The following is a 56341-nucleotide window of genomic DNA, read 5'->3' as shown; positions in this document are numbered from 1 at the left end:
ACCCGCTCGGCGGCGATCGCAAGATCGTGGGTGATGAGCAGCAGGCCGATATTCAGCTCCTGCTGGAGCCGCGAGAGCAGGTCGAGGATCCGTTTCTGGATCGTGACGTCGAGCGCCGAGGTCGGCTCGTCGGCGACCAGCAGCGCCGGGCGAGGGAGCACGGCGAGGCCGATCAGGACGCGCTGGAGCATGCCGCCGGAGAGCTGGTGAGGATAGGAGTCATGCACGCGCTGGGGATTGTCGAGCCCGACCTGCGCGAATGTCTCCAGGATAATTTGCTTGCGGATCTTCTTGTCGGGCTCATCCAGCAGCGCCGCCGCCTCCTGCGCCTGTGCGCCGATCGTCCGCACCGGGTTGAGTGCGTTGGCGGGATCCTGGGGGACGAACCCGATGGCGCGTCCGCGCAGCGGCCGGAAGCCGCGCTCGGAGATTCCCAGCACCTCCTGACCGTCGAACACGATCCGGCCGGTGGCGCGTCCGTTGCTGGGGAGCAGCCGCAGCACCGCGCGGGCGATGGTGGATTTGCCCGAACCGGACTCTCCGATGAGCGCGAGGCTCTCGCCGCGGCCCAGTTCGAATCCCGCGTTGCTCACGACCTCGTGGGGCCCGTAGGAGACCGACAGGCCATCGACCCTGAGCAGCGGAATCGAGCGCAGCGGGGTTGGCGCGATGACTTTGGTCCTGTTGAAGGTGAAGGTTAGTCCGTCTTGCGGAGCCATCGGCTGATCCTGTTCACAGAGAGCACGGTCGCGATCGTGACGAAGGCGGGCGCGTACACCAACCACGGCCATTTGAGGTAGTCCTTGCCGATCGAGATCAGCAGGCCCCAGTCGGAGGCGGGCGGCGGGTCGCCGTAGCCGAGAAAGGCAAGACTGGCGATGACGAGGATCGAGAGACCGAATTGCAGGACCGCGAGCGGGAACACCGAGCGTGACGCGTTCGGCAGGACATGCCGCAACAGGATGTGCCAGCGCGAACCGCCGAGCAGGAATGAGGCCTCGACGAACGTCGCCTGCCGCGTCTTGATCACCTCCGAGCGCATCACCCGCGCGAACACGGCCACGGCCGAGATGCCGGTGGCGATGGCCGCGTTGGTCGTGTCGAAACCGATCGCGGTGACGACGATGACGGCCAGCAGGAAGTTCGGGATCGCCAGCAGCACGTCGACGAGGCGGGCGAACACGATATCCACCCAGCCGCCGAAGAAGCCCGCCAGCAGCCCGATGAGCCCGCCGGTGACCGCGGCGATCGTCACGGCGATGAGGGCGCTCCGCACCGAGGACGCGGTGCCATAGACGACGCGGGTATAGAGGTCGCGGCCGAGATGATCGGTGCCGAACCAGTGCTCGGCGCCTGGTGCGAGCAGCTTGTCGGCGGGAACGCCGTTGAACGGGCTCTGGCTCGTGAACAGGCCGGGGGCGAGCGACCAGGCGATCACCAGCGCGATCACCGCGAAGGCGAGCACGACGGTTGGCGGGATGCTGAGGCTTGTCAGCCAGCCGGTCGCCGAAGCCCGTGGCGAGGAGGAGATGCTGCTCATGATGCCGCCGCCTGGGTCGCCCCGGCAGAGCTGTCCTGAGCCGTGGTCGGGCGGTGCTTCACGCCACCGATCAGCTTCACGCGCGGATCGAGCAGGGGATAGACGAGATCGGCGATCAAATTGACGAGCACGAACACCACCGCGGCCAGCGACACGACCGCTTGCAGGACCGGCAGGTCCTGTGTGCTCACCGAACGCTGGACCAGGCTGCCGATGCCGGTGCGCCCGAACACGGTCTCGGTGATCAACGAGCCGCCGAGCAGCTCACCGATGGTGAGCGCGACGATGGTGATGACCGGCAGCGAGGACGGCTTGAGCAAATGCTTTGCAAAGAGCCGTGCCTGGCCGAGACCGCGGCCGCGTGCGACGGCGGCGTATTCCTGGGCGGACTCGTGGTCGAGATTGGCGATCAGCACCTCCGCGATCTGCGCCGAGATGGGAATGCCGAGCGCGATCGCGGCAAAAAAGGTCGCCCAGAAGCTATTGGGATCGATCACGCGGAAAAGGCCGAGCTGGAAACCGAAGGTGTGGATCAACACCAGGCCGATCACGAAGTTGGGCACCGACAGGAACAGCGACGGAAAGCCGCGCAGCAAACCCTGGCCGAAGCGTTTGGGAACGAACTGGGTGCCGTAGGCGATCGTCACGGCGAGCAGGAGCGCGACGGCGAAGCCTGCGGATGCCAGGATCATCGTCGAGGGAAGAACCTCGGCGATCAGGGTCGTCACCGGCCGGTTGGACCGCATCGACAGGCCGAAATCGCCGGTCACGAAGTGGGACAGCGACGTCCAGAGCTGGATCGGGATCGGCTGGTCCAGACCCTGGGCGGCGATGATCTGCCTGATCTCGTCTTCGGTGAATCCGTTCTGGGGATCGCGCAGGACGTTGGTGATGGGGTCGCCGGGCAGGATGCTGACGACCACGAAGGTGAAGACATAGGCGAGCAGGATGACGACGAGCGCCTGCGCCAGGCGCTTTGCGGCATAGGACAAATAGGCATTGTTCATGCCGTCAGCTCCTACTCGCTGATCGTTGCCGTGTAATAGCTGGCATAGGCGACGCCGTTGTAGACCTCGCCCTTCAGCTTCGGCGACTGCACGTAGATGCGCTGGACGATCTGCGTGCGCGGGATGAAGTAGCCTTGCTCGAGGACATAGGTCTGCAGCTCGTCGAGAAGCGGATTGCGGATCTCGGCCGAAGAGGCGCCCGCAATCCTGTCGCGCAGATCGTTGAGTTTCTTGTCGCTGTCGCCGAGCGCGAACCAGTCCTCGCCGTTGTTGGCATTGGTCAGGATGCTCGCCACCGTGCCGGCGTCGATAAAGCTGCGCGTCACCTCGTAGGCGGCAACGCCGGGGCCGCCGAACCGGACCTTCTCGCCGAACGTCACGACGTCATAGGCCCGAATGGTCACCTTCCAGCCGATCTTGCCGAGTTGCTGTGCGATGAGCTCGTCGATCGCCTTCGCCGTCGCGAGGTAGGGATTGGAGTAGAGCGTCAGCGTCAGCTGCTTGCCGTCCTTGGCGCGGATGCCGCCGGTGCCCTTGGTCCAGCCGGCCTCGTCGAGCAGCTTCTCCGCCCTGGCGGGGTTGTAGGCCAGGAGGTCGCTGTGGTCGGTCGCACCGGGCACGTTGCTCTGGATGAAGGACGTCGCCAGCTTCCAGTCGGGCGTATAGACGGTGTCGATGATCTCCTTGCGGTTGATGGCGGCCTGGAGCGCCTGCCGCACCTTCACATCGTTGTACGGCTCCAGCTTGGTGTTGACCGCAAGGCCGTTGACGAAGCCGAGATAGCGTGGGGTTGCGGTGGTGAAGCCGGCGTCCTTGAGGGACTTCAATTCCTGCGGCGAGGGGCTGTAGGCGACATCGGCCTGGCCGGACTGAACGGCGGCGACCCGCAGCGATGGCTCGGACACGATCTTGTAGGTGATCGAATCCAGATAGGCCGGGCCGGTGTGGCCGACGGCGGCGGGCCCCCAATTGTAGTCCTTGCGCTTGACCAGCTTGACGAAGTCGCCCTCCTTCCAGGAGGCGACCACGTACGGTCCGCTACCGGATGTCTTGGAGAGGTCTGCCTGCTGGGCGGCGGGTTGCGCGATGCTCTTCGGTGAGATGAGGATCGAACCATGGTAGCCGAGCGTCGGGATGAACCCGAGCGTCGGCGCCTTGAAGACGACCTTTACGGTCGTTGCATCGACCGCCTCGGCGCGGTCGTAGGTCTTCGGGAACAGGCCAACCGGGTTGATGCCCTCGTTCTTTCGGCCGGCGTACCAGATGTCGAGATTGGCGACGACGGCGGCAGCATCGAGTGGCGTGCCGTCCGAGAAGGTCACGCCCTTCTTGAGGTGCAGCGTGAACTGGGTGGCGTCGCTGCTCTGTTCCCAGCTCTCGGCGATCCACGGACTGACCTTGCCGTCGGCATCGACGTAGACGAGCTTGTCGGTCACGTGGCCCCAGATGTGACCCTGGAAGCTGGAGATGGAGCTGTTGTTCGGAATCCAGGTGCCACCGAGCGAGTCGATCAGGAAGGTGATGTTGCCGCCATTCGGCGCAGCGCCGGCACTTCGCGCTGATGACAGGCCCGTCACGGCCGTCAAGGCGATGGCTGCCGCCACGGAGGTCGCGGCCAACAGGCGACGCCGGGAGAGCAAGAGCGAAGAGAAGCGCGCGGTCATGGATAGCCCCTGATGATTGGTGACGTCGATCAAGGCGCCGCAGTCATGGAGACGCGCGAAGCGATCGACATTTCCGCATAGGAGAGGCGAAACCAACGGACCTGGCCATTCCAAATTTCGCGCGAGATCGACAACAAACGTCCCGGCGTCAGGGCAATGCGCGCGACGTCCATTTCGTCGCCGGCACGAACGCGCGCGATCGCGCTGGCCTTCGACCGAACACGCGATTGCCGTGGGACAACCTCGTGAGCGTCGATCCGGGAGGTGTGATTCCGGGAACCTGTCCCCGGATGGACGATTGACAGGCAATTATTACATGTCTAAAAATATGCAAATTCATATAATTCGTGAGATGCCTGAATGGACGCGCATCCGCTGAAGCTCAAGGTCAGGTCGTATGCCGCGGAGACGCCGTTCATACGGAGCCTTGTGTTCGACGTGGATGGCGGCGTCGTGCCGCGATGGCAGGCAGGCGCGCATGTCCGCGTGGCGCTTCCCGATGGAGGCGACCGGCCGTACTCGCTGATGGCCTTGCCGGGCCTGCCCGAGGGCGCGCTGGCGCTCGGGGTGCTGCGCGAGGAGGCGTCGACCGGCGGATCACAGTTCATGCATGCGTTGAAGATCGGCGACGTCGTCAAGGCGAGCGCGCCGGTCAACAATTTTCATCTGCACGAGGACGCGGCGCCTGCGCTGCTGTTTGCCGGCGGCATCGGCATCACGCCGATCCTGTCGATGGCGGCGGAGCTCACCGCCCGCGCTAATCCGTTTCGCCTGCACTATGCCGGCCGCGCGCAAGGACTGTTGGCGTTCGTGCCGCAGCTCCAGGAGATCTGCGCCAAAAGCCTGTCCATTCACTACGACAGCGACGAATCCCGCCTGGACATTGCGGCGGCGCTCGGCGCCGCAGCCGTAGGCTCCCACGTCTACGTCTGCGGTCCGGCGGGCATGATCGAAGCGGTGAGGGCGGCGGCGCTTGCCGGGAGCATTCCGTCCGACCGCGTGCACCACGAGCTCTTCAAGGCGGAGCAGCCGGGTTCGCCCGACAGGCCGTTCGAGGTCGAGCTCAAATCGTCGGGGCAGATCGTCAGCGTTGCGGCCGGCCAGACCATCATCCAGGCCCTGGAAGCGGCGGGGCTCGACGTGCTCTACGACTGCCAGCGCGGCGATTGCGGCATCTGCCAGTGCGGCGTGATCGAAGGGGTGCCCGACCATCGCGACGTCATTCTCAGCGACGACGAGAAGGCATCCAACAAGGTCATGCAGATCTGCGTGTCACGCGCGAAATCGGAACGTCTGGTGCTGGATCTATGAGGGAGGCGAGGCACGCCATGGCGAAATACGGACGGAATGCCCACGCGATCGCGGGCCTGGTGCGCGACGCCGAAGTGCATCGCGACGTCTATGTCGACCCCGAGATCTTCGAGCTCGAGATGGAGCACCTGTTCCCGAACAGCTGGGTCTATGTCGGGCACGCGAGCCAATTGTCCAAGCCCGGCGATTTCATCACCGCCAATATCGGCCGGCAGCCGGTGCTGGCGAGCCGCCATACCGACGGCTCCATCCACGTGTTCTACAATCGCTGTCCGCACAAGGGCGTGAAGATCGCGTCCGAGCCCTGCGGCAATACCGGAAAGTTCTTCCGCTGCCCCTACCACGCCTGGTCCTTCAAGACCGACGGCGCGCTGCTCGCGATCCCGCTGAAGAAAGGCTACGAGGGCACCGGCTTTGCCGACACCCAGGCAAACGGGGGACTGTCGAAAGTCAGGAACGTCGTGATCCATCGCGATTTCATCTTCGCGCGGCTCAACGATGACGGCGTGTCCTTCGAGGACTATTTCGGCGAGAGCCTCTCGACCATCGACAACATGGTCGACCGCTCGCCGGAGGGCAAGCTCGCCGTCGTCGCCACGCCGATCCGTTACATGCACACCTGCAACTGGAAGATGCTGGTCGAGAACCAGACCGACACCTGCCATCCGATGGTCGCGCATGAGAGTTCGGCCGGCACCGCGGTCAGGGTCTGGAAGCGCGAGCAGGGCGATTCCACCGAGACGCCGATGGCGGTGCAGCTCTATGGTCCCTTCATGAGCCCGTACGAGTTCTACGAGCAGAGCGGCATCCGGATCTGGCCGAACGGCCACGGCCACACCGGCGTCGCCAACTCCATCCATTCCAATTACTCGGATATCCCGGGCTATCTCGACCAGATGGTCTCGGCTTACGGTGAGACGCGGGCGCACGAGATCCTCGGCGAAGTCAGGCACAACACCGTGTATTTCCCGAACATCATGGTGAAGGGTGCCGTGCAGATCCTGCGCAACTTCATCCCGATTGCGGTCGACAGGACACTGGTCGAGAGCTGGGTCTTTCGCCTGGTCGGCGCGCCCGACAAGCTCTACGAGCGTGCGTTGATGTACAACCGCTTCATCAACGCGCCGACCTCGATCGTCGGCCACGACGATCTCGAGATGTACGAGCGGGCGCAGGAGGGCCTGAAGTCCAACGGCAATCAATGGGTCAATCTCCGCCGGCTCTACGAGAGCAACGAAGAGCCTGACATCACGGCGGTGATCAACGGTACGTCGGAGCGCCAGATGCGCAACCAGTTTCATGCCTGGGCGAAATTCATGACCATGGACATGGACAAGCACGTCGAGGCCGCCGAATGATCACCGAAGGGACGATCATTGATCTGATCTACCGGGAGGCCGAGCTTCTCGACACGATGCAATGGCAATCGTGGCTCGACCTGTTTCACCCCGAAGGACGCTACTGGATGCCGCTGGAATGGCAGCAGCAGGATCCGGTGCTGCAGCCGTCGTTGATGTACGAGGATCTGCTGCTGCTCAAGGTGCGGGTCGAGCGTCTCGCCGGCGAGCGGACCTTCAGCCAGAAGCCCAAGAGCCGCTGCCATCATCTGCTTCAGGCACCGCGGATCGTGGCGTGCGACCCGGCCGCGGGGGTCTTCAAGGCGCGGACGTCCTACATCTATACAGAGACGCGCGGTGACCTGCTGGAGCGCTATTCGGGGTGGGCGTCGCACGATCTCGTCCAGGTCGGCGATACCCTGAAGATCAAGCTCAAGCGGGTCGATCTCGTCAATTTCGATGCGCCGTTCGGAAACATTCAACTCTTCATGTGAGTATGCCTTGACCGCCACCGTCTACGCCCGCTTTCATGAAACCGCGCTGCGCCGAGGCGAGGCGGGATTCCTCAACGTGCTGCCGGAGACGGCCCAGATCTACGGTATCCCGGCAGGCGAGATTCCCTATCGCGCCATGCTTGATCGCGTGGAGCGCTGGCGGGCGGCCTTTGCGAACCAGGGATACGGTGAAGGCCACCGGGTCGGGCTTCTGCTTCAGAACCGGCCGGTGTTCGTTGAGCTGTGGTTCGCGCTCAACGCGCTCGGCGTCTCCGTGGTCCCGATCAATCCGGATCTGCGGCTGAGCGAGCTCGAATACATCATCGGGCATTCCGAGATGAACGCGGCTTTCGTCCTCGTCGAGCGGCGTGATGAGGTGGAGCTGGCGGCGCGTCAGGCGGTGCGGCCGATCCCGGTCGTGACTGATCAGGACCAGGTTCCCGCGCCCTTCGGCGGTGCGCGGCCGTCGACCGTGGGAGGCGAGGCGAGCGAATGCGCGCTGCTCTATACATCCGGAACGACCGGGCAGCCGAAGGGCTGCGTGCTCACCAATACCTATTTCCTGCATTCCGGAAACTGGTATCGCGACGTCGGCGGCCTGATCGATCTCAGGGGCGACGGCGAGCGCATGATCACGCCGCTGCCGCTGTTTCACATGAACGCGATGGCGGTGTCGCTGATGGCGATGTTGTCGGTCGGCGGCAGCCTGACCATGCTCGATCGCTTCCATCCGCGCACCTGGTGGACATCCGTGCGCGACAGCCGCGCCACCTGCCTGCATTATCTCGGCGTGATGCCGTCGATGCTGATGAGCGCGCCGGCATCGGAGCAGGACAGGGCACACACCGTGCGCTTCGGCTTCGGCGCCGGCGTCGACAAGCTGCTGCACGCGCCGTTCGAGCAGCGCTTCGGCTTTCCGCTGCTGGAAGCCTGGGCGATGACCGAGACGGGAAGCGGCGGCGTCATTGCCGCCAATGTCGAGCCGCGCAAGATCGGCACCAGCTGTTTCGGACGCCCGGCGCCGGAGGTCGAAATTCGCATCGTCGATGACGGCGGACACGACGCGCCGGTCGGGACGCCAGGCGAACTCCTGGTCCGGCGCGCCGGCGCTGACCCGCGCTACGGCTTCTTCCGGGAGTACCTGAAGAATCCGCAAGCCACCGACGAGGCGTGGGACGGCGGCTGGCTGCATACCGGCGATATCGTGTCGCGCGACGCGGACGGCGATCTTCATTTCGTCGATCGCAAGAAGAACGTGATCCGCCGTTCCGGCGAGAACATCGCCGCGGTCGAGGTCGAATCCATCCTCAACCGCCATCCGGCCATCCGGCAGGCCGCGGTCGCGGCGACGCCCGATCAGGTCCGCGGCGACGAGGTTGCTGCGGTCATCATCGCCGGGCAGGCGGGCGCCGACCGCGCGCTCGCCGAGGAGATCGTGCGCTGGAGCCTGGAGCAGATGGCGTATTACAAGGCGCCGGGCTGGATCTCGTTCGTCGACGGCCTGCCGCTGACCGCGACCGAGAAGATCCAGCGCGGTGGCCTGAAGGATCTGGTCGCCAAGCTGATGCGCGACGGTGCGTTCTTCGATCTGCGCGACCTCAAGAAGCGGCAGGTTTGATCATGAGCGAGATCGGCACGACACTCATCACCGGCGGCAATTCGGGGATCGGCGAGGCGCTGGCGAAAAGGCTCGTCGAGCGCGGGCAGCGCGTGGTCTCGGTCGGGCTGGAGACGCCGAGCTGGACGCATGATCTGCTCGCGGCCTATCGCGCTGATCTGACCTCCATCGAGGAGACACGCGCGATCGCGCAGGAGATTTGCCGCGATCACGCCGTCGATCGCATCGTGCACAATGCCGGCGTGATCCTGCCGAACCTGCTGCCGGACGCCAGGCCGGAGGACATTCTGATGCTGGCGCAGCTGCATCTGGGCGCGCCGATGCTGCTGACCCAGGCCGCGCTGGAAGGGATGCGTTCGCGCCGCTTCGGGCGCATCGTGTTCGTCTCTTCGCGCGCCGCGATGGGCGCGGCGACGCGTTCGGCCTATTCGGCGACCAAGGCCGGCGTGCATGGCATGGCGCGGACCTGGGCGCTGGAGCTCGCGGCTGACGGCATCACCGTGAACGTCGTCGCGCCAGGGCCGATCCTGACCGACAATTTCTGGGGCATCGTCCCGAAAGGTTCGGAGCAGCAGGAGCGGATGGCGCGCAACGTACCCGTCGGGCGGCTCGGCTCGCGCGAGGATGTGGCGCACGCGATCGAGTTTTTCCTCGACGAGCGCTCCGATTTCGTCACCGGCCAGGTGCTCTATGTCTGCGGCGGCACCAGCCTCGTCGGTCTCGGTCCGTGAAATCCTAGATCTGGTTCTGGCGGATGTTCTCGACCATCTTGGCCAGCACCCGCGCGCAGACTTCGATGTCGTCGGGGTCGATGCCTTCGATCAGCTTGTCGTAATTGTTCGCCATGATCGGCCAGATCTTGCGCAGCAGTGCTTCGCCGTCCGGCGTAAGTCCCACGACGCGGCGGCGCTGGTCTTCCTCGGCGATCTCGCGCTTGACGAGGCCGGACGACACCATGGACTCGACCATGCGGCTCGCGGTCGACTGCTCGGTCACCGCGAGGACGGCGACCTCGTTGACGGTGAGGGTCTTGTAGATGAACAGCACCGACAGCGTCCGGAATACGACATTGTTGACGCCGTGCTCGCTCAAATCGCGGTTCTGATCGAGGTTCCAGCGATTGGCGAGCCGGTTGAACAGATACGGGATGTAGGTCTGCAGCTGGTCCCTGGTCCGCGGCGGACCCGACTTCCATCTGCTCTTGGATTCTCTGGCCATTATCTCTTGCGACTTTGCTTCTTGGTCTCGGTATGAAGTTTTGAGGAAAGGGATTTGAGCACGGACAGCGCATTGTCCAGCTCCCGGGCCGAAACGTTCTCGAGCCGTTTGGCGAGATGCTTCTTGTGGACTTCGGCTGCCTTCCTGAACAGCGCTTCGCCTTTCGGCGTCAGGCGCACGATGAAGGACCGCCGGTCCTCGCTCGACATCTCCCGGCTGATGAGGTCGTCGGCGAGAAGACGCTGCACCAGCCCCGAGACGTTGCCGCCGGTGACCTTCAGATTTTGCGACAATTGCCCGAGCGCGAGGCCGTCCCGGGTGCGATCCAGCTGGGCCAGCACGTCGAATTTTGCGAGCGAAAGGCCGAACTCGGAGCTCAGCATCGCATTCAGCGACGCGAACAGCTCGCCATGCAGCGACAGCAATTGCAGCCAGAGCCGGGTTTCAATCTGCCCCGGGACGGGAACGATGTTCTCTTTGAGTGCTGCCGGCATTGCATGACCATCGAGGACAAAATGTCTCGTCAGTTGAAGGGATTATCGCGGGTCTTTCGCTCCGATTAGCAACTTGAGAATCGTAGTCAAGATCGATCCTGACGCCCTTGGGGGCGAACGGCAATCCGATCCAGCGCCCGCTCCGGTGGAATCATGCAAAAGTCCTGATGGTCTGGATCACGCCGTCGAGCGCCGTGCCGGCGCTGTCCTTCAGCGCGGCCTCGCGCAGGCGGCGCGCCCAGTCGGCGGCATCATCGCGTCGTTCCACCAGCTTGATCGCCGCCAGCGTCCTGTCGAATTTCGACAGGCCCCGGCTGTGGGTATCGGAATAGCCTTTCACCAGGCGTCGGCATTGCAGGATCTCGACGCCCAGCTGGTAATTGGTGCCGACCGCGTCGGTTGCGGCCTTGAGCCATCCGTCCCTGTGAGCCGTCTCGATGGCGTGACGCAGCGAGCGGCGGCGCAGGCCGCGCATCCCGCCCACGACATAGAGCACAAGGAACCAGGGCAGCGAGTAGGTCCGCACCCGGCGTCCCCGGTTGACGCGTCGATCGAGCCAGCCGAGCAGGCGCGGCTGCGCGCCAAGCCAGCGGCCGAAACCTGCAGGCAGCATGCCCATGACCTCCTCCATGCGGGGATGCATGAATTCGGTGGTCTGGAGCACCTGTCCGTCCGACATCTCGAGCTCGCTCTCGATGCGCGCGCGGCGGCCGGCCCGCGTCTTGAGGTCGGCGACGCGGATGACGTCGTCATAGGTCATGGCGTTGGCCAGGTATTTGGCCGCGGCTTGCGTGAAGGCATAGGCGTGCGCGCTACCGCCGGCGCTTCGGTCGGCCGCCTGCAGCTTATTCAGAATGTCGAGATATTCGCCGCCATAGGCGACGTCCTGGAAGTCGACCACCTTCCTCAAGCCCGCGCGCGCCATGCCGCGCGCCGGTTCGGGAAGCTCCTGGTTCAGTCTTGCGACGAGGCCGGCGAGATCCGGATCGAGCGTTGCGGGAGAGGGGACGTCGGCCTGTCTGGCCGGCGCGGGCGCTGCAGTTCCGACGGCGCCGGTCTTGACCCGGTCAAAGGCGGCCTCGAACGTCTCGACGCTGGCCTTCGCGCCTTTGCCACCGGCGCGGATCACGTCGAGATAGCTGTCGCGGCTGAACGGCAGCACATCGGCGGCTGCGAGCGCGCCGAACATCGCAGCCGAGATGACGCTGCCATGCGCGATCGCAAGCGCGTTCAGATCGAAGATGATCTCGGTCTTGGCGGCAACCCCGATCGCACCGGTGACGGCGCCACCGTCGGCAATGCCATTGCCCGGCGCGATCTTCTCGCCGATCGCAAACGAGCGGTGGTTGGACGCGATCACCGTGGTGCGATCCGGCGTCACGAGGCCGCGCAGAATGGATCGGCCGGCCTCCATGAACTCCGCCGCCATCACGACGTCGACGTCGCCGGGCGTCGGCATCAGCGACAGGATCGGCTTGCGGCCGTCCAGCGGCGGCATCGCCTCGATGTAATAGATCGTGGCGCCGGTGCGTTGGGCGACGCCGGGCACCGAGGTCGATTGCGCGATCCAGCCATGGTTCTCGGCAAGCTGGACGATCCAGTCGGTCAGCACGCCGCCGCCCTGGCCGCCCATCGCGACGATCGCGAGCGAGATCGGCCGCTCGGTCGCTTCACCCGCGGCAGGCAGGGCCAGTCTGACCGTTTCGTCCCTCATGCCAGCGCCTCGAGCGCCGGACGACGGCGGTCGCGGCGCCGCTGCAGCCAGCCGATCACCGCCATCGTGACCTTGGATTTGAACTTGTCCCAGCCGGTTGGATTGTGAATGACGTCGGCACGATAGAACGAGGGGCAGAGCGCGGCGGCCTCGGAGACCTCGCCGCAATTGCCGCAGCCGACGCAGGAATTGTCGATCGCCGCGACGGGATCGTCGCGCAAGGGATCGTCAAGCTGCTTCACCGAGAGCGACGGGCAGCCGGAGAGCCGGATGCAGGCATGGTCGCCGGTGCAGACATCCTCATCGACGCCGAAGCGTTCCTTGACGGTGCGGACGCCGTCCTTGATTGCCTTGGTCATCTGCGGCTTCACGCGGCGCTGCTTGTTCAGCATGCATTCGGAGGAGGCGACGATGACCTTGGGACCTTCCTCCTTGGTCGTCAGCGCTTCCTTGAGCGTGTCGCGCATCTTGCCGACATCATAGGTGCGGTCGAGCTGGCGCACCCATTGGCCGCCGATACCCTTCACCGCCTTGACGATCGAATTGTTGGTGTCGCGCCGCTTGTTGATCGCGCGTGAGGACAGGATGTCCTGACCGCCGGTTGCCGAGGTGTAGTAATTGTCGACGATAACGAAGACGCCGTCATGCTTGTTGAACACGGCATTGCCGATGCCGCTGGTCAATCCATTGTGCCAGAAGCCGCCGTCGCCCATCACCGCGATCGAGCGCTTGTCGGCCTTGACGTTGAAGGCCGAGGTCGAGGCCGGACCAAGGCCGAAGCCCATGGTGGTCGCGCCGATATTGAACGGCGGCAGGATCGAGAACAGATGGCAGCCGATGTCGGCCGAGACGTGGTGCTGGCCGAGCTCTTCCTCGACGAGCTTCATGGCGGCGAAGATCGGCCGCTCCGGGCAGCCGGTGCAGAGCCCGGGCGGTCGCGCCGGCACCACCTGCTTGAGCTTCTCGACCGCCGGGTGATTGAGCACGGGCGCCGCATCCGGCGCCGGTGGCCGGTTGCCGAGCAGCCGCGGCTCCGTCTTCTCCAGAAACTCCCTGACGCCGCCGAGCAGAACCTGCGCGGTGTAGTCGCCGCCCATCGGCAGCACGTCCTTGCCATGGACGCGCGCCTGGATGTCCTTGCGGCGCAACACCGTGTTGATTGCCTGCTCCAGATACTCCGGCTGGCCTTCCTCGACGATCAGGACGGCCTCCTTGTCGAGGCAGAACTCCGCGACCTCGGTGTCGATCACGGGGTAGGTGACGTTCATGACGTAGAGCGGGACCTGCGTATTGCCATAGGCATCCGACAGCCCGAGATATTGCAGCGCGCGAATCACGTTGTTGTACATCCCGCCCTGCATGATGATGCCGACCTTGCCCTGCTTCGGCCCCATCCATTCATTCAGCTTGTTGTCGCGGACGAATCCGACAGCCGCGGGCATCCGCGTCTTGATCTTCTCCTGCTCATGCTCATAGGCCGCCGGCGGCAGCACGATGCGGTTGACGTCGCGCCTGGGATTGTTGAGCGCATCCTTGATGGTGTGAGCCGGCTTGACGTTGTCCTTGCAGACAAAGCTGCCGTGCATGTGACAGGCGCGAACGCGGACCTCGAGCATCACGGGCGTGTTCGAGAATTCCGAGAGCTCAAAACCCTTCTCGATCAGGTTGACGATGCACTCATGGTCGGGGCGCGGATCGAGCAGCCACATCTGCGACTTCATCGCAAACGCATGAGTGCGCTCCTGCATGATGGAGGAGCCTTCGCCATAGTCCTCGCCGACGATGATCATGGTGCCGCCGGTGACGCCGCCCGAGGCGAGGTTTGCCAGCGCGTCCGAGGCGACATTGGTGCCGACGGTCGACTTCCACGCCACCGCGCCGCGCAGGGGATACATCACCGAGGCCGACAGCATCGCCGCCGCGGCTGCCTCGTTTGCGGAGCTCTGGAACACGACGCCGAGATCGTCGAGCACGTCCTTGGCGTCGGCGAGCACGTCCATCAGATGCGAGATCGGAGAGCCCTGGTAGCCGCCGACATAGGCGACGCCGGATTGCAGCAGCGCCTTGGTGATGGCGAGGATGCCTTCGCCGCGGAACGTGTCGCCATCGCCGAGCCGGAGATCCTCGACCTCGCGAGCAAAAGACCGTTCAGCCATTGCACCCTCCAGAAATATGCGTTAGCATACGTTTACATGTGAAGTAAGTCAACGCCGCGCCATGCTATCACGCCTGCGGACCTCTGCTCCGACAAGGCGGTCATGAGCCGGCGACAGGGTAGGGCCAATGCTGAAGCTGCCTCGCTTTAGAGCTGCCGCCGTCCAGGCTTCACCTGTCTATCTCGACCCGGGCGCGACAGCCGACAAGGCGGCTTCACTGGTCCGTGAAGCAGCAAGCCACGGCGCGAAGCTCGTCGCTTTCCCCGAGGTGTTCGTTCCCGGCTATCCCTACTGGAACTGGATCACCGATCCCGTCACCGGCAGCGCGTGGTTCGAGAAGCTCGCCAAGGCGTCCGTGCTGGTGCCGGGTCCGGAGGTTGATGTTATCAGGAAGGCCGCGCGCGATACCGGATGCTACGTCGTCCTCGGCGTCAACGAGCGCAGCCCGGTGTCGCTGGGCGCGATCTACAATACGCTTGTGTTCATCGGCCCCGACGGCGCATTGCTCGGCAAGCACCGCAAGCTGGTGCCGACCTGGGCAGAGAAGCTGACCTGGACCGGCGGTGACGGATCGAGCCTGCGCGTCTATGATACCGGGATCGGACGTCTCGGCGGTCTCGCCTGCGGCGAGAACACCAACACGCTCGCGCGCTTTGCGCTGTTGGGTCAGGGTGAGCTCGTGCATGTCGCAAGCTACATCGCGCTTCCGGTCGCGCCTCCCGACTACGACATGGCGGAGGCCATCAAGTTGCGCGCGATCGCCCATTCCTTTGAAGGCAAGATTTTTACGATCGTCTCCTGCTCGACGGTGTCGGAGGAGATCATTACCGCGATGGAGACCGTCGTCCCCGACGCGCGCGCGCGCCTGCAGCGGAAGTCGAGTGCCTTCTCCGGCGTCATCGGGCCCGATGGCCGCGTGGTCGGCGATGCCCTGATCGACGACGAAGGCATCGTCTATGCCGACATCGACCTCGATCGCTGCATCCAGCCGAAGCAGATGCATGACATCGTCGGGCACTACAACCGCTTCGACATCTTTGACCTCAGGGTCAACCGGCGTGCTTTGGCGCCGCTGGGCCTTGCCGACGGTGAACGCGAAGCTGCGGAGCAGGGTGGCTTCACGCCGATACCACTAAGACCGGAATAGGACCTGGAGGATAGGATGCGCGAGAACGTCGTCGGCCGGGCCAATGTCGAAGACACGCCCGAGCTCAAGGCCTACTACAAGGACCTCGAAAAGTACGAAGCCGGTGCCTTGTGGACGGTCGCCAACAAGATCGAGCCGTGGGCGCCGCAATCAGCGTCGGTTCCCGTGCTCTGGCGCTACGACGATTTGCGCGAGCACGTGCTGCGCTCGGTCGAGCTGGTCTCGCCGGAGAAGGCGGGGCGGCGGGTGATCTACCTCAACAATCCCGGCCGTCGCGACGTCTCGGCCGCGGTCGGCTGGCTCTATTCGGGATTGCAGGTGATGCATCCCGGTGAAGTCGCCACCGCACACGCGCACTCGGCCTCCGCCCTGCGCTTCATCATGGAAGGAACGGGCGCCTACACCATCGTCGACGGTCACAAGATGACGCTCGGGGCGCGGGATTTCGTGCTGACGCCGAACGGCACGTGGCACGAGCATGGCGTCGAAGGCAACGGCTCCGTCTGCATCTGGCAGGACGGCCTCGACATCCCCTTGGTCAATGCGCTCGAAGCCAATTTCTTCGCCGTGCATCCGAAGATCCAGCAGGAACCCTCCGGCTATCCCGTCGACGGCACGACTAAGACCTGGGGCAATCCCGGTCTGCGGCCGGCCGGTTCGAAATGGTCGAAGAGCTATTCGCCGATGTTCAAGTACGAGTGGGAGCCGACCTACGAGTCCTTGCGCAAATACGCCGCCGCGACCGACGGCTCGCCCTATGACGGCATTCTCATGAACTACGTCAATCCGATCACGGGCGGACACGTGATGCAGACGATCGGCGCGAGCATGCAATTGCTGCGGCCGGGCGAGAAGACGAAGTCGCATCGCCACACCGGCAGCTTCATCTACCAGGTCGCCAAGGGCCGCGGCTATTCGGTGATCGGCGGCAAGCGCTTCGAGTGGCAGGAGCGCGACATCTTCTGCGTGCCGTCCTGGGCCTGGCACGAGCATGGCAACCTCGCGGACGGCGAGGACGCCTGCCTGTTCTGCTTCAACGATCTTCCCGTCATCGAAAGCCTCGGCTTCTACAGGGAAGAAGCCTATGGCGACAATTCCGGCCACCAGCCGGTCGCCGCCTGACGTTCGATCGCTCGCCTCCAGAATTCACCAGCAACAGCCGGATCAAGCTTCCATGCGTCTCGTGACCTACACCTTGGGCTCCAGCGGCGCCCGTCTCGGCGTTCTCGTCAATGGGCTGGTCGTCGATGTCGAGCACCTCGGTGCATCCAGCGGCGTGACATGGCCGAGCGACATGCTGTCGTTCATCGACAACGGCGTGACGTTGCTGCCGGCGCTCAGGGATGCACTGGCGGAGGCCAATGGCCGCTTTCCGGCCGGCTCGGCGGTTGCGGTCGAGGATGTCAAGCTGCAGGCGCCGATCCCGCGCCCGCGGAAGAACATTTTTGGCATCGGGCTGAACTACCGAGCCCATGTCGCGGAATCGGCGAAGAGCCTCGATACGAGCCAGGACCTGCCGAAGCAGCCGGTCGTCTTCTCGAAGCCGCCGACCTCGGTGATCGGTCCCGGCGCCGCCATCCAGCACAACGCGAAAATGACGCAGCAGCTCGACTGGGAGGTCGAACTCGCCGTCATCATCGGCAGGACCGCGACCCGCGTCGCGACGGAGAAGGCGATGGATCACGTCTTCGGCTATTCGGTGATGATCGACATTTCCGCGCGCGACAATCGCCGCGCCGGCCAGTGGATCTTCTCCAAGGGCATGGACACCTATGCGCCGTTCGGCCCTTGCATCGTGACCGCGGACGAGATTCCCGATCCGCATGATTTGCGGCTGTGGCTGACCAAGAACGGCGTCATGAAGCAGGACTCCAACACCAAATACATGATCTTCGACATTCCGGTTTTGATTGCCGACATTTCGTCGGGCATGACGCTCGAGCCCGGCGACATCATCGCCACGGGAACGCCGGAAGGCGTCGGCGCCGGCATGAGCCCCCAGGAATGGCTGTGGCCGGGCGACGTGGTCGAGGCCGGGGTCGACGGTGTCGGTGTCATCCGCCATCCCGTCGTTGCGATCTGATGACGAATTTCTCGTTCGATCGCGAGCTCAGGTTCGGAGACTGCGATCCTTCCGGGATCGCGTATTTCCCGTCCTACCTCAACATCCTCAACGGCGTTGTCGAAGCGTTTTGGGCGAAAATTGGTTTTCCGTGGCCGGAATTGATCATGGTCCGGAAGATCGGAACGCCGACGGTGCATCTCGCCTGCGATTTCTCCCGGCCGTCGATGTTCGGCGATCTCCTGACGTTCGACCTGCGCATCGTCCGGGTCGGGGGATCATCCCTCCATCTGGAGCATGTCGTCTCCGGCGCGAATGGCATGCGCTGGCGCGCGCGCCAGATCCTGGCTGCGACGTCGCTGGTGGATCATCATGCGATCCCGTGGCCCGATGACATCAGAGCCGCGCTCATGCCGCATGTGAGTGTGGGCGAGGGCGCCGAGGGAGCGCCGGCATGATCTCGCTCTTCATGACATTCTCTGATCCGGCAGGCGAGCGGCGGATTGATCCCGACGAGATTGCCGCCGTGGCGGAGGCGGTCGGATCGATCCCGGAGATGACCGAGGGCTTGCTGTTCACGCCGCTCGAACAGTCAGTCGACCATCCCTACAAGGCCGACGGCTCCGGCCCCGCCTTTGCGCTTCAGCTGCGATTTCCCGACCTTTTCGCCTGCGAGGCGGCGATGGACCGCGGCAGCATCCTTGCCGGCCTCGCGACAGGTGCCGGACACGCCGGCCTCACTGGCCTCGACGTCACGCATCAGGTGATGCTGACACGCGCGTTCCCCGTCGATGTCGCCGCACATCCGGCAGGAACGACAGTGCCGTGCAGCTACCTCGTGCACTATCCCGGCCCGGCCGAGGACATGAACGCCTGGAATCTGCATTATCTGGAGCACCATCCATCGATCATGCGGACCTTCCCGAACGTCCGCCAGATCGAAATCTACACCCGCATCGATTGGGTCGATCGGCTGCCGTCGCAGCGCGTCGAGCACATGCAGCGCAACAAGCTGGTGTTCGACAGCCCGCAAGCCCTCGCGCACGCGCTCGGCTCCGACGTGATCACGCGCATGCGCGCGGATTTCGTCAAGTTCCCGCCATTCGCGGGCGGCAACAAGCATTTTCCGATGCTGACGCGGGTGGTGCGGGCCAGGCGCTAGATCGCCGAGAGCGTAAAAACAGATCGCAATCCGAAACGGGCCACATCCGGACTCCCAGCCGCTACCGCGAGCCAATCGGCCTCGTCGACGAGCACCTCCAGCCGAAGCGGAATTCCGCGGAGAGTTTCGCTGTCTCAAGGCTGCAGGAGTGACAGAAGCCTTTGACGGTCTTGATCGCGCAAACGCTGGCATTCACGCAGCCGCTCCAGCTCCTTTTCGGCCCGTGCAGTACTCTGACCCTCCTTTTTCAAGTCGAGAACCAGCCGCTCCTGTTCTGCAAGCTGGCGCTCTCCTGCGACCACATCGCGTTCGACACGGCTCAGTTCGTCATAGATCGAGGTCCTGTCCATCGAAGCACTCCACGTGCTCGATCAACCCGATCGACGTTTCACCGTTCCTCTCGCCTGCCGTTTATTCCCGGTCGATTTGACGCGCCCGCTCAGGGCGTTTATCGGACGCCGGGCTGCCGCCGGTCGCGAGGTCCGCTTGGGGCCACGAGCCGACCTTGGTCGCGGACGAAGAAAGAAGCCGCCGCTGACGGCCAAACAGGGTATAATCCCAGGAAGCCGCGCTCCTTTGGAACGCCGCATCACGGCAATCATTGAGCCGGCGGGCGAAACTCCCTGGAGGAGGAAAGCGATGCGCGCGATTTTGGCCTTGAGCGTTTTGATCAGCCTGTGCGGGTTCGCGAACGCGGGATCTGTGCAGCAGGGGCACCGCCGGCACGCGGCGCCTCATCCCCATCATCAGATGCAGCCATCAGGTCGAACCTCCAGTTTTGCCTATGCGCCGCGTCAACGCACCCGGTCCGCCGACCCCTGTGCCAAGCCGGAAGCGTATTTCGGCGCTTGTCAGGGTTATGCGCCCGGAGAGAAGGAGCAATTTCTCGGTAGTGTGCTCAGCCCTTATTGAAAACGCTTTGAGAGGGGCGCCTCGCGAATAGCCATTGTCCGCTGCGGGTCAAAAGCTGACGGTCGGCAGGCAGCGCGGCAAGGTCAGCTTTGGGCCACAACCCGACATCAGCGGCGACGGCACCGCGGTTCGTCTGTCAGCCCCCGGGGCCGTCCTTCATGATGTAACCCATCAGATCGTCCACGTTGTGCTCCAGATCCCGGATGATGTTCTTGACGACATCTCCGACCGATATGACGCCCACGACCTTGCCCGCGTCCAGCACCGGCAGGTGGCGAATACCGCGCGCGGCCATCATCGCCATGCAGGCATCCAGCGGATCGTCCGGCTTGATCGTCACCGGGTTGCCCGTCATCACCTGGCTCACCGGCGTCTGCTTCGCATCGAGCCCGGGCAGCAGCACCTTGATGGCGCAGTCACCCTGGGTCACGATACCGACCAGGATGTCGTCGTCGATGACCAGCACCGACCGGACCCGGTTGTCGCGCATCCGGTGCAAGGCTTCGATGACCATGTCGCCGGAACGGACATGGATCAGGGCGCCACTTTTCTGCGCCAGAGCGCTTTTCGCCGTGCTCATTGATCCCCCTCGTGGGTCTTGTGCTGCCCCGCCTTGATGCTCTGCATTGAAGGATAGTCGAAATTGCGTGCCCCGTCAGCACCGCGCGCAATGCCGCAAAGACCCCGAATGGGTGGAGCAGGGTACCCCAGGCGTCGAGCGGTCCAAGTACCGGCAGCGGCTCAAGGGCTGTTATGGGTCACAATTCGACGCGGCGTCGAGCGCCCTTGGACTTCCGCTAAGGGCCAAGAGGCGACATGGCGAACAGATTAGCCAGTACGTGGCCCGACTGCTCCGAACCCTACTCGCTCAAAATCGATGGCAGACGTGCTCTCTTCGTATGAATAGCCCTCCAGCCGATGAATTTGACCATCCCGAAGCCAAAGCATAAATCCCATTCCATGCCGGAGCCCGGCAATAGTCGCTCCGACATCGCCTAATGGCGAGGCTACATCTTTGATTGGCGAACGTTGTGAGACATCGAGTGTGGTGTAGAAACCTGCCCCCGTGTTCTCTCGAGCAGTGACGCGGACCTTTGGCTGCTGACCATCGAGCGCACCAGCGAGCTCGGGTACCTGAAGCGCCATAGCGTCGAGAACTGCCTGTTCTAGAGAGGACAAAACTTCCAGCATCGGCACATGGCTCCCTGTGATCGCGTCCAATAATTGACCGAACACGTCAACCATTGACCCGGCCGGACGTTAAAAATTGATCGAAGAACAAGGTCTGCAATGGGTCAAAAGCTGACAGTTAGCACGTAACGCGGGGAGGTTAGCTAAGGGCCATTAGCGGAAGTGGCCGATCCTTTCGCCGCAGACCTACTCGATGGCTCAGTTCTCGCTGCGATCGCGATACTGAACTAGGGTCGTAGTGACTGACATATCGCGACGATCTCCTGCGGCTCAGGTCGGTTCCGGTAGTCCGCATCGACGTGAGCGTAGGCAATACGGCCAAAGCGGTCGATAACGAATGTCCCCGGCACCGGAAGAGTCCACCTGCCGTCGGCATTTCGCTTGTTGATTTCGAAGCCGGAGCTTTCCAACACCTGTTTGGCAGCGTCATTCATTTCGAAAGTGAGACCAAACTGCTCGGCAACTTTTCCGCCATGGTCGGTCAGGACTGGAAACGCCGGCCCTGCACTGACGTTCTCAACGGAAGCTGGGGCCGCCTCCGGCGACACCGCGATCAAAGCAGCGTTGGCGTCAGACAAGGCTGGTAGAATTGCGACCAAGGCACGAAGATAGATGTTGCAGTAGCCACACCAACTACCACGATAGAAAACTAAAACCAGGGACGAGAATTTGCCCTCGCCAAGATAACCGGCTAGATTCCATGTCCGCGCTTCTGCCGTCGGTAGCGAAAAGTCAGGAGCTAGATCGCCAACACGAATGGAATTCGTCCTTGTGCTCAGCGCCTGGGTAGCCGGACCAATTTGGCCTCCAAATAAGACATTGGCCTGCTCGACGCCTCGTCGTGCAATCAGCTTTTCGGTGAAATCAGCGAGGGAAGCAGCAATGGGAGTAGTGGAAGCCCGGAAGGTACCATCTTCGCTCATGTCTCTCGCTCCGTGGTTCTTCAAAGCGGATCAGCATACCCTATGCCCCATGCTATCAAAAGTCGGCTAGCCAACCTCTCATCGAGTGCCTCAGTCTGAAAATCGATAGGTATCTCGCGTGCTAATCGCGATTGCGCGCTGCAGGCGACATTGGAGACAAGGTTGACTTCTGCTTCGGGTCAGATGCCGACCTCCGCCAAGGCTGGACGCTATGTCCCCTGGGGGCCAATAGGCGGAAGTGGCCGCTCACAAACGGGCCGGTCTGTCGTCGTGCTCGGTGAAGGCGTCGCTGATGTTTATCAAGTTAAGCGGAACGAACGCCGGTAGGATCGATAGTCCGGTTTGAGACGACGTAGTCGATCTCTCCACGCGTAATGCCGATGTCAATTAACTCGCTGTCCGTAAGCTGGTTCAACTGGGTTCGCAGCCTCTCGCGTTTGCGCCACTCACAAAACGCATCCCAATATGCTTCAAGCGGGCTGTAATAGGTCCGCCTTGCGGTTGGCGGTCCGAACTCAATGCTCCCGTGGATCGTGCTCATCGAATTGCTTCCTGGGTTGGGCAATTTCACCCAGCGAAATTTGCCAGCACGCTCGTTGGCGTGCTTAACGGCTGGCTTACATTTTTCTCACCGGCAGCTTATTCTTCGTGCCCCTGCGGCTTCGGACGTGATCCGAGAAGGAAGGGCGGTTTGCGTTACCTCTTTGAGGACTACGCATTGGATACCGACCGGCGCGAACTGCACCGCGCGACGGACGCGATTGTTGTCGCGCCTCAGGTGTTCGATTTGCTCGAATACCTGATCCGAAACAGGGAGCGCGTGGTCAGCAAGGATGATCTCCTGAACGCCGTTTGGAACGGACGTATCGTTTCCGATGCCGCGCTGACGACCCGCCTGAATGCCGCTCGCAGCGCAATTGGCGACACGGGCGAAAAGCAGCGCCTGATCAAAACACTGCCCAGGAAGGGCTTCCGCTTCATTGGCGCGGTGCATCAAGACGACGGGCGCACCGTTTTGCCGAGTGGTTCGACGGCGGGCGGCGTCGTGACGCCGAACCACACTTTGACGCCGCGTCTTTCCATCGTTGTCCTGCCGTTCGTAAATATCGGCGGTGATCGGGAGCAGGACTACTTCATCGATGGCGTGACCGAGAGCTTGACCACAGACCTCTCACGCATCAACGGAGCGTTTGTGATTGCGCACAGCACCTCGTTAAAGTTCAAGGGCAAAGCCGTCGATGTAACGAAGTTGGGACGTGAGCTGAACGTCCGCTATGTGCTCGAAGGGGCGGTGCAGCGCGGCGGCAATCGTCTGCGGATCAATGTGCAATTGATCGACGCCGAAACGCGCGCCCATCTTTGGGCTGATCGGTTCGACAAACCCATGACCGATTTGCTCGAGATGCAGGATGAAATAGTCGCCAGGCTTGCCAACGCGCTGGATGCCCAACTGATTGAGGCGGAGGCCCGGCGCGCTGAGCGATCTCCACATCCCGATGCGGTAGATTTGTGTTTCCAGGGCCGCCATTCGTTGAACAAGGGACGTACGCCCGAGAACATGGCAGAAGCTCGCTGCTTTTTTGAACGCGCGTCGGCACTCGAGCCAGAGAACGTCGAAGCTCTGGTCGGCAAGGCGGAGATCGCTCTCACAACCGCCACCGCCTTCATGGCCGATGATCGGGACGCGCACCTCGCCGCCGCGGAGGCCGCGTTGCTCAAGGTCCTGTCGATGGCTCCGCGCCATGCCCGGGCCCATATGTCATTCGGCTGGATGCAATTGTTTACCAGGCGCGCCGTGGAGGCCATTGGAGAATTTGAGCGGGCGCTCGCGCTTGATCGCAATCTGGCCACCGCCCATGCTTTGACCGGATTTGCGAAAGTCTTCATCGGCCGAGGCGCGGAAAGCGAGGCTCACATCCAGCAAGCGTTTCGGCTGTCTCCCCGCGACAGCAGCGCGTACCGCTGGATGCACTGGCTTGGCGTCGTCAAATTGATCCTTGGCGCCGAAGCCGAGGCGGTTGATTGGCTGCGGCGGTGTCTTGAAGCAAACCGCAACTACCCCATTGTGCATTTCCAGCTTGCTGCTGCCCTGGCGCTCGTGGGCTCGCTGGATGAGGCGCGGGCCGCCGTGCGCGCGGGGCTTGCGCTGGATCCAGGCTTCGACATAGGTCGGACGCGAGGGCTCATGCTGAGCCGCGACCCGACATTTCGTGCCGGAAGCAGCCGTATCCGCGATGGCATGCTGATGGCCGGGGTGCCGGAGCGGTGATGTTGCCTTCGGGTCATGAACTGACGCCCGGCCGGCAGCCCCACAGGGTCAGCTAAGGGTCAATAACGGAAGTCGCCGCCTCATTCCGGCAAAGGGCCAAAACCGGACTCGGCCATGCACATGCGTCGCGCGTAGCCTATTGCTGCGATCTGCTTTCAAGCAGCCGGGCGCGGACCTCTTCCGATACAAAGTGCTCCGCCCGCTGCCATGCCTCGTCATTGTCGCCGCGGAACTGGAAGTATTTCCGGAACACGACCCGCTGGGATGTTACATCGATGGCAGCAGTCCTCGCTATCTGCACCAGCGTGCTCATTTTGTGAACGATACCGATGATCAGAATCTGCGTGCCGGCCTGTGACGCCGCGCGCAGCCGATCGCGCAACGCCGGTCCGTCGGTCGGACAATTTGATGCGCAGGGCGACGGCACCAGCTCAAAACGGCGGTCTGCCGTGACGTCGTCCCGCAGCGCGGTCATGAAAGCCCGCAATCGCTCTTCATGCGCGGCCGTCTGATCGGTGGGCTCGTTCGACGTGTCGATATAAATGAAATCGTCGACGGAGACAGCCAAAGCGTGGTCGGCGGTCGCGGCAGATGCATCTGAGACGAGGTTGGATCCCAGGAATAGACCGGCCGTGGTAACAGCGTGCAAGAGGAAGCCGTGGCGCATGGCGATGACTCCGTCTCCCCTCTACTGAGGCCATCTTAGAAGATCGTTCTTTCTGCCTCCTGTCGAATTAATCCTTGGTAACGCTAGGCGCCCGCCCATGGCAGCGTTCGCAGCAGGTCAAAAGCGCCACTTTGACTTCACAGCGTTTGAGGCGCGCGGCGGCGGAGATAGGCGCCTGAAACCGACGCAAGGCCCAGCGCATAGAATGCCATCCAGAAAGCAGAGGCGCCGCGCCAGATCACGTTCGGTTCGTGGGTTTGCAATATGGCGAGGACAATACCGATCGCCCACGCGTAAGCGAAGCAGACCCAGAAGACATACTTCATCAACGAGGGGCACCCACCAAATATCAGCTCCCAATGATCAATTTCCTCACCCGCACCGCTACGTATCTTTCTTCCTTCCCTTTCCGAAATGTCGATGAGGATGACCGACAAAAAAGCCGGGAAGATTCCCCACGTCAGCACTGGAAACAAGGCGTTGTCGCCGAGTTGGACGCTGGTGAATGACACCGCATTTACGACGATGCTGAGTGCCAGCCCGCACGCGGCGTAGAGTATTGCAAACAGCAGTAGCAGCTTGGTCATGGTGATTCGATTAAAACGCACGAGGCGAACGGCTTTGATGAAACGTCGTATGCGGTATTAGTCGCACCATCCATGATGCGGTTCACCCGGTCCTCTGTCCGATAGGGGGCATCAGCCGAACACACTGTGTCGGCTGCTCTTGCTCCGTTGACGGCCGAGATGCGGACTTCAAAATTGCCTGCTACCGGGGTCGGCTGCGGGCCATCAGCGGACATCCACGCCTTGGCAGGCTGCACCCGGCGTTGAATTCGCTTGAGGTCGACCTCTTGTCGTCGGCAACCGCGTGCTCGTCACCTCAGGTTTGACGCGCTGTTTGCCGTCATGCCGGTTCGCGCCGGTGCGGCCACGGGGGCGAAATCCGGAGTTTGGTCGTTGCCAAGTCGTATGCCGCTATAGGCGACGAGCCCGTCGGTGGTGGCCACCGCGTCGCCACGGCGCAGCGAGCCGTCCAGCGCGAGATCAATTGGCGCTAGGCCGCCGGGATTGCGGCCATTGCAGGTGCAGTCGGCACGCAGCGCCTTCCGATACGCAAAGGCGTTCTCGCTGTCCGCATAGCGTTCGCCAGTTGCGGCATAAGCGCTGTCGATGTTGGAGCCGAAGAAGACCTTAGTCGGGCTTGTCGGACAGAAGGCTTGGCACATCTGCGCCGGCGAGGTCGCGCCGCGCATCAGCGGAAAGTATTTGCCGTCGCAGCTGCGCACGCAGAATGCAGGTCCCGCGCTTGCGACGATCGGCCGCGGCGTCGGCGATTGCGCATTATTGTCATTGCCGAAAGACGAGGTTTGCTGCTGCTTCCGGCCGCCACCGAAGAAGAAGTCAAGCAGCCCCTCAGCCGAACTCATCTCCGGCGCCAGCGCGACGGGGCCAACGATGACGGCAGCAGCAAGCAGGCGGCGAAGCTTGCGCTGAAAAGACCACTGGGTACCTTGCTCCACCCGACGCAAAGAACCTCCTTGCAGCCCTGCGCGCTGCGCTTCCTCAACTCGCATCATCTACTAAGCTCGCTCTATGGCGGACAAAGGGAAAGAAAAAGGCCAGAGAGCACTTCGCGCGCCACATTCTCCAACCGTCATTCTCGGCCAGTGCGCATCGAGCAAGCACGCCACGCGCGGCCGCGCGACAGTACCTGCGAGAGGATTAAGTCGATGGGTGTGATGGGCTGCCGCGAACGGCTTCGCCGGTATCTCAACCACGAAGGTATGAAACTTCATGTCTGGTGTGGGTCAGAAACGGCGGTTGAGGCAAGCGTCGCCCGGCGTCCGGCCTACCGCCGGTAGCTGACATCACAACAGGATCAGCAAGGTTCGGTTGAGGGGCGGAAGCGGACGTTGGGCAGCGCCACCGCGCGGTCACTCCGCCTGTCGAACCGGTACTAGGCCGTAAACCCATAAACGCGCCGCGCTGACGCGTTGTCAGTGTCCGCTGTGCCCTGATAGCCCACGCATTGTTGCTGGAGCAGCGAACCGACGAAAATCTTGCACCCTGATGAGATCAGTAGCAGACTCGGCGCTCTGCAGTCGCGGGATGTCGCGACCATTATGCGTTTCATTCTCTGATCGAACCATCATAAGAAAAGGAGAATTGACACCATGCCGGACAATTCCGAAAAAGGTCTCGATCGTCGCAACCTCTTGATTGCATCTATCGCCACCGCTGGAGCCTCGGCCGCCTTCGCTGTCAACGCTAACGCTGCTGGCGAAGCGTCGGCTGCGTCGGGGAGGACCGTCTATACCGGCGACGTGATCCAGGGGAAGAAGGTCATCAGCGCGCTGGACGTCAACGACCTTGAGCCCGGGCAGAAGCATCGCTTCTATTTTCAGGGCGTGCAGATGCCTACGGGCAAACACTGGAATGTGTCGGTGGTGGTCGCGAAGGGGGGAAGGCCAGGCAAGCGCGCCCTTCTGATCAGTGGTGTGCACGGCGACGAGATGAGCTCGATCCATACGGTCATGACCGTGATGAACCAGCTCGACCCCAAAAGTATGTCGGGCACGGTGATGGCGGTCACCGATGTGTCTCGCCCCGCCTTGGAAAGCATGCAGCGGCGATGGCCCAACGTGGGGTTGGGTGCCGACCTCATAGACATGAACCGAGTATGGCCGGGAGACGAAAACGGCCCCACCCCGACCAGCCGACATGCGGGGTTGCTGTTCAATCGTCTGTTGCGGCCGAACGCCGACTTCGCCATCGATTTCCACACCGGAGCAACCGGTTTTAGTGCCAGTGCCTTCAATCTCGGCGATATGAATATTCCGGAGGTCAAGGCGATGCTGGAACTCTTTCCCGTGACCCAGATCTTCAATAATCCGGTGTATCCGGTTGTTCTCCACAACGCTCTGATCGACGTGGGCATTCCTGCGTTCTGCTCGGAGATCGGCCCCGCTCGGGTACTCACTCCTGATATGATCGATCTGTTCGTTGAGGGTACGATGAACGTACTCAAACACCACGGTATCGTATCCGGCCCGATGGGCAAGACCGGCAAGGACGTGCCTGTTTTCATTGGCAACAGTGGCTTCCCGATTATTGCGACCGAAGCCGGCTTCGTCGAACCTCTGGTTAAGCTTCACGACAGGGTCAGCCCTGGGCAGAAGGTCGCTATACAGCGCAACAGCTTTGGCGAGATTGTTGCCGAATATATCAGCAGCGTCACGGGGGAGGTCTTTGCACTGCGTACTGACGTGACATCTGAGCCCGGCAATCCTCTGCTGTTTATTCTTTTTGAGAAGCCGACGCGGGAGGGCAAGGAGTCTTATCCCGAGTAGTTCGCCCGAATACGTTTCAGAACGAATGTAACGCCTATGACCTCCCTTTCCTGGCGACACAGAAGCCCAGAACGAACTTTGCGCTCCTGCTCATCTGCGTCGGTTTTGCATGTCTCCAGCCGCCCGGCGTCCGGTCTTCCGCCGATAGCCGACATCACTACAGGATCGGCAAGGTTCGGCTAAGGGCCACAAGCGGAAATGCGCGAGTTCACAAAAATCCACGCGCGATGTACGATTTCGCATGCAAATGAGCTATTTCGAAACCCTTCCAGCCTCAGTCCGCGAAACGGCGAACTCTGCTCTGCGCGCGGCTTTTGGGCAAATGCAAATAGCGGGTGTAAATCCCATTAAGGGTGGCGCTACCACCGCATCAACGCTGCGGATCGACGTTGGTGGCCGCCGTTACCTTTTGCGGATAGAAGGCGAGCCGAGCCCGCTGCGTAATCCTCATCAGTATGTGTCCATGCGTATCGCAGCGGAGGCAGGAATTGCGCCACCGATCCGCTTCATAGACGAAGCAGCTCGTGTAGCGGTGATCGACTTCATCGAGCAAAGACCGTTGAATACCTTTCCGGGCGGCCGCGTCGCGCTTTCACAAGCTCTCGGGAACTTGGTCAGGCGCGTGCAATCTACACCGACCTTTCCATATTTCATCGACTACCCTGAAATTGTCGCATCCCTATTCCGGCACGTACGTCGGACCGGACTTTTTGCAGACGGCCGTCTCGATCCCCACTTTGAACGCCTCGAACTGCTTCAAAAGACCTACGACGCTGGTTTGTCGAGAGTTGTCTCCAGCCATAATGATTTTATTCCAAGCAACATTCTATTCGACGGCAATCGTCTTTGGTTGATCGATTGGGAGAGTGCCTATCGAAACGATCCGTTTGTGGACGTGTCAATCGCTCTCGACAGCATCATACGCTCGCAGGATTTGGAACCCATTTTCTGCGAGGCTTGGCTTGGCAAATCTCTAGATGACGAGGCGTTAGCCCGGCTCGTGACCGTTCGGGCTCTAACTCGCCTATATTACGCAGGCGTCCTGCTTAGCGCTTCCGCCGCAACATCTTGCACTAGTGGAGATGTCGATCTTTCTGCGCCGACTGTAGCGGAGTTCGAACGAATGGCTCGCAACGGGCATTTGAAGCCCGGTGAACCCCAAACGAAGCATGTATTGGGCAAGATGTTTCTAGCCTCGTTTATGACAGGCGTTGAAGCGCCGGGCTTCGCCGCTGCCGTTTAGTGGTTGGATAGATCATTCATTTCTGCTGTGGGTCAGAAGCGGGCATTTCCTCGCGGTCTGCACGTGGTCCGCTGACAGCCCGGGAACTGCCTTCTCAGCATTGGAAATTAACGTCCCTCAAGCGCCGTGAGCAGACCTCATCCAGTTCCAGCCGCTCCAGGGCGGCAACAAGCATTTTCCGATGCTGACGCAGGTAGTTCGGCGTGGGCGCTAGAACAAAAAAGATCTCGAGTTGCAGGACATGATACGTCGGATAAGGACCGGACGTTGGCGTGCGGCTATCAAGAGGCAACGTTCAGAAGGAGGCATCCAGCGGCAAAAACCAAGGCCGCGTAAGTAAGGAGCATACCTAGGCCTCGCACCGCGGCCAATGCCCAAAGCATGCCAATCGCGTGCAAGAGCCGCCCGAACGCCAGCGTTGTACCGATGGCGGCGACCGTCCAGACGGGAGAAGCATGCACCTCGACCAAGCCCAGTGAAATCAGTCCGAGCGGCACGTATTCGATGAAGTTGCCTTGAGTGCGGATGCGCCGCTGCAGCGTCTCGTCACTGCTGTTCCCTACCATCTGTCCGACCTTTGCGCGGCGCAGGGAAATGGGAAACGACAGGGCGACAAGAGAGATCGCGAAGGCCGCTGCGAAGGTAGAGGTAATGGGAAGTACAGTCATAGTTAGCGGGCGCTGTCGATAATTGCGCCGCCGTCGGCAGCAAGGCTGGTTCCGGTAATGAACTGCGCGTCCTTGCTGGCGAGAAATAGCACCGCAGGGGCCACGTCGTTTTCCGGTGTGCCGTACCGTGCCAGGGCGTTTGTCGGTGCGGGTATGCTCGCGGCAGGGTCCCATGTTTCGGCGAGCGGCAGGACATTATTCACGGTGATCTTGTCAACACCCCATTCACGTGCGGCGGTCCGCGTCAGGGCGCGAACGGCTTCCTTGGCCATGTTGTAGGGACCATAATCCGCGAGGCCAATGATCCCAGCCATTGAGCCGAAGTTGATGACGCGGCCTTCTCCGCTTGCTTTCAAATAGGGATAGCAGGCTTGCATCGTGCGCAGATAGGCAATCGGTCCCGTGTCGAAATTGCGCTGCAACTGCTCCGCCGAAAGCTCAACAATTGATGACAAATGCGCGGTTGGATCGAAGGCGTTGTTCACGAGGATGTCGATCTGACCATAGGCGGCAACTACCTTGTTCACCGCCGCCACGATTTGATCCGTTTTGCTGATGTCACATACCACTCCCAGGGCCGTGCCGCCCGCTGCCTCGATCCCCGCAACGGTGGCATCAACATTCGCGGGTGTAAGCGACAGGACCGCAACTTTCGCGCCTTCCGCCGCGAGCAGGTTGGCGGTGGCGCGGCCAATGCCGCGACCGGCACCCGTAACGATGGCAACTTTCCCGTTCAATCGATTCATGCACGTCTCCTTCGATAGTTCTTGTTGGGGATCGTTCGCTGTGCGTCAGAATATCGTCGTCAGCGCGTAGGGCGACGGAATTATGCGGACAGCGTTCTGTGTGAAGAAGGAAGCGGCGAGCAGCGCTAGTCCGATTACAGCGGGCAAGGCTTCACCTGGCTTTCGGGCGGCAACGTGGGCCAAGCCTGCTAACAACAGGTGATAGAGCATACCCGCGTAAGCGAGGTCGCTAAGCGCCACGCTGAAGCGCAAAAGTATTGCCGCCGAGCCCAATACTTTCACGATGATCAATAGCGGCACGAGGTAGGCCGGATATCCGAGGTCGGCCAGCGCTTTCCGGACCCGATCCCCTTTCGTGAGGTACATCATGGCGGAGATGAGATACAGCAGGGACAAAAGTGCCGTGCTGATCCAGTAGGTGTAAATTGTTGCCATGGGGGCGTCATGCTTGCTGAGGGGACAGCAGCATCCTTTCTTCGCGTTGATTTGCCTGACAGCGGCTATTCGCCACGACCTCGTGGCGGCTTACGTCGAAAGTGTAGGACAAGATCGATTTTAACAAGTAGGATGAATAACTTGATGTTAGTATGGAAAACCAGACTATGGTCGGTAGGCAGATGAACATGCACGAGGAGATGCGGCGCGCGTTCGCGCTGCTCTCGGGCAAATGGAAGCTTGAGATCATGTGGTTGCTCAACAAGCGGGTCTACCGCTTCGGCGAACTGCGAAAGGCGATCCCGGGGATCACGCAACACATGCTCACGGCTCAGCTGCGCGAACTAGAGGCCGATGGTCTCGTATCGCGTACCGTGTTTGCGGAAGTGCCGGTTCGGGTCGAATATGAAATTACCGAGAAGGCACGTGGACTCGGCCCCGCGATGGAGGCGCTGACAGCTTGGTGGATCAAGTACGGAAAGACCGTACCAGCCAAGCCCAGTGTGCGGGGGCGCAAACCAAAGGGCGAATGACTCAACTCAAGCTAAGACCGAAGCTAAAGTTGCCGTCGCTTCCGCTAGCCAAATGGATTGGAGCTTGCGACGATTAACGGCGGTCGGCCATAGCCGGATGGCTGGGAGCCGAAGGCAAGGCTCGGCCGCAGGCTTGTTGCATCCGGTCGATCGGCTGTCACTAGCGCTGCCGGGCGACTGCCTATTTCAGCTTAATGGCCTTGAGCATCGTTTCAGTGTCGGTCAGCCAGACGCTTCCGTCGTTTTTCAACCGCGCCAGCACGCGCCGCATCGCGGCTGCGCCATCGGGGGTACCAACGACAAAGGGATGGATTCCGATCACCACCGTGGTCGCCTCGCGAGCCGGATCACCGCGCGCTTCCTCGGCGAGCTCGATCACGTAGTCGAGCCACAATTTCTCGATTTCGGTCGGCGACTTCATGCGCGACAGATTTTGCCCCATGTCGACCGTCACCACCGGGTAGGGCAATAACATCAGCGGTCCGTTCGGCGTGTCGAGCTGCGATACGATGTCCGAATCCATGCCATCGATGGTGTAGGTGACGCCCGCGGCAGCCATCGCCTGCATCGTGTCGGAATTGGCATAGACGCTCGGGCTCGACCAGCCGGTCGATTTCACGCCCGTCGTCGACGCGATGAGCGCGAGGGTGTCGTTGATGTAGCTTTTCTGCTCATCGACGCCACGACCGAGTGGCAGCATGTGGCTGGTGTTGTTCATGCCGTGGGCGACGATCGGCGCGTTCGGCTGAAGGCTGCGAAGCTCCTTCCATTCCGACGGATGGGCGCGCGGAAATTCTGCATTCAAGGCGATGCTGAGCGGCACATCCAGATCCCTGAAAAGGCGGGCGACGCGCAGGTTTCCCCAACTCAGCGAATATTGGCGGAAGTTTTCGTTGACGAGATCCGGGCTCCGGCCGGCAAGGTCGGGGCGGTAGACCGGTCCCTGGCCAAAGCCGAATTCCTCGACAAAGAGCACGAAACTCACGGCCACTTTCTTGCCGCCGGGCCAGGCGGCGACATGGACGGGGTTGCGTGGAAATTTCGTGATCCAGTCGACCTCCTGCTGCGCCGAAACCGTTGCAGGCATCACGAGCGACAGGACGGCGGCCGTCGCAACGAGCAGTCCGAATGGGCGGGACCGGCATCGCATCATGATCGGCGGCCGTCGGTGGAGATTGGCAAGCGAGGCCTCCCAGGAGTGATCTGTCGGTGCATGATCTCGTCCGTCAATCGCCGCCGGGCGCCGCGGGCCGAGACGCTTTTTTCCCGGACCGGACTTGTCCGAGACGCACGGTCTGAAGGTCGTAGATAGAGCGTTCGGCCTTAAAAAATCGTATTTGTCGCGACGGATTTCGTCGCGGCGAACGACCGGCTTGCTCCGGCTACAGGACCTTGCTTGCGCCGGGAATTTGCCGCAGCGCGCGCGTGAGCGCCCAGCTGAATGCGACTGTCAGCACGAAGCCGACGGTCGCCTTGACGATCGCCGGTAGATTGTAATCGAACAGCCAATACTGCAGCCAAAGCGCGATCGGGTAGTGCACCAGGAAGATGCCGAAGGCATCTGCCTGCATCGGGTCGAGAAGCCTGGCGGTGCCCGATTGCTTGAACCTCTGGAAAAAAGCCAGGATGAGAAACATGATGGCCACGCTGAAGACCGTGAAGCAGGCGGCGTAAAGGCCTTCGTACCAGTCCGGCAACGGCGATGGATTGCCGAGGATTTCCCGCTTGATGTAGATCAGTCCCCAGAGCAGACAGTACGGCACGATCGCGAGCACCATCCACTCCCAGCTGACCTTTGCCATGCGGCCGTCGGCCGCGAGCAGGCCGCGGTCCATATTCGCGACGCCGATACCGGCGCCGAAAAAGAAGTAGCTGGCATAGAGCATCACCCGCCCGAGCTGCACCGAGAATGGCCCAAACTCGAACCAGGTGCTGTGTCCGTAGTGCATCAGCCCGGGAATGTAGAACGCCGCGGTCACGGCCAGCATGACGGCGAAGAAGTCGGCCGGCCGGCGGCGGCCGTGCAGCGAAAGACGATTGAGCGGGTCGAGCAGGTGGGGTCGCAGTCGAAACAGCAGGCACGCCGCCAGGTCGAAGGCGAACAGGACCCAGAGAAACCAGATCGGTCCGCTCGGCCACGGGCCCTTGGTGATCATGTTCCAATAGTACTCCGAAAAGCCGATTTCGGGGTGTTGTCGGAGCGAGATGGCGTAGTAGGCGAGCGGGATGACCGTGAAGGCGCAGATCACGAACGGCAGGCCGAGCCGGAGCACGCGGTCCTGGAGATAGTTGGCCACCCCCTTACGGGCGATGCCGGACCAGGCGAACAGCCCGGACAGGAAAAAGAACATCGCCATGAAGAAACTGTCGGTGGCGAGCACGATCATGTCGAAGCCGAAGAAGTACTTCGGGTCGGTGTGGCCGAAATAGGTGTACGGAATCACGGCATGATGCAGCAACACGACCAGGGTCAGAAATGTTCGGGCCCGGTCGATCGCGGGATTGCGGGTCTTCGCTTTGGGAACCGATCGTACTTCGGTCGTCATACCAACCTCGAGGGTCGTCATGATTTGCTGCTCCCATCCTCAGAACGGCGCGTTTTGGCCGCCACAGACTACGTCCTGCGCGGGCATGACCTTGACGTGGATCAATGGTAGAGCACGACTGTATCGCTGGCTGCCCGTATGGAGCGCTTCTGCGCACGGACTCAGCTGGCCAAATTTGCTGTCCAGACCTGGCCTTCTGTACTGCCGGACCGCCGTCCGCACACCCCCGACGAGCGGCGATGATGGCATCATGCCACTGTTTTGCCCGACGGATCAAGCGGATTTCGCAAAATCAGCAGTTCCTGCGACTAAACCATTGATGTCGCTGTCACCGGCTACTGTGCATGGGGTTGTTTTCGATAGTCTTGGGGCCGGGCCGCGAAAGCCGCGGCCTGAGCCCGATGTCAGTGTCCGCCGAGATAGGCCGTGATCAGCTTGGGATCGTGGATGAGATCCTTGGCGGGGCCGGACTGCACGATCTCGCCGGTCTCGAGCACGTAGCCGTAATCGGCCGTCTCCAGCGCGGCGCGGGCGTTCTGCTCGACCAGCAGGATCGACACGCCGAGATCGCGCAGCGATGCGATGGTGCGAAAGATCTCGCGCACGATCAGCGGCGCGAGGCCGAGGCTCGGTTCGTCCAGCATCAGCAGCTTCGGTTTCGCCATCAGCGCGCGCCCGAGTGCGAGCATCTGGCGCTCGCCGCCGGAGAGGGTGCCCGCGGCCTGGCGTTGCCGCTCCTTCAGACGGGGAAAGCGATCGTAGACCTCGCCGAGCGTCCTCTGGACGCCCGAGCGATCGCGCAGGCTGTAGGAGCCGAGCAGAAGATTGTCGGCGACCGACATGTCGGAGAACAGCTCGCGCTTTTCCGGGACCAGACACAGCCGGCGCTCGACGCGATCCTCGACGGACATTTTTCCGATGTCGCCGCCCTGGAAGACCATGCGGCCGCGCGATGCGAGCAGCCCGATGGCCGCCATCAGCAGCGTGGTCTTGCCGGCACCGTTCGGGCCGATGACGGTGACGATCTGGCCTTCTTCGATCGACAGCGAGACGTTGCGGACCGCTTCGACGTTGTCGTAGCAGACGGTCACGTCCGTCATGGAAAACATCCCGCTCACGCGACGCCTCCGAGATAGGCCTCTTGAACCCGTTCGTCGCTGCGGATCGCCGCTGGCGCGCCTTCGCAGAGTTTTGAGCCGAAATCGAGCACCACGATGCGGTCGACCAGCGACATCACGAACTCCATGTCGTGCTCGACGATCAGGATGGTCAGATGGTCCGCCCGCAGCGAGCGAAGCAGCTCCGCAAGCCGCAGCTTCTCCTGGCGGCGCAGGCCTGCTGCCGGCTCGTCCAGCACCAGCAGCGCCGGGTCGGCGGCCAGCGCACGGGCGATCTCCAGGATACGCTGGTTGCCGAGCGGCAGATTGCCTGCGAGCTCGAACGGCTTTTCACCGAGGCCGACGCGCTCGAGCTGCGTCAGGGCCTCGTGCCGCGCGCTGGCCTCCTCACGCTGGTTGAGACGGAAGGCGCCGGCGAACAGGCCCGTGCCGGTGCGGGCGTAGGTGCCGAGCATCACGTTTTCCAGAAGGCTCATGCGCGGCCGCAGCTTCACGTGCTGGAAGGTCCGCGCGACACCCGCCTTGGCGATGCGGGATTGCGCATCATGCGTAATGGGACGTCCCGCAAAGACGATCTCGCCCTTGTTGACCCTGAGCGCGCCGGTCAGGCAGTTGAACATCGTGCTCTTGCCGGCGCCGTTCGGGCCGATGACGGCAAGGATCTCGCCGGACCGGACCTCGAAGCTGACATTGTTGACCGCGACCAGCCCGCCGAACCGGCGCTCGGCGCCGTCGACTTTCAGAAGCAGCTCGCCCGGCGTCGGTTGGGGACGACGCGGCAGCGGCGGCGCAGGCTGCGGCCGCTCGCGTTTGATCTTCGGCAGATAGCGCGCGACGAACGGCACGATGCCCTGCCGCGCCCATTGCAGGAACAGGATGAACAATGCGGAGAAGGCGACGATCTCGAGCTGGCCGGAGGCGCCCTTGGCGATCAGCGGCAGATAGTCCTGCACGCTGTTCTTGAGCAGGGTGACGACGGCGGCACCCACGACGCCGCCGAGCAGGCTACCGGCGCCGCCGACCATCGACATCATCAGATATTCGATGCCCATGCCGGCATCGAACGGGCCCGGGCTGATGAAGCGGCTCATATGGGCGTAGAGCCAGCCGGAGAGCGAAGCCAGAAAGGCCGCGATCACGAAGGTCACGAGCTTGATCCGGAAGGCGTTGATGCCGAGGCTCTCGACCAGCGTATTGCCGCCGCGCAGCGCGCGCATGGCGCGACCGAGCCTGGAGTCCAGCAGATTGTATCCGAGCAGGAGGACGGCCGCGACGATGCCCCAGATCAGGAAGTAGATCTGCGCGCTCGACACCAGCGAGAGCGATCCGATGCTGATCGGCGGAATCGACGAGATGCCGTTGAAGCGGCCGAGCCCCTCGACATTGCCGAACAGGAAGCCGATGGCGAGACCCCAGGCGACGGTCGAGAGCGACAGGAAGTGCCCCTGGAGCCGCAAGGTGACGACGCCGAGGATGGCTGCGACGCAGCAGGTCAGCGCCACGCCGAACAGGAGGCCGAGCCACGGAGAGTATCCGTTCAATGCGGAGACCCAGGCGGTCGCATAGGCCGCGACGCCCACGAACGCCGCCTGTCCGAACGACACGATGCCGCCGACGCCGGTGAGCAGCGCAAGGCCGATGGCGACCAGCGAGTAGATGCCGATATAGTTCATCAACGTGATGCTGAACGGGCTCAGCACGAGAGGGGCGAGCGCGAGGCACACCACCGCCGCCACGGCTGCAAGCTGAACGTGAAGGCGCGTCATTCCTCGATCTCCTCCTCGGAATGCAGCGAGGCGAGGGATCGCCAGATCAGGATCGGGATCAGCAACGAGAACACGATCACGTCCTTCAGCGCGCTGCTCTCGAAGGATGCGAAGCTCTCGAGGATGCCGACGCCGACGGCGCCGATCGCGGCGCCAGGATAGCTGGTCATGCCGCCGACGATGGCGCCGACGAAGGCCTTGAGGCCGATCAGAAAGCCGGAATCGTAGAACACCGTGTTGACCGGCGCGATCAGGATTCCGGATACGCCGGCCATCAGCGATCCCAGCAGATAGGCGATCGTGCCGGCACGGGCGGGCCGTATCCCCATCAGGCGGGAGCCGGTCCGGTTCACGGCCGTGGCGCGCAGCGATTTTCCGACCAGCGTAAAGTCGAAGAAGAGATAGAGCAGGCCAGAGAAGACGAGGGCTGCAATCACGATCAGCATGGTCTGGCCCGAGACCAGCACACCGGCGAACTCGGTCGAGAACGATGTCAGCGGTTCGGTTCTGACGCCTTCGGGGCCGAAGAAGAGCAGGCCGAGGCCCACCAGTGCGAAATGCAGCGCCACGGAGACCGTCAGCAGCAACAGCACCGTTCCGTCCGCGATGGGGCGGAAGACGATCCGGTCCAGAAGCGGCGCGATCGGCGTGATCAGCATCAGCGCAAGCACGAGCCTGACGGCAAGCGGCGGCTCGGCGCGCATCGTCAGCCAGGCGAGGCCGACGACGGCGAGCGGAAGTACGAGATAAAAAAGGAGGGCGCGCGGCAGCAGGCGAAGCTCGCCGGAGCGCAGCAGCGAGATGATCTCGATCAGGGTCGCGAGGCCGGCCAGGATGACGACGAGTGCGCCGGTTCCGGGAAAGCGCTTCGCATCGAGGGCCGCCAGCGTCAGGGCCGTGAATGCGGCGATGTCGCCAAAGGGAATGAAGATGACCCGTGTCACCGTGAAGATGAGGACGGTCCCGATTGCCACCAGCGCGTAGACTGCGCCGGTGGCGATCCCGTCGATCCCAAGGATGGCTGCGATGTCGCTCGTCATTGAGACGCCGTTGCTCCTTCTGGCTGCCTGCCGCCGTCCGACTACGGCGCGTACTTCCAGGCGCCGCCGGTCAGGCGCACGACGACGAGCGAGCGCTCGTCGACGCCGGTCACGGAACCCGGCTTGAAGTTATAGATGGCATGGACGCCCGGCAGCTCCTTGGTGCTGAGGATCGCATCCCGCAGCGCGGTGCGGAATTCCGCCGTTCCGGGCTTCGCGGTCTTGAGCGCGCGCTCGGCTGCGTTGGCGAAAATCAGCCAGGCGTCGAAGGAGTAGGCGGAGAAGCCGTCGGTGGTCGGAATGTTGTGGGTCTTCTGGTAGACGCTGCGGAAATCCAGCGCGATCTTCTTGGCGAAGTGCTCGTCGGGCAGCTGCTCGGCGACGATGACGGGACCGGCGGAGACCTGAATGCCGTCGGCCGCCTTGCCGCCGACATTGACGAAGTCCGGATTGACCAGCGCCACTGTGCCGTAGGTGTTGCCCTTGAAGCCGCGGTCGGCGAGGCTAAGCAGAGGCAGGGCGCCTTGCGTCCCCGAGCCGCCGTCCAGCACGGCATCCGGCCGCGCGGCAAGCACCTTCAGGATCTGCGCGGTGACCGAGGTATCGGTGCGGGCATATCGCTCGTTGCTCTGGATCTTGATGTCGCCGGCGGCTTCGGCTGCCTTGGCGCCGTTATAGACGAGGTCGCCCCATGCGTCGGAGAAGCCGATATAGCCGATATTCTTCATGCCATCGCGCTTCATGCGATCGGCGACGATCTTGACGAGCAGGGATGCCGGCTGCGGCACCGACACCACCCACTGCTCGGGCGTTTCCGGCAGCTTGCCGATCGGCGAGACCGCGATCATCGGCACCTTCAGCTCGCTCGCCACCGCCGCCATGGCGATGGTCGACGGTGCCGTCGCGGTGCCGATCAGGAGGTCCACCTTCTCCTCTTCCACCAGCTTGCGCGCGTTGCGGGTCGCTGCCGACGGGTCGGAGCCGTCGTCGAGCTGGATCAGGCGAATGGTTTCGCCATTGATGGTCTTCTTGTACTCATAGGCCGCATTGATGCCGCGCCCATAGGGGATTCCGATCGACGATCCGTTGCCGCTGAGCGAGGTGACGAAGCCGATGGTGATATCGGCCTGTGCAGCCGGAGCGGCGAAGAGTCCGGCGACAAGTGCAAATAGGCTCAGAGTCTTGCGCATATGCGTTCTCCTCCGTTGGTGCTGGATAGGAATGCCTCGAAGCTGCCGCGCGGGGAGCCCGAGCGACGAACGAACCGGTTGAAAGCATTGCTGCGGCGCCGAAATCCGGGCGCGATCGATAGAGAGTTTGCTCGGCCGCGCGTCAGCAGCCATGGCGGTGCTTGTTGCTCGAACAACGGGCCCATCGGCAAATGCGGGCAGGCCCTTTCTGGAGCGATGAAAGGCCAATGACGCGGCCGCGATCCGCGGCCGGCGATGCTGCCACTGCCGGCTGTTCGAGCACGGCGACTGTCCACACGATTGAGTCTCTCAAAATCGGTGCCCTGCAACATCATTGTCATGGCCACCGGTCCTTGACCGGCGAGGAATTACTTAAAGCCTAAAGTATTGCCGGTGGCGCCGTCAACACGTGTCACGGGGCTGTCAGAAAAAAATGTTGCTGCATACAATTTCGTCAGTGTGCGGCGCTTCTTCGCGGATCGAATGAACGAAAACGCCGTGCTCGCCTCGCCGTGACGGTGCCGGTCGCTAGCGCCGCCGCGCGCATTTGACGGGTGAATTAGTTTATGGTTGAAATATTCATCGGCAGCCGACGACCGATCCTCCGACCACCGCTTGAGGAGAAGGACGATGCGCATCTTCTGGCAGAGCTTCGTTGATGCGAGCGTGAACGCGCCCTACATGGCGCGGCTGTCGGAATACCTGAACAACATCGCTGCATCAGGCACGACGGTTCATGTCGAGGGCATTACGCCGCCGGACCGGGAGTTCGGACGGCTTGCGGAATTGCGCTGCGCCGTCCAGGCGATCGATAATGGCATCGCGGCCGAGGAGGGCGGGTTCGACGCCTTTGTCATGGGGCATTTCCAGGATCCCGGACTGTACGAGCTGCGCTCGGCGCTCGACATTCCCGTGATCGGGACCGGCGAGGCGACGTTGCTGGCGGCCTCGCAACTCGGCCGGCGGCTCGGCCTTGTAACGCTCGATCCCGTCTTCGAGGTCTGGCACTACGAGCAGGCCGAGCGCTACGGCCTCCGTGATCGCGTGGTCCATGTGACCGGTCTTGGCTGCAAGCCGGAGGATTTCGCCGATGCGTTCGCCGGAGACGAGGCCGCGCAAGCCCGCATGATCGAGGATTTTGTCGCGTGCGCTCTTCCGCTGGTCGAGCGCGGCGCGGACGTCGTGATCCCGGCCGGCGTGCTGCCGGGCCTCCTGATCGGGAAGGAGCATGGCCTGAAGGTCGGCCACGCGCCGGTGGTCAATTGTGCGGCGGTGGCGCTGAAGAGTGCCGAGATGTGGGTCCAGCTCCAGCGGCTCAATGGCACCGAGCCCAGCCGCGGGCCGAGCTTCAAGCGCGCCAGCGCCCAGGCGCGGGCGGATTTCCGCGCGTTGCTCGCCCGTAACGACCGTTAGTCCTGCCAGATTGTTCTTGGAGACCAAGCCATGATGACCCCCGAAAAGATCCTGTACGAGACCGAGGTGACGGCGACCGGCGGTCGGGACGGCAAGGCCGCCAGCGCCGACGGTCTTCTGTCGGTGTCGCTGTCCTTGCCGAAATCGATGGGCGGCCCCGGCGGCGAAGGAACCAATCCCGAGCAGCTCTTTGCGGCCGGCTATGCCGCGTGCTTTCTCGGCGCAGTCAAGCTCGTCGCGCGGACGCGGAAGGTGGTGCCCTCTGCCGAGCCTTCCGTGACCGCGAAGGTCGCGATGGGGCCGGTCCCCGTCGGATATGCGCTGGCTGTCGAGCTGAAAGTCAATCTGCCCGGTGTCGAGAAATCGGTGGCCGAACAGGTCGTCGCCGGCGCGCATGAGCGCTGCCCCTATTCGAACGCAACCCGTGGCAATATTGACGTGAAATTGACGGTGGTTTGAGGCGAATGAACGAGGCGGGCCGTCGGTGACCAATACCTTACGCACACCGTATGATGGCGTCGTGATCGCGACGCCCGTCACGATTCCCTATGCGCGCTACTCCATCGAAAGCGCCCAATGGTGGATCGGCCGAGCGCTCAGCGCGCTCGTCGCGCAGGCCGGCATCAAGGCGTCCGATATCGATGGTCTGTGCGTCTCCAGCTTCACCATGGGCACCGACAGCGGCGTCGGGCTGACGCAGCATTTCGGTCTGTGCGTCCGGTGGCTGGATACGATCCCGCTCGGTGGCGCCAGCGCCATCGCCGGCTTACGAAAGGCTGCGCGCGCGGTTCAGGCCCATGACGCCGACATCGTGGCCTGCGTGGCAGGCGACACCAACCACGTCGATTCCTTCAGGCTGACGCTCGAGAACTTTTCGCGCTTCAATCAGGATGCCGTCTACCCCTACGGCGCGGGCGGCGCCAATTCGAGCTTCGCGCTGATCGCGCGCAACTACATGCGGACTTTCGGCGTTACGCGCGAGGACGTCGGCAGGATCGCGGTCGCCCAACGCGCGAATGCCTTGCGCAACCCGCATGCGCTGATGAAGACGCCGCTGACGCTCGAGCAATATCTCGCGGCACGGCCGATTTCCGATCCGATCCACCTGTTCGATTGCGTGATGCCATGCGCCGGTGCGGAAGCGTTTCTCGTCATGCGCGAAGAGACAGCGGCCTCGCTGAGGCTCCCGGCCGCGCGACTTCTGTCGACGATCGAACGGCACAATGCCTTCGCCGACGATCCGATGCAGGTGCGGGGCGGTTGGGCGATGGACATCGGCGAGCTCTATGCGATGGCCGGCGTGAAGCCCGATGATCTCGACGTCGTGCAGACCTATGACGACTATCCCGTCATCACGATGATGCAGTTCGAGGATCTCGGCTTCTGCAAGAAGGGGGAAGGGGCCGAGTTCGTGCGCCAGCACGATCTGACCATCGGCGGTGACTTTCCGCACAACACGTCGGGCGGACAGCTTTCGGCCGGGCAGGCCGGTGCTGCCGGCGCCTATCTCGGTCTCGTCGAAGGATTGCGGCAGGTTCTGGGGACTGCGGGCCCTACCCAGGTCGGGAATGCAAGCCTCGCCTTGGCGTCCGGGTTCGGTATGATCAACTATGATCGCGGTCTGGCCTCGGGCGCCGCGATCCTTGCAGGGCCCTCGCGATGATAGAGCCGATCAAGCCGCCCCGGCGCAAGAACCCGCTGTTGCGAACGCGGCTGCCGGCCTCGCCACCGCGACCGCGCAGCAGGACGTCGCACGGCTTCACACGGGCGGCCGCCGAAGGCCGCTTCATGCTGCAACGCTGCGAGGCTTGCGGCTCCTTTGCTTATCCCGCGCGGGAGGCATGTCCGTCGTGCCTGTCGGATGGCCTGGCTTTCGTCGACGCGCCACGGCGAGGCACGCTGCTCGCCGAGACGACCGCGCGGGTGCCGAGCGACGTCTATTTCCGCGAGCGGGCGCCGTGGCGGATCGGCCTCGTCAGGATGGATTGCGGTCCGACGATCGTGACCCATCTCCATGCCGACTGTGCCGAGGGCGCAGCCGTCCGGATGTCGTTTCAACTCGACAAGAGCGGCCAGGCGGTGGCCTTTGCCCATCCCGAAGGGGAGACCCCCAACATGGCAGACGACAAGCAGTGGCGGGAAATGACGGCCGATCCGAAATTCCGGCGCGTGCTCGTGACCAACGGCCGCAGCGTGATCGGCCAGGAAGCCGTCGCGGCCTTGAAGACCGCGGGCGCCAAGACGGTGTTCGTCGGCATTGCCGATCCGTGGCGTCCGTTCGCCGGAGAAAACCTGCTGCGCGGACAGGACGGAATCGAGATCGTGACCCTCGACGCGGCCGACGAAAAATCGGCCACTGATCTCGCGGCCGACATCGGCGGCAAGGTCGATATCCTCGTCAACACGACGGAATATGTGCGACCGGGCGGACTGCTCGACCGCAGGGGCACGAGCATCGCGCGCGACGAGATCGATCAGGCCTATCTCGGCTTTATCAACCTCGCGCAGGCCTTTGGACCCGCCATGCGGATGCGCGGCGCCGACGGCATCAGCAACAGCGCCGCCTGGGTCAACATTCTCTCGGTCTATGCGTTGGCGAGTTGGCCTGCCTTTGGTGCCTACTCGGCCTCGCAAGCGGCGTGCCTGTCGCTCTCGCACTGCCTTCGTGCCGAGCTCAGACCTGGCGGCGTCAGGGTGATGAATCTTTTCACCGGGCCCATTGACACCGAATGGTTCCAGGCCGTGCCCCCGCCAAAGGTCGCGCCGCGCGCAGTCGCGCAGGCGATCGTGTCGGGGCTCAAAGGCGGCCTCGAGGAGATGTATGTCGGAGATGTCGCCGAAGAGATCCGGCAACGTCTCGCGGCCAATCGGAAGGCGCTCGAACGTGAGCTCGACAGGTGAAATCGGAATTTCAACCAAGCTGGAGGACGTGACGATGCAAAGCAAGAATCTCCTGGAGCTGGCGGGTGCGATTTCTTCCGGCGCGGTGCGCGTCGTCGATCTGACCTTTACGCTCAGTCCGGATTTTCCGGTCATCGTGCTGCCGCCGGAGTTCGGCCAGGCGGCGCCGGTCCGCATCCAGGAAATCTCGCGATACGACGGTCGCGGCCCGGCCTGGTACTGGAACAATGTCACCTTCGGCGAACATACCGGCACGCATTTCGATGCGCCGATTCACTGGTTCACCGGCAAGGACCTGCCGAACAATGCCGTCGACACGATGCCGGCCAAGGACATGATCGCGCCGGCCTGTGTCATCGACTGCTCGGCGCAGGCGGCCCAGGATCCCGATTTCCTGCTGACGGTTCCACTCGTCGAGGCCTGGGAGGCGAAACACGGCCGCATCCCCGAGCGGAACTGGGTGCTGCTGCGAACCGATTGGTCGAAGAAGGGTTGGCGCGACTACGCCAATCTCAGGGATGACGGCGCGCACACGCCGGGCCCGAACGCGGCCGTCATGAAGTGGCTGGTGGAAGAGCGCGGCGTCATCGGATTCGGCACCGAGACCATCGGTACGGATGCAGGGCAGGCCGGGCATTTCGAGCCGCCTTATCCGGCGCATCACTTCCTGCACGGCGCTGGCCGTTACGGCCTGCAATGCCTGTGCAATTTGGATCAGCTTCCGGCCACCGGCGCCATCATCGTCGCCTCGCCGCTGAAGATCCAGAACGGCTCCGGCAGTCCGCTTCGCGTCATCGCGCTGGTCTCGTCAAACTGAAGTGAATTCATGGCGCTTGCCAATCAGAACAAGAAATATTCGCGAAAGACAGGTGCCATGAACGTGATCAAGAGTCTGCTGGTCTCCACTGCATTGCTTCTCGTCGTCCCGCAAGCAGCGCAGGCCGAGATCCTCGTTGGATTCGTCACCGGCCTCAGCGGGCCGGTGTCGTCGATCGGAATTCCCAACGCGAAGGGGATCGCGGCGGGGCAGGCCTATATCGGCGAGATCGGCGGCGAGAAGATTCGGGTCATCCAGCTTGATGACGGCTCCGATCCGACGGCGTCTGCACGCAACGCTCGCAAACTCGTCGAGCAGGAGAAGGTCGATGTCCTCATCGGCACGTCTGGCGCCCCGCAGACGCTCGCGATGGCGACGGCAGCAATCGAGATGAAGATTCCCATGATCGCGGTGTCGCCGATCGCGCCGGTGCCGCCCGGCGACGGCGGCCCCTGGGTCGTCCAGACGCCGCAACCAACGCCGCTGCTCGTGCAAGGCATCGTCGACCACATGAAGGCGAAGGGCCTGAAGACCGTCGCGTTCATCGGCTTCTCCGACGCGTTCGGCGATCTCATGTACAGTTCGCTCGAGCAAAGTGCGAAGACCGCCGATATCAAGATCATTGCCAACGAACGCTACGCCCGATCGGACGCCTCGGTCACAGCCCAGGTGCTGCGCGCGCTTGCTGCACGTCCCGACGCGATCATGCTCGGCGGCACCGGGACGCCCGGCGCGTTGCCGGTCATCGCGCTGTCCGAGCGTGGGTATAAAGGGCCGCTCTACGGCAATCACGGGCTGATCAGCGCCGATTTCCTGCGTCTGGCCGGCAAGACCGCCAACGGCATCATCTGCCCGACTGGACCTGTGACCGCCGCGGAGCAACTTCCGGCCAACAATCCGATTCAGAAGGTGGCCCTGGATTTCCGTGCGGCCTTCGAGAAAGCGAACGGCGAGGCGCCGACGGATTCTTTCTCGTCCTATTCCTTCGACGGCTGGCTGGTGTTCGCCGATGCCGCCAAGCGCGCGATGGCAACCGGTGCCAAGCCGGGCTCGCCGGAATTCCGAACCGCGCTTCGTCAGGCGCTGTTCACGACCAAGGAGGTCGTCGGGACGCAGGGCGTCTATACCTATACGCCGGCGGATCGGCATGGCGTCGACGACCGCTCGCGCATCATGGTCCAGATCGAGGACGGCAAATACAAGCTGTTGCCCTGAGGCGGGAGCATGATCGTGACGCAGAACGAGGTGCCGGCCTGGACGCGTGCTGTCACGTCGTTTCCGCCGTCGGACCGGATTCTGTCCACCATCCTCACGCGGCAGGCCGAACGTTACGGTGAGCGCATCCTGCTGGTCGCGGGTGAGACGCGCTGGTCCTTTGCGCAGACCGCGGCGATCGCGGCCGCGTCGGCCCAAGCACTCGTCGATGCCGGAATCAAGCCGGGCGATCGGGTCGCGCTGATGTGCTCGAACCGTCCGGAGTTCCTGCAGGTCTATCTCGGCTGCGCGTGGCTCGGGGCCATCGCGGTCCCGATCAATACCGCGTTGCGCGGTTTCCAGCTCTCCCACATCTTCCGCAACGCGCGTCCAGCGCTGCTTGTCGTCGAGGCTGAGTTCGCGGGCGCGATCGACAGCGTGGAGGCGGGGGTCGATCTGCCGCCTCGGACCTGGATCATCGGAGCTGGTGATGAGCCCATCGATGCCAGGTTGTCCGCGTTACCGCTGCCGGCGCTGGGAGCCGCAGCCGCGGCGGGCGCTGTCCGCCCTGGCGACACCGTTGCGATCCTCTACACATCGGGCACCACCGGGCCTGCAAAGGGTGTGTGTTGTCCGCAGGCGCAACTGTTCTGGTGGGGCATCTATTCGGCGCGTGCGCTCGGCATCCGCGAGGGCGATGTGCTGTTCACGACGCTGCCCCTGTTCCACACCAACGCGCTGAATGCGTTCTATCAGGCGCTCCTGAACGGATGCACTTACGTGTTGGAGCCGAAATTCTCCGCCTCCGGCTTTTGGGCCGCCGCGCAACGGCACAATGCGACGGTCGGCTATCTGCTCGGCGCGATGGCGTCGATGCTGCTGGCGCAGCCGAAGACGGCGAACGATTCGACGCATTGTCTTCGCGTTGCGCTCGGCGGCGGAGTGCCGCCGCAGATCCACGCTCCGTTCCGCGAACGCTTTGGCGTACCGCTGGTCGACGGCTACGGGTCGACCGAAACGAACTTCGTGTTCGCCGGCACGATTCCGTCGGATCGTCCGGGGACGATGGGCTATCTGGCCGAAGGCACCGAAGCCCGGATCGTCGACGAGAATGATTCAGCTCTTCCCGATGGAGAGGCCGGCGAGCTCGTGCTTCGCGCGAGTGAACCGTTTGCTTTTGCCACCGGCTATTTTGGCATGCCGGAGAAGACGGTCGAGGCCTGGCGAAATCTGTGGTTTCACTCGGGCGATCGTGTGGTTCGGGATCCCGACGGACACTATCGCTTCATCGACCGCATGAAGGATTCGATCCGCAGGCGTGGCGAGAACGTATCCTCCTGGGAGGTCGAGCAGACCATCCAGTCCCATCCCGCGGTCGCCGCTTGCGCGATCTACCCGCTGCCGTCTGAACTGGGAGAGGACGAGGTTGCAGCGGCGATCCTGCTGGAACCAGGACAATCGCTGGAGCCTGTCGACATCATCAGGCATTGCGAAGGACAGATCGCCTATTTCGCCATCCCGCGCTACGTGCGCATTTTGAGCCAGATGCCGCTGACGGAGAACGGCAAGATCAAGAAGGGCGTGCTGCGTGAGGCGGGCGTCACGGCGGATATTTGGGATCGCGAGGCGGCCGGAGTGAAGGTGCGACGCTGACAGTTGCGTCCGCTCAGGGTTTTTGCAGAGCGTCCCTGACAGCGCCCTTGAGCTCGTCGAGCTCGCCGATCAAGCCGTCGTACCGATCCGCGGGGAAATCCGCCAGCAACTCGGCAAGCCATGCGCCGTGGCTCTTGGCCATTCGCCTGAAGGTCTTGCGGCCTTCGACCGTCATGCAGACAATCTGCACGCGGCGGTCGAGGTTCGACGGCGTGCGGGTGATGTATCCGTCCGCGACCAGACGGTCCACGATCGGCGTGAGGTTCCCGGCGGAGACCATCAGGCGCTTGGGCAACTCTCCCAGCACAAGCCCGCTCGGTTCGCGGTCGAGCTGAGCCAGAACATCGAAGCGGGGCATCGTGAAATCGAACTCATCGCGAAACCGGCGCCGCAACTCCCCTTCGATCAGGGTCGTGCAGGCGAGCAGCCGGAGCCAAACTCGCGTTTGAGCCCTGTACTCGGCCTCCTGATCCACCCCATTCCTGGTTGATACAGGCGCGGACTCTTTCGCGAGTGCCAATCGAATCTCCCGGGCTTCGTAGCCTGTTGAAAGCTGGCGCAGCTCTCATGGTCGATGGCAAGATAGTTCGTGCCAAAAGTAAATTCAAGGCTGAGCCCGGGCGTCCCGGAATCGGTGCAGCTCCGTATCCAATTTGCGCTGTATCTCAAGATCGATGCCGGGGAGCCAAACTCGCCGGCGAGGTCTTTGCAGAAGCCGCCTTGACAAGGCGCGCGCCAACGAAATATTTTATGCTTAAAATAATTGAGGCAAAGGTTCAGCGCATGGCGTGACCCGGCGAAAGCCAGGGGATCATGCGCAGAGTCCGTATCGGCGGCGGCCCGGCCGGCCGCGCGGTCAGCGCAGGAGGGATCAGATGAGCTCCGTGGCAAAGGTGATCCGGCGTGAATGGCTTGACTGGCCGTTTTTCGAGCCGCGTCATCATGCGATTGGCGATGCACTCGACCGCTTCGTGCAGTCGGGGGCTCTCGACAAGATCGATCACAGCGACGTCGATGGCGCCTGCCGCCGGCTCGTGCGCGCGATGGGCGAGGCGGGGTTGCTCGATTGCGCGGTCGCGGCTCCCGATGGCGATGCCACGACAATCGATTCCCGTTCGATCTGCCTGTCGCGCGAGTCGCTCGCCTATGCCGATGGCCTCGCCGATTTCGCCTTCGCCATGCAGGGGCTCGGTTCAGGCGCGATTGCGCTCGGCGGTTCTGCAGAGCTGCGCAAGGCCGTGCTGCCGAAAGTTCGCTCCGGCGAATGGCTCGCGGCCTTCGCACTGTCCGAGAAGGAGGCGGGATCGGACGTCGCTGCGATGTCCTGCACCGCGCGCGCCGACGGCAACGACTACGTTATCGACGGCGAGAAGACCTGGATCTCCAACGGCGGTATTGCCGACGTCTACACGCTGTTTGCGCGAACCGGCGAGGCGCCGGGCGCCCGCGGCATTTCGGCCTTTGTGGTCTTTCCCGATGATCCCGGCTTCGGCATCGCCGAGCGCATCGACGTCATCGCGCCGCATCCGCTGGCGACGTTGCGCTTTACCAATTGCCGGATCCCTGCGAGCCGTCGCCTTGGCGCGCCGGGCGGCGGATTCAAGCTCGCGATGCAGACGCTGGATATCTTCCGCGCATCGGTCGCAGCCGCAGCGCTCGGCTTTGCCCGGCGCGCGCTCGACGAAGCGCTGTGGCATGCGCGGAGCCGGCACATGTTCGGCGCGACGTTGGGGGACCTGCAACTGACCCAGGCCGCGCTCGGCGACATGGCGACCGACACCGACGCAGCCGCGCTCCTGACCTACCGAGCGGCCTGGCGCCGCGATGTCCAGAAGCTGCCGACGACGCGCGAAGCTGCAATGGCGAAGCTGACGGCCACCGAGACTGCGCAGCGCGTCATCGACCGGGCCGTCCAGATGTTCGGCGGTCGTGGTGTGCGCAAGGGCGAGATCGTCGAAAGCCTCTATCGCGAAATCCGCGCGCTACGCATCTATGAGGGCGCAACCGAGGTTCAGAAATTGATTGTCGCGCGCGACCTCTTGAAGCCGCGCTGAGGGGGCTGAGGATTCCGCATGAGCACGACGACAAAGCCGGAAGCCGGCGCGACCAGCGGTCTGCAAGTGCTTCAGCCCAGCGGCTGGCCGCAGCCGAAGGGCTATTCCAACGGCATCATGGCCGAGGGACGCCTTGTCGTGACGGGTGGTGTCGTCGGCTGGGACGTTGCAGGCCGCTTTGCCGACGGGTTTGTCGCGCAGGTCCGGCAGGCGCTCGAAAACATCGTCGCGATCCTGGCGGAGGGCGGTGCGAGACCAGAACATCTCGTGCGCCTGACCTGGTATGTCGTGGACATGGACGAATACGTGTCCAGTCTCAAAGCGCTCGGCAAGGCTTATCGCGACGTCATCGGTGTGCACTACCCGAGTATGGCGCTCGTGCAGGTCGTGCGTCTCGTCGAGACGTCTGCGCGCGTCGAGATCGAAGCGACGGCTGTCGTACCGCGCTGACGACGGCGCGAGTTAGGCGAAGCGCCTGGCCGTTGTGACGTCGAACCGGGCGTCCTCCGGAGTGCAGCAATTCGCGTGGGATTCCCGCCCCGTGATGCTCGTAGTGCGAATCAATGATACTATCGGCGGCATCAGTTACCGCTTACCGGCATCGTTTGGCTCAACGGTATGATCGTAGATATCTCGCGTGGCCGAATCGATAATTGCTTGCGAGCGTGATCGGAGCGGCTCCAATTAGGTTGTGAATATCGGGCAAGAGCAGATCAGCGGCGCACCCGTATCAGCATCTCGCCCAGATCATTGGCAATATTGGGAAATCGTCCGGAAATGATGGTTTGGACCGATTGCGGTCTAATCGGACGCCCAAGTTTTCGGCACAATATTCCCTTGGTTCCGCCCAATCGAACCGAAATTCCTGCCCCAAACGTAAACATACGTTCACCCGCAATGAGAGGCCGGTTGCACTCAGACTTGGAGGTGCTGGGGGCACTCACCACAAAGGGGAAGCGATTTGACGCTACACTATACCGCAGGCAACAACATCAATGCACAGGGCACCTACACGCCAGCTGCGGCAGGCTTCAACTTGGCCGACGTTTCGTCGGTCGACGAGTTGAACGCACTGCCGGCCGGTGTGAAGGGCATGGTTTACCTCGATCAAGGGGACGGCGTTACCCAGAGCTTCATCGATGCGCTGAAGCCGTACATCGGTAACTCGAAGGTCTACGCCTTCTACCTCAAGGATGAGCCGGATCCGACGGGCCAGTACAATACGCTGGTGACGGCGGCCAACCTCAAGGCAGAGTCCGATTACATCCACGCCAACTTTCCCGGCGCGAAGACCTTCATCACCATGATGAACATGGGGTCTTCGGAGAACCCGACCTTCGCGAACACCTACAATCCGGCCAACACCCACATCGATCTGTTCGGCATCGATCCGTACCCGGTGCGGTCGGACATGAGCACGGTCGATTACACCATGATCGACAAGGCCGTGGCGGCCGCCGAGGCCGCGGGGATTTCGGTGGATCATATCGTCCCGGTGTTCCAGACCTTCGGTGGCGGCAACTGGGCCGATGACAGCGGTGGCCACTACGTGATGCCGACGGCCGCGCAGGAACAGACGATGCTCGCTCACTGGGCGGCGGTCGTGCCGAATCCGGCCTTCGATTACGCCTATGCGTGGGGCTCGCAAAATGGCGACACCGCACTCGAGAGCTCGTCCGCGTTGCAGAGCGTTTTCCTGCAGCACAATACCGCCACGAGCACGACGGTCGGAGGCACTACGGGAAGCACCACCGGAACCACGACCGGCAGTTCGAGCGGAACCACGACGACCGGGACCGGGTCGACAGGTGGCACGACCACCGCATCGGGTGGCACGACCACCGGTACGAGCAGCGGGACCACGTCCGGCAGTGGCACGACCACGGGCTCGACCAGCGGCAGTTCGTCCAGCGGCTCGACATCGACGACGACGACTGATCATCACCATCATCATCATGGGCTCGATTTCTCGCAGCTGACGTCCAGTTCAACGGTAACCGCGTCGGCAACTGTGGCGACGACGACCACGCCGACTGCGACCGCAACGCCAAGCGTCGCAACGGACACCACCACGGATGTCGGCCCTCATCATCTGACCGATCTGATCGGCCACCACACCGACCATCACGCCTGGCACCTCTGAGTTCAGAGGATCGCCTAACTCAATAAAGACATACGCGGGGCGCGAATGCCCCGCGTATCGGAATAGCCTAGGGGACCGTTGGCGGCCGCACAGGTCGCGAGTCGGGGTGCCATTCTGCGCACTGCGGAATGTTGGAATGCGAGCGCTAGCGCTCGATCGCATGCAAATTTCAACCGCTTGCCGCTGCCCGATCAAGGGCCGCCCGGATATGCATATGTACGCTTCGGCAAAGGGCTCCGCGCTCGCGGAGGGATTTCGTCAGATACGTCCCGGCCTCCTCGCAGCCGGCGGACTATCGATATTCATAAACCTGCTGGTGTTCGTCTCTCCGCTCTACACCATGCAAATCTACGATCGCGTGCTGACCAGCCGGAACGGAATGACCCTCCTGCTGCTCTCGCTGATAGCGCTCGCGCTCTTCGTCAGCTACGCGACGCTCGAACATTTTCGCAGCCGGATCCTCGTGCAGATCGGGCTCAGGTTCGACCAGCTTCTCTCGGGAGAGGTCTTCGAGACCGCGCTCGGGCATTCCCTGGCCACGGGCAGCTCGCATCATGTCCAGCTGCTTCGCGACGTGGACACCCTGCGGGAAGTCTTGTCGGGCGGCGTGATTACGTCGCTCATGGACGTGCCGTGGACGCCGATTTTCCTGGCAATATGCTTCTTGCTCCATCCCCTGATCGGCCTCGTTGCCCTGATCGGTGCGGTCATCATCCTTTTGCTGGCCTTCCTCAACGAGCGCGCCACCAAGGCGCCGCTCATTACGGCCGCGTCGAAAAATCTTCATGCGCTGGACCGATTGACGTCCTCGCTCCGCAACGCCGAGGCCATCCGGGCGCTTGGCATGGGGCCTGCCGTGCGCATCGCCTGGAGCTCGACGCATGGCGAGGCACTTCTCGACGGCGCCCGTGCGGGTGAGCGCGGTGGCACGCTCCTTGCGATTTCCAAATTCCTGCGGATGGCCCTTCAGGTGTCGATCATGGGCGTGGGAGCCTATCTCGCGATCCAGCAGGAGATCTCGGGAGGCGTTCTGTTCGCGGCGTCGCTCATCATGGGACGCGCGCTCGCGCCGGTGGAAGCCGCCGTGTCGCAGTGGAAGGCCATCGTTGTCGCGCGGACGTCATATGCGCGGCTCGATGCCGCGCTCCGGACCCGGGCCGCGGAGCGGCCGCCGACCCGGCTGCCCGCGCTGGCCGGTGAGGTCTCGGTCGAAGCCGTGACGGTCCTCGTACCCGGATCGCAAATGCCTGCGGTGGCAGATGTGTCGTTCCGCCTGGCGCCCGGCGAAATTGTTGCCGTCGTCGGTCAGTCCGGCTCCGGCAAATCGACGCTGGCGCGAGCGTTGGTCGGTGCCTGGCCCATCGTTCGCGGTTGCGTGCGCATCGATGGCAACGACACGAGGCATTTCGATGCCAATTTCCTCGGGCAGCGCCTCGGGTATCTTCCGCAGGACGTCGAATTGTTTGCCGGCACCGTTCGCGACAATATCGCCCGGTTCCGTGACGATGCGACAGACGAAGCGGTTGTCGAGGCTGCACAACTGGCATCCGCGCACGCCATGATCCAGCGGCTTCCGAAGGGTTATGACACCGTCATTGGCGACAATGGCGCGGGTCTTTCGGGCGGCCAGCGACAGCGTATCGGATTGGCGCGTGCGCTGTTCGGCAAGCCGGTGCTGGTCGTGCTCGACGAGCCGAATGCCAATCTGGACGGAGACGGCGACCGCGCGCTGGCCGATGCCCTCCAGGAGCTCCGGAAGCAGGGGGTGACCGTCGTGATCATCAACCATCGCCCCAATCTGCTTGCCCTCGTCGACAAGATCGTCTTCATGAACGAGGGTCGCCTTGGCCGGTTCGGCACACGCGACGAACTTCTTCCTGCGCTGCTGGGGCAGGCCGTCACGCCGATGCATCGCGAACCGCGAGTGCCGGCCGATCGCCGCCACCAGGCCGAAATTCATCATCGCGCCGACGGCGCCCCCCGCAACGTTTACCTCTCGAATTCGGCGAGGCCTGCGCACGCGACGAGGCAATGATGGACGACAACATGCTGTCGCTGAAAGAGAGAAGTCTTCATATTGAATTCACGGAGCTCCTGAAGCGCTTGAACGGAAGTGACAAGCCCCAAAGGGGCGATGCCGTGCGCAGCGGCATCGCCAGCTTGCGGTCGCAGGCAAGGCGGCTTGTTCCCCTTGCGAGGGCAGCGCGCTCGACCTTTTCGAATTGGTACGCGCGGCGAGATCAAGGCGGCACGCCTGGCGGCGACTGGCATGCCCCAGCGCGACGAGGCTTCGCCGTGGTGTTCTTCACGTTCGCCGTATTCGGCGGTTGGGCCGCGCTGGCCTCGATCGATGGTGCGGTGGTGGCCACGGGGTCGGTGGTCGTCGAGAGCGACAAGAAGGCGGTGCAGCACCTCGAGGGCGGCATCGTGCAGAGCCTGATGGTGACCGGCGACGCTCACGTCGCGGAAGGGCAGGTCTTGTTGCGGCTCGATTCAACCCAGGAACGGGCGAAACAGGAGATTGCGCGCTCGGCCGTTTATTCGGCGATCGGCGAGGAGGCACGCCTGCAGGCTGAAGCCGCGGGAAGGGACAAGATCGCGTTTCCCGCCGACCTCACCCAGAATGCGTCCGACCCAGCTGCGCAACGCGCGATGGGCGACCAGAAGCGGCGCTTTGACGAACGCCGTGCCGCGCGGAAAATCGAGATATCGATTCTTGAAGAGCGCGTCGCGCAGGCGCAGCGGCAGATTCAGGGAAACGATGCGCAAAGCAAGGCGACACGGGCGCAGTACGATAGTGTGAGCCAGGAATATGCCAAGCTCAAGCCGCTCGCCGATCAGGGGATCGTTGCTTTCGCACGCGTCGCAACGCTCGAGCGCAGCAAGTCCGAGCTCGACGGCAAGATCGGCGCTTACGAGGCCGATATCGCCCGCTATGGACGCGTGATCGACGAGTCGCGGTTGCAGATCGAGCAGGTCGGACAGAAGGTTCTGGAGGAGGCGACCGGCAAGCTGACCGAGACGAGGGCGCAACTTGCCGATGCGCGCGAGAAGCTGCGGGTCGCCGATGATGTTCTGGCTCGAATGGAGGTGCGTGCGCCGCGCGCCGGACGCATCGTGAATTTGAAAGTGCACACGGTGGGAGCGGTGGTCAAGGCGGGCGACGTTCTGATGGAGGTCGTTCCCGACAACGACGTGCTCGTGGTTTCGGCGAGGGTGTCGTCCCTCGACATCAACCATGTGCAGGTCGGTCTGCCCACGGAGATCCGGCTTCCTTCGTTCAAGGCTCGCTCCACCCCGATTGCCGTGGGAGAGGTCCTCTCGATCGCAGCCGATGCCGTTCGCGATGAAGCGACGCATCAACCGTACTACGAGGTCAAGGTCTCGGTAGAGGTGGCTAAATTCCCCGAGGCGATCAGGGAAAAGCTCAAGCCCGGCATGATGGCCGACGTGCTCATCGCAACCGGGGAGCGCACCGTGCTGGCCTATCTCACGCAACCGATGACGGACGCGATACGTCGCGGCATGCGGGAGAACTAGCGCGCAGGAGGCTGGAGCTTGGGAGAGGGGGCCGATCTCTGATCAGATGGAGCGCTTGCTCACGATGCCGGCCAATTGCAGGCGGTCGCGAGCTTGCGTCGGACCGAATCCAGGCCGACGAGGTCAAACGTGTTTTCGTATGGGAGCGGCTTTCCCGCGTAGACCCTGATCAGAAGCCTGCCGCCCTCCGGCATCGCTCGGAACAGGCGAACGGCGTCCCCCTGATAAGTCAGACTTCTTCCTCCCTCCGTCGCGCGCCAGCGTTCTTCGACGATTGGCTCGTCGTTGATCTGGTGCACGACTTTCACCTCGGTCTCTGGAGGCTGCTTCCAGGATGGCGAGGTGGGTATTGTCAGCTCGGTCCGACCGCCGCGACAGCGGATCGCGATCGAGGAGGGCGCATCCTTCGCGGCCCGACGTCCCATCGTCTGCGCCGAGATCTGCGGCTTGTAGTCCACCGGGGAGGTCGTCTCGCTGATGACCCAGTCCCGCGCTCGCGGTAGTGCCGAAGTGGTCGGCTCTGCCTCTCCCAGCAGATCGTCGACGCATTTCAGCCGTTCCATTCCTTGGTATCGGGCACATTCCTTCAATCGGTCGGTCGCATCGCCCGCCTGTGCGAGGGTCGGCGGGCTCAGACTTGCGAGTGTCATCAAGGCTACGGCACTTAAGGGCCTCATCGTGACAGTCCAACCGTTGCGCCCGGCGAGCGATCGAGCCATTCCTGCGCGGGGCCGAAGCGGGCGAGGCTGGGAACGCCCGCGCGGAGGCTCACGTCCTTCCATTTCGGATCGAAGCCGGGTGATTGCAGCCGGTCGAGCCGGCCGAACAACTGCTCCACGAAGCGGGCCATGCGCGCGTAGCGATCGGATTGTTTCGGCCAGTTGTAGCCCGCCAGAATGGTCGGAACCGCGATGGTCGAGATGCGTTCGCCCTGCGGCACGAGGCTCGGATAGTCCGCCGAGCTGATCGCAGACGGTAGGTAGTAGTCCTCGAACCGCGAATCGTACTCCACAGGCAGGAATTTGTACCCGGGCTCCCAACGCCCCTTCAGGAAGGCATCGATCGGCTTCGACGTGATGAACACGACCGCCGCGATTTCTCCG

57 protein-coding genes (2 of these 57 cut by a window edge) are annotated in these 56341 nt (G+C 63.0%); 27 read left to right on the top strand and 30 right to left on the bottom strand.

Features of this window, described 5'->3' with window-relative positions; genetic code table 11:
• The 5 genes in view from QA645_RS27940 to QA645_RS27920 are tightly spaced (at most 29 nt apart) and all read right to left on the bottom strand, a layout consistent with a single transcriptional unit that may run on beyond the window.
• Positions 1 to 719: the start of an ABC transporter ATP-binding protein gene (locus QA645_RS27940; RefSeq protein WP_283044701.1), read on the bottom strand. 997 nt of this gene lie to the left of the window's left edge; 719 of the gene's 1716 nt are visible here — the first part of the coding sequence; it begins with the start codon at positions 717 to 719; the stop codon falls past the left edge of the window.
• Positions 698 to 1540, bottom strand: a complete 843-nt coding sequence (locus tag QA645_RS27935) for an ABC transporter permease (RefSeq protein ID WP_283044700.1) — start codon at positions 1538 to 1540, stop codon at positions 698 to 700. The genes QA645_RS27940 and QA645_RS27935 overlap by 22 nt, the downstream gene beginning before the upstream one ends.
• Positions 1537 to 2547, bottom strand: coding sequence for an ABC transporter permease (locus QA645_RS27930; RefSeq protein WP_254130477.1), 1011 nt, complete (start codon positions 2545 to 2547; stop codon positions 1537 to 1539). The genes QA645_RS27935 and QA645_RS27930 overlap by 4 nt, the downstream gene beginning before the upstream one ends.
• A gap of 11 nt (positions 2548 to 2558) precedes the next feature.
• Positions 2559 to 4211, bottom strand: coding sequence for an ABC transporter substrate-binding protein (locus tag QA645_RS27925; RefSeq protein ID WP_283044699.1), 1653 nt, complete (start codon positions 4209 to 4211; stop codon positions 2559 to 2561).
• A gap of 29 nt (positions 4212 to 4240) precedes the next feature.
• Positions 4241 to 4384, bottom strand: coding sequence for a hypothetical protein (locus QA645_RS27920; RefSeq protein WP_254192983.1), 144 nt, complete (start codon positions 4382 to 4384; stop codon positions 4241 to 4243).
• Positions 4385 to 4571: 187 nt separating this feature from the next.
• Here QA645_RS27920 and QA645_RS27915 point away from each other — a divergent pair, with 187 nt between their 5' ends.
• From QA645_RS27915 to QA645_RS27895, 5 genes are read left to right on the top strand one after another with little or no spacing between them, the layout of a single operon-like run.
• Entirely contained in the window at positions 4572 to 5522 is a 951-nt protein-coding gene (locus tag QA645_RS27915; RefSeq protein ID WP_283044698.1) for a PDR/VanB family oxidoreductase, read from the top strand.
• Between the two features lie 17 nt (positions 5523 to 5539).
• Complete coding sequence (locus tag QA645_RS27910) at positions 5540 to 6880, top strand: Rieske 2Fe-2S domain-containing protein (protein ID WP_283044697.1); 1341 nt, start codon at positions 5540 to 5542, stop codon at positions 6878 to 6880.
• Positions 6877 to 7353 carry an aromatic-ring-hydroxylating dioxygenase subunit beta gene (locus QA645_RS27905; protein WP_283044696.1) on the top strand — a complete coding sequence of 159 codons (477 nt, stop codon included), beginning with the start codon at positions 6877 to 6879 and terminating at the stop codon, positions 7351 to 7353. The genes QA645_RS27910 and QA645_RS27905 overlap by 4 nt, the downstream gene beginning before the upstream one ends.
• A 7-nt stretch (positions 7354 to 7360) precedes the next feature.
• On the top strand, positions 7361 to 8971 hold the full coding sequence (locus tag QA645_RS27900) for an ATP-dependent acyl-CoA ligase (RefSeq protein WP_283044695.1): 1611 nt from the start codon (positions 7361 to 7363) through the stop codon (positions 8969 to 8971).
• Positions 8972 to 8973: 2 nt separating this feature from the next.
• On the top strand, positions 8974 to 9702 hold the full coding sequence (locus tag QA645_RS27895) for an SDR family oxidoreductase (RefSeq protein ID WP_283044694.1): 729 nt from the start codon (positions 8974 to 8976) through the stop codon (positions 9700 to 9702).
• A gap of 4 nt (positions 9703 to 9706) precedes the next feature.
• Here the strand turns inward: QA645_RS27895 and QA645_RS27890 are convergent, their stop codons facing one another.
• The 4 genes from QA645_RS27890 to QA645_RS27875 form a co-directional block, all read right to left on the bottom strand.
• Positions 9707 to 10189, bottom strand: coding sequence for a MarR family winged helix-turn-helix transcriptional regulator (locus tag QA645_RS27890; RefSeq protein WP_283044693.1), 483 nt, complete (start codon positions 10187 to 10189; stop codon positions 9707 to 9709).
• Positions 10189 to 10683 carry a MarR family transcriptional regulator gene (locus QA645_RS27885; RefSeq protein WP_283044692.1) on the bottom strand — a complete coding sequence of 165 codons (495 nt, stop codon included), beginning with the start codon at positions 10681 to 10683 and terminating at the stop codon, positions 10189 to 10191. Before QA645_RS27885 ends, QA645_RS27890 begins: the two co-directional genes overlap by 1 nt.
• Before the next feature lie 151 nt (positions 10684 to 10834).
• Positions 10835 to 12397 carry an indolepyruvate oxidoreductase subunit beta family protein gene (locus QA645_RS27880; protein WP_283044691.1) on the bottom strand — a complete coding sequence of 521 codons (1563 nt, stop codon included), beginning with the start codon at positions 12395 to 12397 and terminating at the stop codon, positions 10835 to 10837.
• Positions 12394 to 14553, bottom strand: coding sequence for an indolepyruvate ferredoxin oxidoreductase subunit alpha (locus QA645_RS27875; RefSeq protein WP_283044690.1), 2160 nt, complete (start codon positions 14551 to 14553; stop codon positions 12394 to 12396). The genes QA645_RS27880 and QA645_RS27875 overlap by 4 nt, the downstream gene beginning before the upstream one ends.
• Positions 14554 to 14680: 127 nt before the next feature.
• Here QA645_RS27875 and QA645_RS27870 point away from each other — a divergent pair, with 127 nt between their 5' ends.
• From QA645_RS27870 to QA645_RS27850, 5 genes are read left to right on the top strand one after another with little or no spacing between them, the layout of a single operon-like run.
• On the top strand, positions 14681 to 15700 hold the full coding sequence (locus QA645_RS27870; RefSeq protein ID WP_283044689.1) for a carbon-nitrogen hydrolase family protein: 1020 nt from the start codon (positions 14681 to 14683) through the stop codon (positions 15698 to 15700).
• A gap of 15 nt (positions 15701 to 15715) precedes the next feature.
• Positions 15716 to 16822 (top strand): cupin domain-containing protein, encoded by a 1107-nt coding sequence (locus tag QA645_RS27865; protein WP_283044688.1) that lies wholly within the window; start codon positions 15716 to 15718, stop codon positions 16820 to 16822.
• Between the two features lie 52 nt (positions 16823 to 16874).
• On the top strand, positions 16875 to 17783 hold the full coding sequence (locus tag QA645_RS27860; protein ID WP_283044687.1) for a fumarylacetoacetate hydrolase family protein: 909 nt from the start codon (positions 16875 to 16877) through the stop codon (positions 17781 to 17783).
• Positions 17783 to 18220, top strand: a complete 438-nt coding sequence (locus tag QA645_RS27855) for a thioesterase family protein (protein ID WP_283044686.1) — start codon at positions 17783 to 17785, stop codon at positions 18218 to 18220. Before QA645_RS27860 ends, QA645_RS27855 begins: the two co-directional genes overlap by 1 nt.
• Positions 18217 to 18924: a hypothetical protein gene (locus QA645_RS27850; RefSeq protein ID WP_283044685.1), complete on the top strand. Its 708-nt coding sequence runs from the start codon at positions 18217 to 18219 to the stop codon at positions 18922 to 18924. The genes QA645_RS27855 and QA645_RS27850 overlap by 4 nt, the downstream gene beginning before the upstream one ends.
• Before the next feature lie 134 nt (positions 18925 to 19058).
• Here the strand turns inward: QA645_RS27850 and QA645_RS27845 are convergent, their stop codons facing one another.
• Complete coding sequence (locus QA645_RS27845; protein ID WP_283044684.1) at positions 19059 to 19274, bottom strand: hypothetical protein; 216 nt, start codon at positions 19272 to 19274, stop codon at positions 19059 to 19061.
• A 289-nt stretch (positions 19275 to 19563) separates the two neighbouring features.
• Between QA645_RS27845 and QA645_RS27840 the strand changes: the two genes are divergently transcribed.
• Positions 19564 to 19836, top strand: coding sequence for a hypothetical protein (locus tag QA645_RS27840; protein ID WP_254130494.1), 273 nt, complete (start codon positions 19564 to 19566; stop codon positions 19834 to 19836).
• Positions 19837 to 19972: 136 nt separating this feature from the next.
• Here QA645_RS27840 and QA645_RS27835 read toward each other — a convergent pair whose 3' ends face one another.
• The 4 genes from QA645_RS27835 to QA645_RS27820 form a co-directional block, all read right to left on the bottom strand.
• Positions 19973 to 20416, bottom strand: coding sequence for a CBS domain-containing protein (locus tag QA645_RS27835; protein ID WP_254130495.1), 444 nt, complete (start codon positions 20414 to 20416; stop codon positions 19973 to 19975).
• Between the two features lie 248 nt (positions 20417 to 20664).
• Positions 20665 to 21081 (bottom strand): hypothetical protein, encoded by a 417-nt coding sequence (locus QA645_RS27830; RefSeq protein WP_283044683.1) that lies wholly within the window; start codon positions 21079 to 21081, stop codon positions 20665 to 20667.
• 173 nt (positions 21082 to 21254) lie between these two features.
• Positions 21255 to 21950, bottom strand: a complete 696-nt coding sequence (locus QA645_RS27825; protein ID WP_283044682.1) for a peroxiredoxin-like family protein — start codon at positions 21948 to 21950, stop codon at positions 21255 to 21257.
• A 304-nt stretch (positions 21951 to 22254) separates the two neighbouring features.
• A complete protein-coding gene (locus tag QA645_RS27820) occupies positions 22255 to 22491 on the bottom strand; it encodes a DUF1127 domain-containing protein (protein WP_283044681.1) in 237 nt (78 codons plus the stop codon).
• Between the two features lie 150 nt (positions 22492 to 22641).
• On the opposite strand from QA645_RS27820, the gene QA645_RS27815 reads away from it, so the two are divergent.
• Positions 22642 to 24219 (top strand): winged helix-turn-helix domain-containing tetratricopeptide repeat protein, encoded by a 1578-nt coding sequence (locus tag QA645_RS27815; protein WP_283044680.1) that lies wholly within the window; start codon positions 22642 to 22644, stop codon positions 24217 to 24219.
• A gap of 136 nt (positions 24220 to 24355) precedes the next feature.
• Here QA645_RS27815 and QA645_RS27810 read toward each other — a convergent pair whose 3' ends face one another.
• The 3 genes from QA645_RS27810 to QA645_RS27800 all read right to left on the bottom strand — a co-directional run bounded on the left by QA645_RS27810 (position 24356) and on the right by QA645_RS27800 (position 26465).
• On the bottom strand, positions 24356 to 24886 hold the full coding sequence (locus QA645_RS27810; protein ID WP_283044679.1) for a DUF2380 domain-containing protein: 531 nt from the start codon (positions 24884 to 24886) through the stop codon (positions 24356 to 24358).
• A 137-nt stretch (positions 24887 to 25023) separates the two neighbouring features.
• Positions 25024 to 25473: a hypothetical protein gene (locus QA645_RS27805; RefSeq protein WP_283044678.1), complete on the bottom strand. Its 450-nt coding sequence runs from the start codon at positions 25471 to 25473 to the stop codon at positions 25024 to 25026.
• Positions 25474 to 25763: 290 nt separating this feature from the next.
• Positions 25764 to 26465, bottom strand: a complete 702-nt coding sequence (locus QA645_RS27800; RefSeq protein WP_349253140.1) for a DUF2865 domain-containing protein — start codon at positions 26463 to 26465, stop codon at positions 25764 to 25766.
• Positions 26466 to 27062: 597 nt separating this feature from the next.
• Here QA645_RS27800 and QA645_RS27795 point away from each other — a divergent pair.
• Both QA645_RS27795 and QA645_RS27790 read left to right on the top strand, forming a co-directional pair.
• Positions 27063 to 28238: a succinylglutamate desuccinylase/aspartoacylase family protein gene (locus tag QA645_RS27795; RefSeq protein ID WP_283044677.1), complete on the top strand. Its 1176-nt coding sequence runs from the start codon at positions 27063 to 27065 to the stop codon at positions 28236 to 28238.
• Positions 28239 to 28479: 241 nt separating this feature from the next.
• Positions 28480 to 29481, top strand: a complete 1002-nt coding sequence (locus tag QA645_RS27790) for a phosphotransferase (protein ID WP_283044676.1) — start codon at positions 28480 to 28482, stop codon at positions 29479 to 29481.
• 281 nt (positions 29482 to 29762) lie between these two features.
• On the opposite strand, the gene QA645_RS27785 is transcribed toward QA645_RS27790, so the two are convergent.
• From QA645_RS27785 to QA645_RS27775, 3 genes are read right to left on the bottom strand one after another with little or no spacing between them, the layout of a single operon-like run.
• Positions 29763 to 30149: an MAPEG family protein gene (locus QA645_RS27785; RefSeq protein WP_283044675.1), complete on the bottom strand. Its 387-nt coding sequence runs from the start codon at positions 30147 to 30149 to the stop codon at positions 29763 to 29765.
• Between the two features lie 2 nt (positions 30150 to 30151).
• Positions 30152 to 30895, bottom strand: coding sequence for an SDR family oxidoreductase (locus QA645_RS27780; protein WP_283044674.1), 744 nt, complete (start codon positions 30893 to 30895; stop codon positions 30152 to 30154).
• A gap of 45 nt (positions 30896 to 30940) precedes the next feature.
• A complete protein-coding gene (locus tag QA645_RS27775; RefSeq protein ID WP_283044673.1) occupies positions 30941 to 31330 on the bottom strand; it encodes a DoxX family protein in 390 nt (129 codons plus the stop codon).
• 152 nt (positions 31331 to 31482) lie between these two features.
• Between QA645_RS27775 and QA645_RS27770 the strand changes: the two genes are divergently transcribed.
• Positions 31483 to 31863 (top strand): helix-turn-helix domain-containing protein, encoded by a 381-nt coding sequence (locus tag QA645_RS27770; RefSeq protein WP_283044672.1) that lies wholly within the window; start codon positions 31483 to 31485, stop codon positions 31861 to 31863.
• 181 nt (positions 31864 to 32044) lie between these two features.
• On the opposite strand, the gene QA645_RS27765 is transcribed toward QA645_RS27770, so the two are convergent.
• From QA645_RS27765 to QA645_RS27735, 7 genes are all read right to left on the bottom strand, one after another.
• Positions 32045 to 32950 (bottom strand): polysaccharide deacetylase, encoded by a 906-nt coding sequence (locus tag QA645_RS27765; RefSeq protein ID WP_283044671.1) that lies wholly within the window; start codon positions 32948 to 32950, stop codon positions 32045 to 32047.
• Between the two features lie 295 nt (positions 32951 to 33245).
• On the bottom strand, positions 33246 to 34430 hold the full coding sequence (locus QA645_RS27760; protein ID WP_283044670.1) for an acyltransferase: 1185 nt from the start codon (positions 34428 to 34430) through the stop codon (positions 33246 to 33248).
• 383 nt (positions 34431 to 34813) lie between these two features.
• Positions 34814 to 35527 carry an ABC transporter ATP-binding protein gene (locus tag QA645_RS27755; RefSeq protein WP_283044669.1) on the bottom strand — a complete coding sequence of 238 codons (714 nt, stop codon included), beginning with the start codon at positions 35525 to 35527 and terminating at the stop codon, positions 34814 to 34816.
• Positions 35524 to 37293, bottom strand: a complete 1770-nt coding sequence (locus QA645_RS27750) for a branched-chain amino acid ABC transporter ATP-binding protein/permease (RefSeq protein ID WP_283044668.1) — start codon at positions 37291 to 37293, stop codon at positions 35524 to 35526. The genes QA645_RS27755 and QA645_RS27750 overlap by 4 nt, the downstream gene beginning before the upstream one ends.
• Positions 37290 to 38333: a branched-chain amino acid ABC transporter permease gene (locus QA645_RS27745; RefSeq protein WP_254130507.1), complete on the bottom strand. Its 1044-nt coding sequence runs from the start codon at positions 38331 to 38333 to the stop codon at positions 37290 to 37292. The genes QA645_RS27750 and QA645_RS27745 overlap by 4 nt, the downstream gene beginning before the upstream one ends.
• 41 nt (positions 38334 to 38374) lie before the next feature.
• Positions 38375 to 39523, bottom strand: coding sequence for an ABC transporter substrate-binding protein (locus QA645_RS27740; RefSeq protein ID WP_283044667.1), 1149 nt, complete (start codon positions 39521 to 39523; stop codon positions 38375 to 38377).
• 368 nt (positions 39524 to 39891) lie between these two features.
• Positions 39892 to 40161 carry a hypothetical protein gene (locus tag QA645_RS27735; RefSeq protein ID WP_283044666.1) on the bottom strand — a complete coding sequence of 90 codons (270 nt, stop codon included), beginning with the start codon at positions 40159 to 40161 and terminating at the stop codon, positions 39892 to 39894.
• Here QA645_RS27735 and QA645_RS27730 point away from each other — a divergent pair.
• From QA645_RS27730 to QA645_RS27700, 7 genes are read left to right on the top strand one after another with little or no spacing between them, the layout of a single operon-like run.
• A complete protein-coding gene (locus QA645_RS27730) occupies positions 40154 to 40936 on the top strand; it encodes an aspartate/glutamate racemase family protein (RefSeq protein ID WP_283044665.1) in 783 nt (260 codons plus the stop codon). The genes QA645_RS27735 and QA645_RS27730 overlap by 8 nt on opposite strands.
• A gap of 30 nt (positions 40937 to 40966) precedes the next feature.
• The gene (locus tag QA645_RS27725; RefSeq protein ID WP_349253139.1) at positions 40967 to 41395 is read left to right on the top strand and encodes an organic hydroperoxide resistance protein; all 429 of its coding nucleotides are present in this window, start codon (positions 40967 to 40969) and stop codon (positions 41393 to 41395) included.
• A 25-nt stretch (positions 41396 to 41420) separates the two neighbouring features.
• Positions 41421 to 42599 carry a thiolase family protein gene (locus QA645_RS27720; protein ID WP_283044664.1) on the top strand — a complete coding sequence of 393 codons (1179 nt, stop codon included), beginning with the start codon at positions 41421 to 41423 and terminating at the stop codon, positions 42597 to 42599.
• Positions 42596 to 43837, top strand: a complete 1242-nt coding sequence (locus QA645_RS27715) for an SDR family NAD(P)-dependent oxidoreductase (protein WP_283044663.1) — start codon at positions 42596 to 42598, stop codon at positions 43835 to 43837. Before QA645_RS27720 ends, QA645_RS27715 begins: the two co-directional genes overlap by 4 nt.
• A gap of 34 nt (positions 43838 to 43871) precedes the next feature.
• Positions 43872 to 44654, top strand: a complete 783-nt coding sequence (locus QA645_RS27710) for a cyclase family protein (RefSeq protein WP_254193008.1) — start codon at positions 43872 to 43874, stop codon at positions 44652 to 44654.
• A 57-nt stretch (positions 44655 to 44711) separates the two neighbouring features.
• Positions 44712 to 45869, top strand: a complete 1158-nt coding sequence (locus QA645_RS27705; RefSeq protein ID WP_283053369.1) for an ABC transporter substrate-binding protein — start codon at positions 44712 to 44714, stop codon at positions 45867 to 45869.
• 15 nt (positions 45870 to 45884) lie between these two features.
• Complete coding sequence (locus QA645_RS27700; protein ID WP_283044662.1) at positions 45885 to 47501, top strand: ATP-dependent acyl-CoA ligase; 1617 nt, start codon at positions 45885 to 45887, stop codon at positions 47499 to 47501.
• Between the two features lie 13 nt (positions 47502 to 47514).
• On the opposite strand, the gene QA645_RS27695 is transcribed toward QA645_RS27700, so the two are convergent.
• Positions 47515 to 48021, bottom strand: a complete 507-nt coding sequence (locus QA645_RS27695) for a MarR family transcriptional regulator (protein ID WP_283044661.1) — start codon at positions 48019 to 48021, stop codon at positions 47515 to 47517.
• A 355-nt stretch (positions 48022 to 48376) separates the two neighbouring features.
• On the opposite strand from QA645_RS27695, the gene QA645_RS27690 reads away from it, so the two are divergent.
• The 5 genes from QA645_RS27690 to QA645_RS27670 all read left to right on the top strand — a co-directional run bounded on the left by QA645_RS27690 (position 48377) and on the right by QA645_RS27670 (position 55238).
• The gene (locus QA645_RS27690) at positions 48377 to 49555 is read left to right on the top strand and encodes an acyl-CoA dehydrogenase family protein (protein WP_283044660.1); all 1179 of its coding nucleotides are present in this window, start codon (positions 48377 to 48379) and stop codon (positions 49553 to 49555) included.
• Between the two features lie 18 nt (positions 49556 to 49573).
• A complete protein-coding gene (locus QA645_RS27685; protein ID WP_283044659.1) occupies positions 49574 to 50005 on the top strand; it encodes a RidA family protein in 432 nt (143 codons plus the stop codon).
• Between the two features lie 511 nt (positions 50006 to 50516).
• Positions 50517 to 51698 carry a calcium-binding protein gene (locus tag QA645_RS27680; protein WP_283044658.1) on the top strand — a complete coding sequence of 394 codons (1182 nt, stop codon included), beginning with the start codon at positions 50517 to 50519 and terminating at the stop codon, positions 51696 to 51698.
• A 214-nt stretch (positions 51699 to 51912) separates the two neighbouring features.
• A complete protein-coding gene (locus QA645_RS27675) occupies positions 51913 to 53733 on the top strand; it encodes a type I secretion system permease/ATPase (RefSeq protein WP_283044657.1) in 1821 nt (606 codons plus the stop codon).
• A gap of 260 nt (positions 53734 to 53993) precedes the next feature.
• Positions 53994 to 55238, top strand: a complete 1245-nt coding sequence (locus QA645_RS27670; protein ID WP_283044656.1) for an HlyD family type I secretion periplasmic adaptor subunit — start codon at positions 53994 to 53996, stop codon at positions 55236 to 55238.
• A gap of 59 nt (positions 55239 to 55297) precedes the next feature.
• Here the strand turns inward: QA645_RS27670 and QA645_RS27665 are convergent, their stop codons facing one another.
• Both QA645_RS27665 and QA645_RS27660 read right to left on the bottom strand, forming a co-directional pair.
• Positions 55298 to 55801, bottom strand: a complete 504-nt coding sequence (locus QA645_RS27665; protein WP_254193015.1) for a type VI secretion system-associated protein TagO — start codon at positions 55799 to 55801, stop codon at positions 55298 to 55300.
• Between the two features lie 110 nt (positions 55802 to 55911).
• A protein-coding gene (locus QA645_RS27660) for a TAXI family TRAP transporter solute-binding subunit (RefSeq protein ID WP_283044655.1) crosses the window boundary here: on the bottom strand, positions 55912 to 56341 show its end. 590 nt of this gene lie beyond the right edge of the window; 430 of the gene's 1020 nt are visible here — the last part of the coding sequence; the start codon falls outside the window, past its right edge; the stop codon is at positions 55912 to 55914.

It is taken from the genome of Bradyrhizobium sp. CIAT3101 (assembly GCF_029714945.1).
Classification (GTDB): Bacteria; Pseudomonadota; Alphaproteobacteria; order Rhizobiales; family Xanthobacteraceae; genus Bradyrhizobium.
Note: the sequence above shows the minus strand (reverse complement) of the source record. Positions and strands in the feature narration are given on the sequence as shown.

Coding starts and splice junctions, on each gene's coding strand:
- QA645_RS27910 (WP_283044697.1), top strand. CDS start 5,540: ATGGCGAAATACGGACGGAATGCCCACGCGATCGCGGGCCTGGTGCGC.
- QA645_RS27745 (WP_254130507.1), bottom strand. CDS start 38,333: ATGACGAGCGACATCGCAGCCATCCTTGGGATCGACGGGATCGCCACC.
- QA645_RS27930 (WP_254130477.1), bottom strand. CDS start 2,547: ATGAACAATGCCTATTTGTCCTATGCCGCAAAGCGCCTGGCGCAGGCG.
- QA645_RS27690 (WP_283044660.1), top strand. CDS start 48,377: ATGAGCTCCGTGGCAAAGGTGATCCGGCGTGAATGGCTTGACTGGCCG.
- QA645_RS27785 (WP_283044675.1), bottom strand. CDS start 30,149: ATGACTGTACTTCCCATTACCTCTACCTTCGCAGCGGCCTTCGCGATC.
- QA645_RS27800 (WP_349253140.1), bottom strand. CDS start 26,465: ATGATGCGAGTTGAGGAAGCGCAGCGCGCAGGGCTGCAAGGAGGTTCT.
- QA645_RS27885 (WP_283044692.1), bottom strand. CDS start 10,683: ATGCCGGCAGCACTCAAAGAGAACATCGTTCCCGTCCCGGGGCAGATT.
- QA645_RS27920 (WP_254192983.1), bottom strand. CDS start 4,384: ATGGACGTCGCGCGCATTGCCCTGACGCCGGGACGTTTGTTGTCGATC.
- QA645_RS27675 (WP_283044657.1), top strand. CDS start 51,913: ATGTACGCTTCGGCAAAGGGCTCCGCGCTCGCGGAGGGATTTCGTCAG.
- QA645_RS27750 (WP_283044668.1), bottom strand. CDS start 37,293: ATGACGCGCCTTCACGTTCAGCTTGCAGCCGTGGCGGCGGTGGTGTGC.
- QA645_RS27890 (WP_283044693.1), bottom strand. CDS start 10,189: ATGGCCAGAGAATCCAAGAGCAGATGGAAGTCGGGTCCGCCGCGGACC.
- QA645_RS27795 (WP_283044677.1), top strand. CDS start 27,063: ATGCCGGACAATTCCGAAAAAGGTCTCGATCGTCGCAACCTCTTGATT.
- QA645_RS27760 (WP_283044670.1), bottom strand. CDS start 34,430: ATGACGACCCTCGAGGTTGGTATGACGACCGAAGTACGATCGGTTCCC.
- QA645_RS27880 (WP_283044691.1), bottom strand. CDS start 12,397: ATGAGGGACGAAACGGTCAGACTGGCCCTGCCTGCCGCGGGTGAAGCG.
- QA645_RS27875 (WP_283044690.1), bottom strand. CDS start 14,553: ATGGCTGAACGGTCTTTTGCTCGCGAGGTCGAGGATCTCCGGCTCGGC.
- QA645_RS27825 (WP_283044682.1), bottom strand. CDS start 21,950: ATGAGCGAAGATGGTACCTTCCGGGCTTCCACTACTCCCATTGCTGCT.
- QA645_RS27725 (WP_349253139.1), top strand. CDS start 40,967: ATGATGACCCCCGAAAAGATCCTGTACGAGACCGAGGTGACGGCGACC.
- QA645_RS27845 (WP_283044684.1), bottom strand. CDS start 19,274: ATGGACAGGACCTCGATCTATGACGAACTGAGCCGTGTCGAACGCGAT.
- QA645_RS27860 (WP_283044687.1), top strand. CDS start 16,875: ATGCGTCTCGTGACCTACACCTTGGGCTCCAGCGGCGCCCGTCTCGGC.
- QA645_RS27665 (WP_254193015.1), bottom strand. CDS start 55,801: ATGGAACGGCTGAAATGCGTCGACGATCTGCTGGGAGAGGCAGAGCCG.
- QA645_RS27715 (WP_283044663.1), top strand. CDS start 42,596: ATGATAGAGCCGATCAAGCCGCCCCGGCGCAAGAACCCGCTGTTGCGA.
- QA645_RS27790 (WP_283044676.1), top strand. CDS start 28,480: ATGCAAATGAGCTATTTCGAAACCCTTCCAGCCTCAGTCCGCGAAACG.
- QA645_RS27915 (WP_283044698.1), top strand. CDS start 4,572: ATGGACGCGCATCCGCTGAAGCTCAAGGTCAGGTCGTATGCCGCGGAG.
- QA645_RS27925 (WP_283044699.1), bottom strand. CDS start 4,211: ATGACCGCGCGCTTCTCTTCGCTCTTGCTCTCCCGGCGTCGCCTGTTG.
- QA645_RS27895 (WP_283044694.1), top strand. CDS start 8,974: ATGAGCGAGATCGGCACGACACTCATCACCGGCGGCAATTCGGGGATC.
- QA645_RS27905 (WP_283044696.1), top strand. CDS start 6,877: ATGATCACCGAAGGGACGATCATTGATCTGATCTACCGGGAGGCCGAG.
- QA645_RS27855 (WP_283044686.1), top strand. CDS start 17,783: ATGACGAATTTCTCGTTCGATCGCGAGCTCAGGTTCGGAGACTGCGAT.
- QA645_RS27805 (WP_283044678.1), bottom strand. CDS start 25,473: ATGACCAAGCTGCTACTGCTGTTTGCAATACTCTACGCCGCGTGCGGG.
- QA645_RS27710 (WP_254193008.1), top strand. CDS start 43,872: ATGCAAAGCAAGAATCTCCTGGAGCTGGCGGGTGCGATTTCTTCCGGC.
- QA645_RS27730 (WP_283044665.1), top strand. CDS start 40,154: ATGCGCATCTTCTGGCAGAGCTTCGTTGATGCGAGCGTGAACGCGCCC.
- QA645_RS27775 (WP_283044673.1), bottom strand. CDS start 31,330: ATGGCAACAATTTACACCTACTGGATCAGCACGGCACTTTTGTCCCTG.
- QA645_RS27835 (WP_254130495.1), bottom strand. CDS start 20,416: ATGAGCACGGCGAAAAGCGCTCTGGCGCAGAAAAGTGGCGCCCTGATC.
- QA645_RS27850 (WP_283044685.1), top strand. CDS start 18,217: ATGATCTCGCTCTTCATGACATTCTCTGATCCGGCAGGCGAGCGGCGG.
- QA645_RS27780 (WP_283044674.1), bottom strand. CDS start 30,895: ATGAATCGATTGAACGGGAAAGTTGCCATCGTTACGGGTGCCGGTCGC.
- QA645_RS27685 (WP_283044659.1), top strand. CDS start 49,574: ATGAGCACGACGACAAAGCCGGAAGCCGGCGCGACCAGCGGTCTGCAA.
- QA645_RS27820 (WP_283044681.1), bottom strand. CDS start 22,491: ATGAGCACGATCCACGGGAGCATTGAGTTCGGACCGCCAACCGCAAGG.
- QA645_RS27740 (WP_283044667.1), bottom strand. CDS start 39,523: ATGCGCAAGACTCTGAGCCTATTTGCACTTGTCGCCGGACTCTTCGCC.
- QA645_RS27935 (WP_283044700.1), bottom strand. CDS start 1,540: ATGAGCAGCATCTCCTCCTCGCCACGGGCTTCGGCGACCGGCTGGCTG.
- QA645_RS27865 (WP_283044688.1), top strand. CDS start 15,716: ATGCGCGAGAACGTCGTCGGCCGGGCCAATGTCGAAGACACGCCCGAG.
- QA645_RS27840 (WP_254130494.1), top strand. CDS start 19,564: ATGCGCGCGATTTTGGCCTTGAGCGTTTTGATCAGCCTGTGCGGGTTC.
- QA645_RS27810 (WP_283044679.1), bottom strand. CDS start 24,886: ATGCGCCACGGCTTCCTCTTGCACGCTGTTACCACGGCCGGTCTATTC.
- QA645_RS27830 (WP_283044683.1), bottom strand. CDS start 21,081: ATGGTTGACGTGTTCGGTCAATTATTGGACGCGATCACAGGGAGCCAT.
- QA645_RS27765 (WP_283044671.1), bottom strand. CDS start 32,950: ATGCCTGCAACGGTTTCGGCGCAGCAGGAGGTCGACTGGATCACGAAA.
- QA645_RS27770 (WP_283044672.1), top strand. CDS start 31,483: ATGGAAAACCAGACTATGGTCGGTAGGCAGATGAACATGCACGAGGAG.
- QA645_RS27870 (WP_283044689.1), top strand. CDS start 14,681: ATGCTGAAGCTGCCTCGCTTTAGAGCTGCCGCCGTCCAGGCTTCACCT.
- QA645_RS27735 (WP_283044666.1), bottom strand. CDS start 40,161: ATGCGCATCGTCCTTCTCCTCAAGCGGTGGTCGGAGGATCGGTCGTCG.
- QA645_RS27705 (WP_283053369.1), top strand. CDS start 44,712: ATGAACGTGATCAAGAGTCTGCTGGTCTCCACTGCATTGCTTCTCGTC.